Origin of the sequence: Streptomyces sp. NPDC032161 (assembly GCF_040636995.1) — a bacterium.
GTDB lineage: Bacteria > Actinomycetota > Actinomycetes > Streptomycetales > Streptomycetaceae > Streptomyces.
Genome location: NZ_JBEZVN010000007.1, coordinates 115344 through 173014 on the forward strand (window position 1 = coordinate 115344; position 57671 = coordinate 173014).

General features: G+C 70.4%; 40 protein-coding genes, 1 tRNA gene and 5 pseudogenes (2 of these 46 cut by a window edge). 14 read left to right on the plus strand and 32 right to left on the minus strand.

The window, feature by feature from the left end; all coding sequences use genetic code 11:
- The 14 genes and pseudogenes from AB0E67_RS17770 to AB0E67_RS17835 all read right to left on the minus strand — a co-directional run.
- Positions 1 to 85 carry the start of a MarR family winged helix-turn-helix transcriptional regulator gene (locus AB0E67_RS17770; RefSeq protein ID WP_362027328.1) on the minus strand. Its footprint begins 401 nt before the window's first position, so the window shows 85 of its 486 coding nt (coding positions 1-85); its start codon is at positions 83 to 85; its stop codon lies off the left edge, out of view.
- Between the two features lie 179 nt (positions 86 to 264).
- Positions 265 to 709, minus strand: a pseudogene (locus AB0E67_RS17775) (NUDIX domain-containing protein); the annotation flags it as partial.
- Positions 698 to 919 (minus strand): annotated as a pseudogene (locus AB0E67_RS17780) (transcriptional regulator); the annotation flags it as partial. The pseudogenes AB0E67_RS17780 and AB0E67_RS17775, both read right to left, overlap by 12 nt.
- Positions 920 to 997: 78 nt before the next feature.
- Positions 998 to 1071: transfer RNA gene (locus tag AB0E67_RS17785), tRNA-Thr, on the minus strand.
- A gap of 145 nt (positions 1072 to 1216) precedes the next feature.
- Positions 1217 to 2746: an alpha/beta hydrolase gene (locus AB0E67_RS17790; protein ID WP_362027331.1), complete on the minus strand. Its 1530-nt coding sequence runs from the start codon at positions 2744 to 2746 to the stop codon at positions 1217 to 1219.
- Positions 2747 to 2990: 244 nt separating this feature from the next.
- Positions 2991 to 4196 carry a DNA polymerase III subunit delta' gene (locus tag AB0E67_RS17795; RefSeq protein ID WP_362027334.1) on the minus strand — a complete coding sequence of 402 codons (1206 nt, stop codon included), beginning with the start codon at positions 4194 to 4196 and terminating at the stop codon, positions 2991 to 2993.
- A 461-nt stretch (positions 4197 to 4657) separates the two neighbouring features.
- Positions 4658 to 7807 (minus strand): dTMP kinase, encoded by a 3150-nt coding sequence (tmk, locus tag AB0E67_RS17800; RefSeq protein WP_362027337.1) that lies wholly within the window; start codon positions 7805 to 7807, stop codon positions 4658 to 4660.
- Between the two features lie 407 nt (positions 7808 to 8214).
- Positions 8215 to 11103 (minus strand): type I DNA topoisomerase, encoded by a 2889-nt coding sequence (topA, locus tag AB0E67_RS17805; protein ID WP_362027340.1) that lies wholly within the window; start codon positions 11101 to 11103, stop codon positions 8215 to 8217.
- Positions 11104 to 11516: 413 nt separating this feature from the next.
- On the minus strand, positions 11517 to 11714 hold the full coding sequence (locus tag AB0E67_RS17810; protein ID WP_362027343.1) for a hypothetical protein: 198 nt from the start codon (positions 11712 to 11714) through the stop codon (positions 11517 to 11519).
- A 616-nt stretch (positions 11715 to 12330) separates the two neighbouring features.
- Positions 12331 to 13845: a class I SAM-dependent methyltransferase gene (locus AB0E67_RS17815; protein WP_362027346.1), complete on the minus strand. Its 1515-nt coding sequence runs from the start codon at positions 13843 to 13845 to the stop codon at positions 12331 to 12333.
- Positions 13846 to 13976: 131 nt separating this feature from the next.
- A complete protein-coding gene (locus AB0E67_RS17820; protein ID WP_362027349.1) occupies positions 13977 to 14603 on the minus strand; it encodes a small secreted protein in 627 nt (208 codons plus the stop codon).
- A gap of 447 nt (positions 14604 to 15050) precedes the next feature.
- Positions 15051 to 17498 (minus strand): sodium-translocating pyrophosphatase, encoded by a 2448-nt coding sequence (locus AB0E67_RS17825; protein WP_362027352.1) that lies wholly within the window; start codon positions 17496 to 17498, stop codon positions 15051 to 15053.
- Between the two features lie 313 nt (positions 17499 to 17811).
- Positions 17812 to 18285, minus strand: a complete 474-nt coding sequence (locus AB0E67_RS17830; protein WP_362027355.1) for an ATP-binding protein — start codon at positions 18283 to 18285, stop codon at positions 17812 to 17814.
- Positions 18286 to 19177: 892 nt separating this feature from the next.
- Positions 19178 to 19531, minus strand: coding sequence for an STAS domain-containing protein (locus AB0E67_RS17835; protein WP_003967428.1), 354 nt, complete (start codon positions 19529 to 19531; stop codon positions 19178 to 19180).
- A 78-nt stretch (positions 19532 to 19609) separates the two neighbouring features.
- On the opposite strand from AB0E67_RS17835, the gene AB0E67_RS17840 reads away from it, so the two are divergent.
- The gene (locus AB0E67_RS17840) at positions 19610 to 22264 is read left to right on the plus strand and encodes a DEAD/DEAH box helicase (RefSeq protein WP_362027358.1); all 2655 of its coding nucleotides are present in this window, start codon (positions 19610 to 19612) and stop codon (positions 22262 to 22264) included.
- Here the strand turns inward: AB0E67_RS17840 and AB0E67_RS17845 are convergent.
- The 7 genes and pseudogenes from AB0E67_RS17845 to ssd form a co-directional block, all read right to left on the minus strand.
- Positions 22242 to 22547: pseudogene (locus AB0E67_RS17845) on the minus strand (Rv3654c family TadE-like protein); the annotation flags it as partial. The gene AB0E67_RS17840 and the pseudogene AB0E67_RS17845 sit on opposite strands and share 23 nt — an antisense overlap.
- Positions 22548 to 22828: 281 nt before the next feature.
- Entirely contained in the window at positions 22829 to 23257 is a 429-nt protein-coding gene (locus AB0E67_RS17850) for a TadE family type IV pilus minor pilin (RefSeq protein WP_362027361.1), read from the minus strand.
- On the minus strand, positions 23244 to 23444 hold the full coding sequence (locus AB0E67_RS17855; RefSeq protein ID WP_199883307.1) for a DUF4244 domain-containing protein: 201 nt from the start codon (positions 23442 to 23444) through the stop codon (positions 23244 to 23246). Before AB0E67_RS17855 ends, AB0E67_RS17850 begins: the two co-directional genes overlap by 14 nt.
- A 110-nt stretch (positions 23445 to 23554) precedes the next feature.
- Complete coding sequence (locus tag AB0E67_RS17860) at positions 23555 to 24349, minus strand: type II secretion system F family protein (protein WP_362027364.1); 795 nt, start codon at positions 24347 to 24349, stop codon at positions 23555 to 23557.
- Positions 24346 to 25158 (minus strand): type II secretion system F family protein, encoded by an 813-nt coding sequence (locus AB0E67_RS17865; protein ID WP_362027569.1) that lies wholly within the window; start codon positions 25156 to 25158, stop codon positions 24346 to 24348. The genes AB0E67_RS17860 and AB0E67_RS17865 overlap by 4 nt, the downstream gene beginning before the upstream one ends.
- Before the next feature lie 62 nt (positions 25159 to 25220).
- Complete coding sequence (locus tag AB0E67_RS17870) at positions 25221 to 26369, minus strand: TadA family conjugal transfer-associated ATPase (RefSeq protein WP_362027367.1); 1149 nt, start codon at positions 26367 to 26369, stop codon at positions 25221 to 25223.
- Complete coding sequence (gene ssd, locus AB0E67_RS17875) at positions 26366 to 27427, minus strand: septum site-determining protein Ssd (protein WP_362027572.1); 1062 nt, start codon at positions 27425 to 27427, stop codon at positions 26366 to 26368. Before ssd ends, AB0E67_RS17870 begins: the two co-directional genes overlap by 4 nt.
- Positions 27428 to 27994: 567 nt before the next feature.
- On the opposite strand from ssd, the gene AB0E67_RS17880 reads away from it, so the two are divergent.
- Positions 27995 to 28834 carry an HAD-IB family hydrolase gene (locus AB0E67_RS17880; RefSeq protein ID WP_362027370.1) on the plus strand — a complete coding sequence of 280 codons (840 nt, stop codon included), beginning with the start codon at positions 27995 to 27997 and terminating at the stop codon, positions 28832 to 28834.
- Between the two features lie 771 nt (positions 28835 to 29605).
- On the opposite strand, the gene AB0E67_RS17885 is transcribed toward AB0E67_RS17880, so the two are convergent.
- Positions 29606 to 30430, minus strand: a complete 825-nt coding sequence (locus AB0E67_RS17885) for an oxidoreductase (protein ID WP_362027373.1) — start codon at positions 30428 to 30430, stop codon at positions 29606 to 29608.
- Positions 30431 to 30532: 102 nt separating this feature from the next.
- Between AB0E67_RS17885 and AB0E67_RS17890 the strand changes: the two genes are divergently transcribed.
- On the plus strand, positions 30533 to 31528 hold the full coding sequence (locus tag AB0E67_RS17890) for an ATP-binding protein (protein ID WP_362027376.1): 996 nt from the start codon (positions 30533 to 30535) through the stop codon (positions 31526 to 31528).
- A gap of 88 nt (positions 31529 to 31616) precedes the next feature.
- On the opposite strand, the pseudogene AB0E67_RS17895 reads toward AB0E67_RS17890, so the two are convergent.
- Positions 31617 to 32621, minus strand: a pseudogene (locus AB0E67_RS17895) (hypothetical protein); the annotation flags it as partial.
- 546 nt (positions 32622 to 33167) lie between these two features.
- On the opposite strand from AB0E67_RS17895, the pseudogene AB0E67_RS17900 reads away from it, so the two are divergent.
- The 6 genes and pseudogenes from AB0E67_RS17900 to AB0E67_RS17925 all read left to right on the plus strand — a co-directional run bounded on the left by AB0E67_RS17900 (position 33168) and on the right by AB0E67_RS17925 (position 42472).
- A pseudogene (locus AB0E67_RS17900) lies at positions 33168 to 36305 on the plus strand (SulP family inorganic anion transporter).
- Positions 36306 to 36810: 505 nt separating this feature from the next.
- Positions 36811 to 38784 carry an acetate--CoA ligase gene (gene acs / locus AB0E67_RS17905; protein ID WP_362027379.1) on the plus strand — a complete coding sequence of 658 codons (1974 nt, stop codon included), beginning with the start codon at positions 36811 to 36813 and terminating at the stop codon, positions 38782 to 38784.
- A gap of 356 nt (positions 38785 to 39140) precedes the next feature.
- Positions 39141 to 40544, plus strand: coding sequence for a Na+/H+ antiporter NhaA (nhaA, locus tag AB0E67_RS17910; RefSeq protein ID WP_362027382.1), 1404 nt, complete (start codon positions 39141 to 39143; stop codon positions 40542 to 40544).
- Positions 40545 to 40592: 48 nt separating this feature from the next.
- Positions 40593 to 41126, plus strand: coding sequence for a phage holin family protein (locus tag AB0E67_RS17915; RefSeq protein WP_362027385.1), 534 nt, complete (start codon positions 40593 to 40595; stop codon positions 41124 to 41126).
- Positions 41123 to 42163: an alpha/beta hydrolase gene (locus AB0E67_RS17920; RefSeq protein WP_362027388.1), complete on the plus strand. Its 1041-nt coding sequence runs from the start codon at positions 41123 to 41125 to the stop codon at positions 42161 to 42163. The genes AB0E67_RS17915 and AB0E67_RS17920 overlap by 4 nt, the downstream gene beginning before the upstream one ends.
- Positions 42164 to 42268: 105 nt before the next feature.
- A complete protein-coding gene (locus AB0E67_RS17925; protein WP_362027391.1) occupies positions 42269 to 42472 on the plus strand; it encodes a hypothetical protein in 204 nt (67 codons plus the stop codon).
- 353 nt (positions 42473 to 42825) lie between these two features.
- Here the strand turns inward: AB0E67_RS17925 and AB0E67_RS17930 are convergent, their stop codons facing one another.
- The 3 genes from AB0E67_RS17930 to nth all read right to left on the minus strand — a co-directional run bounded on the left by AB0E67_RS17930 (position 42826) and on the right by nth (position 46113).
- Positions 42826 to 44031, minus strand: coding sequence for a MarP family serine protease (locus AB0E67_RS17930; protein WP_362027394.1), 1206 nt, complete (start codon positions 44029 to 44031; stop codon positions 42826 to 42828).
- A gap of 87 nt (positions 44032 to 44118) precedes the next feature.
- The gene (locus AB0E67_RS17935) at positions 44119 to 44775 is read right to left on the minus strand and encodes a CoA pyrophosphatase (RefSeq protein ID WP_362027575.1); all 657 of its coding nucleotides are present in this window, start codon (positions 44773 to 44775) and stop codon (positions 44119 to 44121) included.
- A gap of 339 nt (positions 44776 to 45114) precedes the next feature.
- Positions 45115 to 46113 carry an endonuclease III gene (nth, locus tag AB0E67_RS17940; RefSeq protein ID WP_362027397.1) on the minus strand — a complete coding sequence of 333 codons (999 nt, stop codon included), beginning with the start codon at positions 46111 to 46113 and terminating at the stop codon, positions 45115 to 45117.
- A gap of 253 nt (positions 46114 to 46366) precedes the next feature.
- Here nth and AB0E67_RS17945 point away from each other — a divergent pair, with 253 nt between their 5' ends.
- Positions 46367 to 47041: a Crp/Fnr family transcriptional regulator gene (locus AB0E67_RS17945; protein ID WP_010473292.1), complete on the plus strand. Its 675-nt coding sequence runs from the start codon at positions 46367 to 46369 to the stop codon at positions 47039 to 47041.
- Between the two features lie 232 nt (positions 47042 to 47273).
- Here the strand turns inward: AB0E67_RS17945 and AB0E67_RS17950 are convergent, their stop codons facing one another.
- The 4 genes from AB0E67_RS17950 to AB0E67_RS17965 all read right to left on the minus strand — a co-directional run bounded on the left by AB0E67_RS17950 (position 47274) and on the right by AB0E67_RS17965 (position 50048).
- Positions 47274 to 48104 carry an MBL fold metallo-hydrolase gene (locus AB0E67_RS17950; protein ID WP_362027400.1) on the minus strand — a complete coding sequence of 277 codons (831 nt, stop codon included), beginning with the start codon at positions 48102 to 48104 and terminating at the stop codon, positions 47274 to 47276.
- Positions 48101 to 49099: an NUDIX hydrolase gene (locus AB0E67_RS17955; RefSeq protein WP_362027403.1), complete on the minus strand. Its 999-nt coding sequence runs from the start codon at positions 49097 to 49099 to the stop codon at positions 48101 to 48103. Before AB0E67_RS17955 ends, AB0E67_RS17950 begins: the two co-directional genes overlap by 4 nt.
- A 320-nt stretch (positions 49100 to 49419) precedes the next feature.
- Complete coding sequence (locus tag AB0E67_RS17960; RefSeq protein ID WP_362027406.1) at positions 49420 to 49890, minus strand: RidA family protein; 471 nt, start codon at positions 49888 to 49890, stop codon at positions 49420 to 49422.
- The gene (locus AB0E67_RS17965) at positions 49890 to 50048 is read right to left on the minus strand and encodes a DUF4177 domain-containing protein (RefSeq protein WP_003967454.1); all 159 of its coding nucleotides are present in this window, start codon (positions 50046 to 50048) and stop codon (positions 49890 to 49892) included. Before AB0E67_RS17965 ends, AB0E67_RS17960 begins: the two co-directional genes overlap by 1 nt.
- 82 nt (positions 50049 to 50130) lie before the next feature.
- Here AB0E67_RS17965 and AB0E67_RS17970 point away from each other — a divergent pair, with 82 nt between their 5' ends.
- Both AB0E67_RS17970 and AB0E67_RS17975 read left to right on the plus strand, forming a co-directional pair.
- Positions 50131 to 51183: an ArsA-related P-loop ATPase gene (locus AB0E67_RS17970; protein ID WP_362027409.1), complete on the plus strand. Its 1053-nt coding sequence runs from the start codon at positions 50131 to 50133 to the stop codon at positions 51181 to 51183.
- Positions 51180 to 52859 (plus strand): ArsA-related P-loop ATPase, encoded by a 1680-nt coding sequence (locus tag AB0E67_RS17975; protein WP_362027412.1) that lies wholly within the window; start codon positions 51180 to 51182, stop codon positions 52857 to 52859. Before AB0E67_RS17970 ends, AB0E67_RS17975 begins: the two co-directional genes overlap by 4 nt.
- A 119-nt stretch (positions 52860 to 52978) precedes the next feature.
- Here AB0E67_RS17975 and AB0E67_RS17980 read toward each other — a convergent pair whose 3' ends face one another.
- Entirely contained in the window at positions 52979 to 53332 is a 354-nt protein-coding gene (locus AB0E67_RS17980) for a WhiB family transcriptional regulator (RefSeq protein ID WP_199883305.1), read from the minus strand.
- Between the two features lie 386 nt (positions 53333 to 53718).
- Between AB0E67_RS17980 and AB0E67_RS17985 the strand changes: the two genes are divergently transcribed.
- The gene (locus tag AB0E67_RS17985; RefSeq protein ID WP_362027415.1) at positions 53719 to 55992 is read left to right on the plus strand and encodes a transglycosylase domain-containing protein; all 2274 of its coding nucleotides are present in this window, start codon (positions 53719 to 53721) and stop codon (positions 55990 to 55992) included.
- Positions 55993 to 56290: 298 nt separating this feature from the next.
- On the opposite strand, the gene AB0E67_RS17990 is transcribed toward AB0E67_RS17985, so the two are convergent.
- Positions 56291 to 56755 carry a GatB/YqeY domain-containing protein gene (locus AB0E67_RS17990; protein ID WP_362027418.1) on the minus strand — a complete coding sequence of 155 codons (465 nt, stop codon included), beginning with the start codon at positions 56753 to 56755 and terminating at the stop codon, positions 56291 to 56293.
- Between the two features lie 227 nt (positions 56756 to 56982).
- On the opposite strand from AB0E67_RS17990, the gene AB0E67_RS17995 reads away from it, so the two are divergent.
- Positions 56983 to 57671, plus strand: partial view of a metallophosphoesterase gene (locus AB0E67_RS17995; protein ID WP_362027421.1) — the 5' portion only. The gene runs 250 nt beyond the window's last position; the window shows 689 of its 939 coding nt (coding positions 1-689); the start codon lies at positions 56983 to 56985; its stop codon lies off the right edge, out of view.

A 57671-nucleotide genomic window follows, 5' to 3' on the forward strand; every position in this document is an offset into this window, starting at 1 on the left:
GCAGGCCGAGAGCGAACGGCGAGGGACCCCCGGGGCGGTCGGTCGCACGCGAGGCGGTGGTGTGGCGAGGAGCATCGGCGGCCATGAAACCAGACTACTTCATTCGATACAGTATCGTTTGATACTAAATGGGCTTGCGAGACGCCGCCGATGCCAGCAGGAGAAGAAACGGGATCTTGCGAACCAGACATCCGCCGTCCTGCGTTCCCCGCCGCGCCCCTCCCGGCCTCGCTGCGCCCTCCACGACCTGGGAACGTGCGGCCGCCTCCAGCCGTCCAGCGAAATGTCGGGGGCGCTGGCAAGATACCGGTGGAGTGCGCCGACGGTAGTGTCCACGAACTCTTGCGAGATGGCGTCGGCATCGCCCCAGCAGACCTGAGCGCGCTTGCGCGGTTCACGGTCCTCGGGTTCGCCGGTCCAATCGTGGGCCGCGAAGACGGCGGCGAAGACGGCGGCGAGGAAGCCGTTGGGGCTTCGACACCTCAGGCGCCGTGGATGATGTGGGCGACCTTCAGAGGCTCCGGCTTCACTGTCAGGCCGGTCTCTTCGTACAGCTCTCGCACGGCGGCCTCGGTGACGGGTTCGCCGGGCTCGGTCCTGCCGACGGGGAAGTCCCACATGCCCTGGGCGCACTTCGCGTTCCGACTGCGCCGTGGAGGAGGGCAACCCGGCTGGTGGCCTTGTCGTGGACGATGACAGCCGCTTCCAGGTGGCCGACTTCCCGTTGGCGCTCAGCCAGAGTGGCGCGGTGCCGTACGCGGACGCGGCGACAGACGCCGTGGCGCACCTTGTCCGACTCCTGCATGGCCTCGATAGCGCCGGGAACAGCGTCGAGTTCGTAACGGACCTGGCTGATGTGGCAGTTGAGCGCCGCCGGGTCGTACGAGCCGAACGCCTTGCCGCAGGACTCGGCACGGTCCGTGGCGCCGTGTGACACGCCACGCCCCGAGCAACAGAAAACCCCACATCAGAGAAGATCTGATCTGGGGTTTCTCTGAGCCGCCTTCGGGATTCGAACCCGAGACCTACGCATTACGAGTGCGTTGCTCTGGCCAACTGAGCTAAGGCGGCACGCCCGTCGCACTATGGTGCGATCAGCGGCGTCGCCAAGTCTACACAGTTTCCGGGGGTGCTCCGTACCACCCTGGATCCGAGCCGTCTCCGCAGGTCAGCGACCCAAAGGCGGCGAAGCTGGCGGAATGGAGGGCACAAGTGGTCAGGAGCAGCGCTTGCCGTCGTCCGGCGGGGTGCCGTCCAGGAGGTAGGTGTTGATCGCCGTGTCGATGCAGTCGCTTCCACGGCCGTACGCGGTGTGGCCGTCGCCCCGGTAGGTGAGAAGCGTGCCGGAGGAGAGCTGGTCGGCGAGCGACTCGGCCCACTTGTACGGGGTGGCCGGGTCACGCGTGGTGCCGACCACCACGATCGGGGCCGTTCCCCTGGCCTCGATGCGGTGAGGGGTGCCCGTGGGGCGGACCGGCCAGTGGGCGCAGTTCAGGGCGGCCCACGCGAAGGCCCGGCCGAAGACCGGCGACGCCTTCTCGAAGTCGGGGAGCGCACGGGTGACGGCTCCGGCGTCGGCGAAGGCGGGCGGCTGGTCCAGGCAGTTCACGGCGGCGTTGGCGAACATCAGGTTCGTGTACGTGCCGTTCGGCTCGCGCTCGTAGTAGCTGTCCGACAGGGCGAGCAGACCGGAGCCGTCGCCCTTCGCGGCGCCGGCGAGCGCGTCGCGGAGCCGGGGCCAGGACGATTCGTCGTACATGGCGGCGATCACCCCGGTGGTTGCGAGGGACTCGGTGAGCTCGCGGGTGTCGCCCGTGGGGATCGGCTTGGCGTCGAGGGCGGCGAAGAGCCCCTTCAGGCGGGTGGCCGCGTCGGCGGTGGAGGCCGTGCCGAGCGGGCAGTCCGCCCTCTTCACGCAGTCGGCGGCGAAGGACTGGAACGCGGTCTCGAAGCCCGCCGTCTGGTCACGGTTCACGTCGAGGGCGGAGAGCGAGGGGTCCATCGCGCCGTCCAGGACCATCCGGCCGACCCGGGCCGGGAAGAGTTCGGCGTACGCGGCACCGAGGTAGGTGCCGTACGACGCCCCGACATAGTGCAGCTTCTCGTCGCCCAGCAGCGCCCGCAGCATGTCCATGTCGTGGGCGGTCTCGGTGGTGGAGACATGCGGGAGCACCTGGGCCGAGTGCTGCTCGCAGCCACCCGCGAACCTCTGGTACGCGGCGCTCAGCCGGCCGACCTCGGCCTCGTCGTCGGGCGTCTGGTCGACCTGGGTGTACGAGTCCATCTGCGGGCCGGTGAGGCACTCGACGGGCTCGCTGCCGGCGACCCCGCGCGGGTCGACGGCCACCATGTCGTAGCGGGCCCGGACCGGGGCGGGGTAGCCGAGGGCCGCGAAATTCTGGAGGTAGCCGACGGCCGAGCCTCCCGGGCCGCCAGGATTCACCAGAAGCGAGCCGATCCGCTCCCCGGGGCCGGTGGCCCTGGCGCGGGAGACGGCCAGATCGATGTCGCCGCCGTCCGGCATCGCGTAGTCCAGGGGCGCCTTCATCGTCGCGCACTGGAAGCCCTCGCCCCCGCAGTCCCGCCACGTCAGCTGCTGCTCGTAGTACGGCTGGAGCGCGGCGGGGACGGCGGGTGCGGACGGGGACGGGTTCGCCGAACCGTCGCCGCTGCAACCGGAGACGGCGAGGAGGCCGGCAATGCCGAGCGCGAGGGCGAAGATGCGGAGCGGGCGCCTGGTGTCCATCCCCGGAGCGTAGTCGCCGGACGACACCTCGCCCGCTTTAACGCCCATACGGGTGAAAAAATCAGTAACGAAACGTGACGAACGGTGACGTCGGCGATGGCGCGGTGCGCTACCTGTGGTCACGGCAGGGACGGTACTGGGGCAGTGCACTGCCGATGGCGATGGGGATGCCGGTGGTGATGGGGACGGGTGACGGCGGTGGTGATCCGGGACGGAAGCGGGAACGGCACGGCGGCGCCGTACGTCAGCCCGCGCGCAACGCCATCGTCATCGCCTCCACCGCGAGCAGCGGCGCGACGTTGCGGTCCAGCGCCCGCCGGCACGCGATCACCGCCTCTATCCGGCGCAGGGTTCGCTCGGGGGTGGAGGAGCCGGCGACGCGGTCGAGGGCGTCCTGCGTGTCCGCGTTGGCGATGGCGATCCGCGAGCCCATCTGCAGAGCCAGCACATCGCGGTAGAAGCCCATCAGCTCGCTGAGCGCGAGATCGAGGCTGTCGCGCTGGGTACGGGTCTTGCGGCGCTTCTGCCGGTCCTCCAGTTCCTTCATCACGCCCGCCGTCCCCCGCGGCATCCGGCCTCCGGCAGCGGCGCCGAGGGCGGCCTTCAGTTCTTCCGTCTCCTTGGCGTCGACCTCCTCCGAGACCTGCTTGGCATCCTCCGCAGCAGTGTCGATCAGCTCCTGGGCGGCCTTGAGACAGCCCCCGATCTCCTCGATCCGCAGCGGCATCTTCAGCACGGCGGCACGCCGGGCGCGGGCCCGCTCGTCCGTGGCGAGGCGACGGGCCCGACCGATGTGGCCCTGGGTGGCACGGGCGGCGGACGCGGCCCGCTCCGGATCGATGCCGTCGCGCCTGATCAGCACGTCGGCCACCGCGTCCACGGAGGGCGTGCACAGGGTGAGGTGGCGGCAGCGGGAACGGATGGTGGGAAGCACGTCCTCCAGCGAGGGCGCGCAGAGCAGCCAGACCGTCCGGGGAGCCGGTTCCTCGACGGCCTTCAGCAGGACGTTCCCCGCGCCCTCGGTGAGCCGGTCCGCGTCCTCCAGCACGATGACCTGCCAGCGACCGCCGGCCGGGGACAGCTGGGCGCGTCGGACCAGCTCGCGGGTCTCCTTCACGCCGATGGAGAGCAGATCCGTACGGACCACCTCGACATCGGCGTGCGTACCGATGAGGCTGGTGTGACAGCCGTCGCAGAAGCCGCACCCGGGCGCGCCGCCCAGGGCCCGGTCGGGGCTCACGCACTGGAGGGCGGCGGCAAAGGCCCGGGCCGCGGTGGAACGGCCGGAGCCGGGGGGGCCGGTGAACAGCCAGGCGTGGGTCATCTTCGATCCCGACGGCACCGGCTCCCCCGCGGAGTGGGCGGTGACCAGCGCATCGGCGTCCCGGGCGGCGGCACCGAGCTGCTCCTGCACCCGGTCCTGCCCGACCAGGTCGTCCCATACGGTCATGGGTCACCGCCCTTCCGGTGGTGTGCGACCTCGTGGCCGCACATTCTCGTGCTGTCCGCTGTCATGCGCCGTAGTGACGTGCCGTACGCCGTGCTGTCATGCACCCGCGCACCGTCGTGCCGTGGTCTCGTGCCGTGGTCTCATGCGCCGGGTTGTCGCACGGTACGGCCGCACGACCCGGGCGACGGGATGTCGTTGCGCGTCGGCCCCGTTCGCCCGGACCGACCGCGCCCGAACCCGGCCCTGCTGGTCCCGGCTCATGTCCGGACTCCATTGTGAGGGACGGGTCTGACAATCCCGGCAGGACCGGGCGGGGCCGGTCCGGACCGCACTCCGGCCGGTCCGGCGGGAAGCGGGCCCGCAAACCGGACATCCGCTCCGCAGGCCGGCAGATCGACGGCCCCGCGGCCCGGCCCCTTCGGCCGGCCGCACGGATGTCCCGTCCTTCACCCCGCACCGCCTCAGCGGCGCGGGCGGCGTCCCCGTCCCGAGGAGCCCGGGTCCTCGTCGTCCCCGTGGTCGCCGCCCAGCAGCTCGTCCGCCAGTGTCGGCAGGTCGTCCAACGGGGTCTCCTCGGCCCAGTCGGGGCGCGGGCGCCGGGAGCGGTGCTCCTGGCCGTCCCAGTGGTCCCGCGCCTGCTGCGACCCCGCCCCGCCCGCGTGCCGGTCGTCGATCTGCGGGAGCTCGCGCGTGCGCTCGTTCTCGCTCTCCGCCGCGAAGCCCGCCGACGGGCGCTCGTCACGGAAGATGCCCCGCGGAACCCGGTCCGCCGGATCCGCCGAGCGCGCGTCACGCGCACCCCATGCATCCCTCGACTCCCGCGCACCCCCCGTGTCACGAGGACGCCGCGCGTCCCGTACCGGGGGCTGTCCGTCCCGTACCGGAGGAAGGATCGCCGTCTCGTCGTCGGAGCGCGCGGGACGCGTGGTAGGCGAGGGCACCTGCTGCGTCACGTCGTTCGGGTCGACGATCGGTGTCGGCACCGTGACCTCGTTGTCCGGCACGGACGCCGCCGCGGCCGCCTCGGCCCTGGCCGCCTCCGCCGCCTCGGCCCGGCGCCGGGCCTCCTCGGCGCGCAGCAGGGCCTCCTCGGCGGCCCGCTGCTTCTCCAGACGCTGTTCCTCGGCCTCCTTGCGCTGCCTGGCCTCCTCCGCGGCCCTCTTGCGCAGCCTCTCCTGCTCCGCCTCGCGGGCCGCCTCCTCGGCCTCCCGCTTGCGCCGCTCCTCCTCGGCCTTGCGCCGGGCCTCCTCGGCCCGCTGCCGAGCCTCCTCCGCCTGGCGTTCGGCCTCTCGCCTGCGCGCCTCCTCCAGCTCGCGGCGCTTGCGTTCCTCCTCCTCGGCCCGGAGCTTGGCGAGCTGTTCCTGTCGCTCGCGCTCCAGCCGCTCCTCCTCGGCCTTGCGGGCCGCCTCTTCCTCGGCCTTGCGCCGGGCCTCCTCCTCGGCCTTCCTGCGCGCCTCCTCCTGGGCCTTGATCTCGGCCTCGGAAAGCGGAAGGAGCTGGTCGAGGCGGTGGCGTACGACCGTGCTGATCGTCTCCGGGTCCTGCCCCGCGTCCACCACCAGGTAGCGGGTCGGGTCGGCCGCGGCCAACGTCAGGAAGCCGGCCCGCACCCGGGCGTGGAACTCCGGCGGCTCGGACTCCAGCCGGTCGGGCGCCTCGGTGAACCGTTCCCTCGCGGTCTCCGGATCGACGTCCAGCAGAACGGTCAGGTGCGGTACGAGCCCGCTCGTGGCCCAGCGCGAGATCCGGGCGATCTCGGTCGGGGAGAGGTCACGGCCCGCGCCCTGGTAGGCGACGGACGAGTCGATGTAACGGTCGGAGATGACGATCGCACCGCGCTCCAGCGCCGGGCGGACCAGCGAGTCGACGTGCTCGGCGCGGTCGGCGGCGTACAGCAGCGCCTCGGCCCGGTTGGAGAGCCCGGCCGACGACACGTCGAGCAGGATCGAGCGCAGCCGCTTGCCGACCGGGGTCGCGCCCGGCTCCCGGGTGACGACGACCTCGTGGCCCTTGGCGCGGATCCACTCGGCGAGCGCCTCGACCTGGGTGGACTTTCCGGCGCCGTCGCCGCCCTCCAGGGCCAGGAAGAACCCGGTCTTCGCGGGCGCCACGTCCGGTTCGCCGCCACGCAGCGCCTCGCGCAGGTCACGGCGCAGCGGCACGCCGGAGCGGTCGTCCGTCTTCGCGAGGACGATCACCGCGACGGGCAGCAGCAGCGCGCCGATCAGCATCAGGGCGAAGGCCGCTCCGCCGTGGGCGAAGACGAACGCTCCCGACTCCAGCCGGTGCGCGCCGATCGCGGCGGACAGCAGCGGGCCGACGAGCGCGCCGAGCCCGACGACGACCCGTACGACGGCCTGGAGGTGCTCCGTGATCCTGGCCCGGCGGGACTCCTCGGTCTCCTGGTCGATCAGGACGTGGCCGGTGCGGGCGGCGACCCCCGCCGCGTACCCGGCGAGCACCGTGATCACCACGACGGTCGCCGTGTCCGGCACCAGGCCCATGGCGAGCAGCGCGACGCCCGTGACGGCGACGGCCAGCGCCAGCAGCCGCCGCCGCGACAGCGTGGGCAGCACCTTCCCGGCGGTACGGATGCCGACGCCCGTGGCACCGGTCAGTCCGAGGATCAGCAGGGCGAACGTGACGGGTCCGCCGCCCAGCTCCCCGGCGTGCAGGGCGGCGACGGCAGCGGCGGCGGCGATGGCCCCGGCGATGGCGGCCGACGCTCCGATGATCACCGGTACGGCACCGGTGCGGCCCCGGTCGGGTCCGCCGTCGGCCGACGGCCGACGCAGGCCCTCCAGCGGCGAGCGCGGGCGGAGCGTCTGCGAACCGGGCAGTTCCAGGAAGTACAGGGTGGAGATCGAGGCCGCGAACAGACCGGCCGCGACGTACGAGCCGAGCGCCGCCTGATGGAGCGAGAACCACTCCAGGCCCGAGCCCAGCAGGTTGCCGACCAGGGTGGCGGCCAGCAGACCGGCCCCGGCGACCGGGATGGCGGCGAAGTCGGTACGGAGGGAGAGTCGGCGCAGGGCGTCGAGGTGGTCGGGCAGGGGACGTACCGCCGCGCCCTCGGGGGGCGGCGCGGGCAGCAGCGCGGGCGCGGCGCCGTCCTTGGCGACCGTCCACAGGCGCTCGGCCGCGCCCACGACGAAGACGGTGATGAGGATCATCATGAGCGCCTGAGCCGGCATCCAGTCGATCCACAGCGGTGCGACGACCAGCAGCGCGAGCCGCAGCCCGTCCGTCCCGATCATCAGCCAGCGCCGGTCCAGCGGTCCGCCCGGTGCGGTGAGCGTCGTCAGCGGACCGAGGAGTACGGCCCCGAAGATCAGGGTGGCGAGAATCCGGGCACCGAACACCGCGGCGACGGCGAACGCCGCCCCTCGATATCCGGCTCCGAATGAGCCCTCCTGGACCGCCGCTTGCAGCGACATCAGCACCAGCACGAGAAGGGCGAGGGCATCGCCGATGCTTCCGACGAGCTGGGCGCTCCACAACCGCTTCAGCGGCGGGATACGCAACAGGGCTCGTACGGCGCGCTCGCGTGAGTCTGCGGCAAGTGTGTCGGAGGTGGGGCTCACGACCGTTGGCTGCTCGGCTCGCGTCATCCGCCCAGCCTATCCGGATCGGACGACTCCCCGGAGGCCACGCCCGAACATGTGGACGACGAGGTCACGGTATGTGGGCAGCCCGGGGCATGCGTCAGAAGCACGGACGACGCGCTACGGAGGTGGCCCGGCCGCAGCCGCCCACGCCTCACACCTCACCGGACCGACGGCGTCTCCGTACGAGAAACTCGCGCCGGAAAATCCCCCGTACGAAGACCGGGCCACCTTCCGCACGGGGACGGACCGCCTCCCCCGCGGAACGGCCTCCTGTACGGGACGGGCCGCCCCCGTACAGGACGGGGCGGCCCGCACTGAAGCGGGACGCCCCTCCTATCAGCCCACGGTCCCCTGCCCCGGCCCGGTCCCATGCCCGGCCCCCCGGTCAGCCCACCGGTACCGGGCCCCGGTCAGCTCTCCCCGGCGGCCGACGCCGCCGGGGTCTCCTTCGCGGCGGCCGTCTTCTTCGCCGCCGTCCTCTTCGCGGCCGTGGTCTTCTTCGCCGCGGTCTTCTTGGCGGTCGCCGCCGTCTTCTTGGCGGTCGTGGTCTTCTTGGCCGCCGTCTTCTTCGCGGCCGTCTTCTTGGCCGGGGCCTTCTTCGCCGTCTTCTTCTTCGCGGGCCCCTTGGCACGCTTCTCGGCGAGCAGCTCGTAACCGCGTTCCGGCGTGATCGTCTCGACGCTGTCGGCGGTCCGCAGCGTGGCGTTGGTCTCGCCGTCGGTCACATACGGGCCGAAGCGGCCGTCCTTGACCACGACCGGCGCCCCGCTCACCGGGTCCGTGCCGAGCTCCTTCAGCGGCGGCTTGGCGGCGGCGCGACCGCGCTGCTTGGGCTGCGCGTAGATCGCGAGGGCCTCTTCGAGGGTGATGTCGAAGAGCTGCTCCTCGGAGGCGAGCGAACGCGAGTCCGTGCCCTTCTTCAGGTACGGGCCGTAGCGGCCGTTCTGCGCGGTGATCTCGATGCCGTCGGTGTCCTCGCCGACGACGCGCGGCAGCGACATCAGCCGGAGCGCGTCGGCCAGCGTCACCGTTTCCAGCGACATGGACTTGAAGAGGGAGGCGGTCCGCGGCTTCACCGCGCTCTTGCCGGTCTTCGGGGTGCCCTCGGGCAGCACCTCGGTGACGTACGGGCCGTAGCGACCGGCCTTGGCGACGATCTGGTGCCCGGTGATCGGGTCCGTACCGAGTTCGAAGTCGCCGCTCGGCTTGGCCAGCAGCTCCTCCGCGTACTCCACGGACAGCTCGTCCGGAGCCAGGTCCTCCGGCACGTCCGCGCGCTGGTGGCCCTCGGCGTCCTTCTCGCCGCGCTCGATGTACGGCCCGTAGCGGCCGACCCGCAGCTTGATGCCGTTGCCGACGGGGAACGAGGAGATCTCCCGGGCGTCGATCGCGCCGAGGTCGGTGACGAGCTCCTTCAGGCCGCCGAGGTGGTCGCCGTCGCCGTTGCCCGCGTCGGAGGCCGCGCCGGCGCCCGCCAGGTCGTCGCCGCCCGCGCCGAAGTAGAAACGCTTCAGCCACGGCACGGCCTGGGCCTCGCCCCGCGCGATGCGATCGAGGTCGTCCTCCATCTTCGCGGTGAAGTCGTAGTCGACGAGCCGGCCGAAGTGCTTCTCCAGCAGGTTGACGACGGCGAAGGAGAGGAAGGATGGGACGAGCGCCGTGCCCTTCTTGAAGACGTAGCCGCGGTCCAGAATCGTGCCGATGATCGAGGCGTACGTCGACGGGCGGCCGATCTCGCGCTCTTCGAGCTCCTTGACCAGCGAGGCCTCGGTGTAGCGGGCCGGGGGCTTGGTGGCGTGCCCGTCGGCCGAGATCTCCTCGGCGGACAGCGCGTCGCCCTCGGCGACCTGCGGGAGGCGGCGCTCACGGTCGTCGAGCTCGGCGTTCGGGTCGTCGGCGCCCTCGACGTACGCCTTCATGAACCCGTGGAAGGTGATCGTCTTGCCGGACGCGGAGAACTCGGCGTCACGGCCGTCGCTCGCCCGGCCGCCGATCCTGACGGTGACGGAGTTGCCGACAGCGTCCTTCATCTGGGAGGCGACGGTCCGCTTCCAGATCAGCTCGTAGAGCCGGAACTGGTCACCGGTGAGGCCGGTCTCGGCGGGGGTGCGGAAGCGGTCGCCGGACGGACGGATCGCCTCGTGCGCCTCCTGCGCGTTCTTGACCTTCCCGGCGTACGTGCGCGGCTTGTCCGGCAGGTAGCCGGCCCCGTACAGCTGCGTGACCTGCGCCCGGGCGGCGGCGACCGCCGTGTCCGAGAGGATCGTGGAGTCGGTACGCATGTACGTGATGAAGCCGTTCTCGTACAGCTTCTGCGCGACCTGCATGGTGGCCTTGGCGCCGAAGCCCAGCTTCCGGCTCGCCTCCTGCTGGAGGGTCGTCGTGCGGAAGGGGGCGTACGGGGAACGGCGGTACGGCTTCGACTCGACGGACCGCACGGCGAACGCGCTGTCGGCGAGCGCGGCGGCCAGCGCGCGGGCATTCGCCTCGTCCAGATGCAGCACCTGGCCGGAGCCGGACTTCAGCCGGCCGTCCGGGCCGAAGTCACGGCCCTGGGCGACACGGCGGCCGTCGACCGAGTTGAGGCGGGCGGTGAAGGACGACGGGTCGGAGGCGTCCGTCCCGTTCGCGCCCGTTCCGGTGGAGAACGTTCCGGTCAGGTCCCAGTACTCGGCGGAGCGGAAGGCGATGCGCTCGCGCTCCCGCTCGACGACGAGACGGGTCGCCACGGACTGGACACGCCCGGCCGACAGCCGCGGCATGACCTTCTTCCACAGGACCGGCGAGACCTCGTAGCCGTAGAGCCGGTCGAGGATGCGGCGGGTCTCCTGGGCGTCGACCATGCGCTGGTTGAGCTCGCGCGGGTTGGCGACGGCGGCCCGGATCGCGTCCTTGGTGATCTCGTGGAAGACCATCCGATGGACCGGGACCTTGGGCTTCAGGACTTCCTGCAGGTGCCACGCGATGGCTTCGCCCTCGCGGTCCTCATCGGTGGCGAGGAAGAGTTCGTCGGACTCGGCGAGAAGCTGCTTGAGCTTCCTGACCTGGGCCTTCTTGTCCGCGTTGACGACATAGACGGGCTGGAAGTCGTGCTCGACGTCGACGCCGAGCCGACGCACCTCGCCGGTGTACTCCTCCGGGACCTCTGCGGCACCGTTCGGCAGGTCGCGGATGTGCCCGACACTCGCCTCGACGACGTATCCGGGGCCGAGGTAGCCCTTGATCGTCTTCGCCTTGGCAGGCGACTCGACGATGACGAGTCGGCGGCCGCCCTGTGCGGTCTCGCTGGTCGGGGACAACTTCGCTCTTCTCTCCGGTCGACGCTCGGTGGGCATCCGGGCAGCGGCATGACGCCGCCGACGGTGCCGTCGCTGCGGAGTGTGACGGTACAACCCGCCCCCGTGTCAAACGGCAAAAGCCCGCAACGGCCACTCGAACGGTAACCCGACTCCCGGCATTCCTGCCGCCCGGAGCGCCCGGTCCGTCGGGCGTACGACCGCCGCCTGCCGGTTCCCGACCACCGCGACACCACCACCGGGGGCGTGTGGTGTCCGCCACCGGGCACGGGCCCTCCGGGGTGTTCCTCACCTTCTCCACCCTGCCCCGTATGTCCCCCGCCATGTCCTGCGGGGCGGGGTCGGCGACGCCTCCGGGGGTCCGCCATGCGTGGCGACGGTCCGGCGGAAACCCGTGGGTCCCGGTGGGAAGTGGATCAGATGCGGGTGAAGCACCACACACCGAGAACGAGAAAAAGTACGCCGAACACAGTGGCGAGCGTGGCGGAAGCGAGGGGGCTCACTCCATGCGCCACCGGCGCGCGGTGCATCACGCGCGCCCCTGTCCACAGCAGCAGCGCGGCGCCGAGCAGCGCGAACACTGCTCCGGCGAGAACCGCTGGTCCGCTCTCCATGTCCGTCCGCCTCCCTGTCGCTGTTCGGCCGGGGCCGTGCCGTCCGGTCGGGTGGAGGCTGTCACCCCCGGGCGTCGCGGACGCGAACCCTGGGTGAATGGCCGGATTCACCCGCCACCGGGCCGGGGCGGACTTCACCTCGGGCCCGGACGCCGACTCGAGCCCCGGACGCCGGTTCGGGCACGACCTCGGCGCGAGCGCGGGGCGCCGAGCCGGGCCCGGCCCTGAGACGCGGGACCGGTCCAGTGGCCGATCAGAGGTGACGGCCGGTCCGTAAGCCGCTCAAGAACGCCATGCCGAGCCGAAGCCGGGAGGCGGTCCGGAAGCCGCTCGGGGCACCGGTCCGTTCCCCGGGCCGATCCGGAACCGATCCGGAACCGAACCGGCGGCGGGCGCCGGACACCTCCCCGTCCCGACTTGGGGCCCGGTGTGCAGGTCCCGCCACCGAGCGCAACCGGAACACAAGGCACGACGGCGGACCGCTGGGCGACAAGAACGGCACCGCTGGTGAAGAGGACATTCACCACGCACAGAGGCACGCCCGCCCCGGAATCGCCGCGAACCGGAACGACTCGAACCAGAACAGAACGACCCCTTCCGGATCACGGCGACACCGTCAGTCGGCCGACCCCACCGGCTCCAGGAACCCTTCCTCCACCAACAACCGGATCGCCCGCGGGGTGCGGTCGCGCAGCAGCACCGGGTCCTCGTTCATCAACTGGGCGATCGCGTCCAGGATCCGGCCCGCCGGCAGCGTCCCGTCGCACACGCCCGCGAAGCCCGCGCCGACGGCGTCGACCTTCGTCGCGCGCCGCATACCGCGGTTCTGACGGAGCACCACGTGCTCGGGATCCTCCGCGCCGGGCAGGCCGACCTGCTCCTGCACGACCTCGGCGGCGAGCGCGAACCGCCCGGCCAGCAGCGCGGCGTCGTCCTGCTCGCGGAGGTAGTCCTGGCGGGCGAAGTGGGCCTGCACGGCAGGCCCGAGCGGCTGCTCCACCGCGTGCGGCCATTCCTCGATCACGACGGACGGATTCCCGGCCGCGGCCGCGGCGGACTTCCGCAGAGTGATCCAGCCGAAGCCGACGCTCCTGGTCTTGCGGGCCTCGAACTCGTCCAGCCAGGCGTCGTACCGGGCCGCGTACTCGGCGGGGTCCGTACGGTGGTCGCCGCTGTCGCGCAGCCACAGCTCCGCGTACTGCGTGACGTCCTGGACCTCACGCTGCACGATCCAGGCGTCGCAGCCGTACGGCACCCAGGAACTCAGCCGGTTCTGCCACTCCTCGCCCTCCACGTGCTGCCAGTTGGCCAGGAAGTGGGCGTATCCGCCTTCGTTGAGCCGGTCGCCCGTCTGCTGCACCAGGGTCCGACACAGGTCGTCGCCGCCCATGCCGCCGTCGCGGTAGGTGAGACGGGCGCCGGGCGAGATGACGAACGGCGGGTTGGAGACGATCAGGTCGTACTTCTCCGTGCCGACCGGCTCGTACAGGGAGCCCAGGCGCAGGTCCGCCGCCGGTGCGCCGGACAGGGCCAGCGTCAGCCGGGTGAACTCCAGCGCGCGCGGGTTGAGATCGGTGGCCGTCACCCGACCGGCGTGCTGCGAGGCGTGCAGCGCCTGGATGCCGGAGCCCGTACCGATGTCGAGCGCGGAGGCGACCGGCGTACGGACGGTGATTCCGGCGAGGGTGGTGGACGCCCCGCCGACTCCGAGGACCACGCCCTCCTCGCGCGAACCGATGCCGCCCGCGCCGCCGACCGAGCAGCCCAGGTCGGAGACGATGTACCAGTCCTGCCCCTCGGGCCCGCTGTACGGACGCACGTCGACCGCGGCCCGCACCTCGTCATCGACGCGAACCACCCAGCCGTCCTCCATGCACTCCGCCAGCGGAAGCGCGGCTCGGGCCCGCTCGTGGGGGACGGGGCGCTGGAGCAGGAAGAGCCGCACCAGAGTGTCGAGCGGGGACGCCCCCCGGGTGGCACGCAGCGCCGGAACCGTCTCGCCGCGGGCGAGAGCGGCATAGGCGGGCGCACCGAGCAGGTCGAGGAGCCCGTCGGCGGTGAAGGCGGCGGCGAGCAGGGCTTCGCGGAGCCAGGGCGAACGGTCGGGCACGGGAAGGCGGGTCGTACTCACCCGACCATTGTGTCCGCTCTCACCGACAACGGCAGCGGCCCGGCACCCATAGGACTGTCCGGGCCGCTCAGACCGCCCAGGCCGCTCACGCCGTCCGGCCTGCCGGGCCGAACGGATACCGGGCCGAACGGTCAGGACTCCTTGCTGGGCGAGGTGGACGGCGCCGCCGGGGCGCCCGATCCCGGGGTGGTGTTCTTGGGCGGCACCGAGGCCGTCGGCTTCTGGCAGCCCTTCTGCTTCGCCATCGCGGTGGCGACCTCGCCGGACTGAAGCCTCTTCAGGGCCTGGTCGCCATTGGAGCTGATCTTGTTCAGCTCGTCCGCGATGCCCTTGAGGCCGTCGGCGAACTTCGCCTGGTCCTTCGTATCGAGGGCGTCGACCTTCTTCTGCAGGTCCGCGTACGCCGCGGAGGAGGTGTTGAGCTCCTTCACGGCGTCCTTGTGCGTGGCCTCGCCGTTGTCGACGGGCGGTGGGCCCGCCGACTCGACGGCCTTGCCCAGCGCCTTGTACGCCTGCGAGATCTGCTGGAAGGCGGCCGAGTCGGTCTTCTGGACGTCGGCGGGCTTGCTGTTGTCAGCGGTCTGCTGCTGGATGGCGGCGTTGGCGTTCGCGATCTTCTGCAGCTGGGGCTGGACCTGGTCACAGACCTTCTTGGCCCAGGCGTTCACCTTCTCGCTCTTGTCGTCGCCACCACAGCCCGACAGCGTGAGTACCAGTACCGCACCGCCGGACAGTGCGGCAGCAAGCTTCTTGTTCACCGGATCGGTCCCTTCCAAGACTCTCGGCCCCGGAACTTACACGTCGGGCGCCCTCCATCCGGGTGCCTCCCGTCCGATGGATCACCTTTTGCAGCCATTTGCACCAAGGGAAATGAGGGAGATACAACTCACCCGCACAGCTACCGAAAACGGGAACACCCGAGCGAACGGCACTACGCACACATGTACATACATGCATGTGTACGGATGCGGGGGCCACATGCGGCGAACACCCCACGAACCAGCCGACACCTGGCACCCGCACCGGCACCCTGCTGCACCACCGCACCACTCCGCCCGCTCCCCCGAGCCGCCACACGGCCGACCGGGCCGACCGGGCCGACCGGGCCGACCGACCATGGTTTCCCCGGTGAGCGGCACCGGCCGGGCGGACGAGGCATCAGCCCCCTTCGTACGCCCGGCCGTTGATCCGTCCCTCTCACCGCCTCACGACACAGCCGCCCGGCCGGGACGGGCATGGCTGCCGCCACCCCCGTCCCCGTCACCGGGCTCCTCCGCATCCCCGACGGCGATCCCGCGCCGCTTGGAGACGTAGACCGCGTACACGATGACGACGACGGCGAGCGCCGCCACCACCGCCCGGACCGCGGGGCTGGCGTCCTGCCCGTAGCTGAACTGCACCACCGCCGGGGCGATGAGCAGCGCGACCAGGTTCATCACCTTCAGCAGGGGGTTGATGGCCGGTCCCGCGGTGTCCTTGAACGGATCGCCGACCGTGTCACCGATGATGGTCGCGGCATGGGCCTCGCTGCCCTTGCCGCCGTGCCGGCCGTCCTCGACGAGCTTCTTGGCGTTGTCCCAGGCACCACCGGAGTTGGCGAGGAACACCGCCATCAGCGTCCCCGCGCCGATGGCGCCCGCGAGGTACGAGCCGAGCGCCCCGACGCCGAGGGTGAACCCGACGGCGATCGGCGCCAGCACCGCGAGCAGGCCGGGCGTGGCGAGCTCGCGCAGCGCGTCCTTCGTGCAGATGTCGACGACACGTCCGTACTCCGGCTTCTCGCTGCGGTCCATGATCCCGGGGTGCTCGCGGAACTGCCGCCGCACCTCGTGGACCACGGCCCCGGCGGACCTGGACACCGCGTTGATCGCCAGTCCGGAGAAGAGGAAGACGACCGCGGCGCCCAGCATCAGGCCCACCAGGTTGTTGGGCTGCGAGATGTCCAGGCTGAGGGACATCGCCCCGGCCCCGGCCCCCACGCCTTCGACGGCCCCGGCGATCGCGTCGCGGTACGAGCCGAACAGCGCCGACGCCGCCAGGACCGCGGTGGCGATGGCGATGCCCTTGGTGATGGCCTTCGTGGTGTTGCCGACGGCGTCCAGGTCGGTGAGGACCTGCGCGCCCGCGCCCGTGACGTCGCCGGACATCTCCGCGATGCCCTGCGCGTTGTCGGAGACCGGTCCGAACGTGTCCATGGCCACGATGACCCCGACGGTCGTGAGCAGACCCGTCCCCGCCAGGGCCACCGCGAACAGCGCCAGCATGATCGACATGCCGCCGAGCAGGAACGCCCCGTAGACGCCCAGGCCGATCAGCAACGCCGCGTAGACGGCGGACTCCAGTCCGATGGAGACGCCCGCGAGCACGACGGTGGCCGGGCCGGTCAACGAGGACTTGCCGATGTCCCTGACCGGGCGCCGGCTCGTCTCGGTGAAGTAGCCGGTCAGCTGCTGGATCAGGGCGGCCAGCACGATCCCGATGGCGACGGCGACCAGGGCGAAGATCCGCGGGTCCCCGTCGCGCGAGGTGATGGCGGTGTCGGTGACGCCGTCCAGCTCCGCGTACGAGGACGGCAGGTAGGCGAATACACCTGCGGCCACCAGCGCCAGCGAGATCACGGCGGAGACGAAGAAGCCGCGGTTGATGGCCGTCATTCCGCTGCGGTCCGCGCGCCGCGGGGCGACCGCGAAGATCCCGATCATCGCGGTGACCACGCCGATCGCCGGAACGATCAGCGGGAAGGCCAGCCCGAAGTCCCCGAAGGCGGCTTCCCCGAGGATGAGCGCGGCCACGAGCGTCACGGCGTACGACTCGAAGAGGTCGGCCGCCATGCCCGCGCAGTCGCCGACGTTGTCGCCCACGTTGTCGGCGATCGTGGCGGCGTTGCGCGGGTCGTCCTCCGGGATCCCCTGCTCGACCTTGCCGACGAGGTCGGCACCGACGTCCGCGGCCTTCGTGAAGATGCCGCCACCGACCCTCATGAACATGGCGATGAGCGCGGCACCGAGCCCGAAGCCCTCCAGCACCTTCGGGGCGTCCGCGGCGTAGGCGAGTACGACGCAGGAGGCCCCGAGCAGCCCGAGCCCGACGGTGATCATGCCGACCACACCACCCGTACGAAAAGCGATCTTCATCGCCTTGTGCGAGACGGTGGTGAGGTCCTTTTCCGGTTCGCCTTCTTCCGGAGTCGCCTCACGCGCAGCGGCAGCCACACGGACATTACTGCGCACGGCGAGCCGCATGCCGATGTATCCGGTGGTCGCCGAGAAAAGCGCGCCCACCAGAAAGAAGAGCGAGCGGCCCGCACGCTGCGACCAGTCGTCGGCGGGGAGCAGAAGGAGCAGGAAGAAGACCACGACCGCGAAGACGCCGACGGTACGCAACTGCCGGGCCAGGTACGCATTCGCGCCCTCCTGAATGGCGGCCGCGATCTCCTTCATCCGGTCGGTCCCCTCGCCCGCCGCCAGCACCTGGCGCAGCAGCAACCGGGCGACGACCAGCGCGGCGACGGCCACGACCGCGACGGCGACCACGATGACGCGATTGTCCTCGGTGAGCACCGCGGCCGCGAGGGAAGACGGCCGGTCCGAACGTGCGGAAAGTGCGGAATCTTGCGCCAGTCCTGCCAGTGGGGTGTTGAAGATCTCCGCCATACGTCCTCCTTGACGCTCAGCGCTCAAGACGTGAACGAATTGTAAGGAGACCGGACCGGGCAAAACAGTGCACTGCAAATGTAATTGACGTTCACGACCTGATCGATAAATGATCGGGCCGCAGATCACTCCGAATGCAGTAATGCGGCAGAACCATTTTCCGCGAACCATCGATCACGCAGAAATGAAAAAGACCCCGCTCAGCAGTGCTCAGCGGGGCCATGAGACGGATCGATCAAGGAATCGGCAGGACCGGGACTCGGGGTCCGTCACGGGCGGCGGGCCGCCGCCCCTGACGGCTGCGGCGCTCGTCTCAGGGAGGCACCGGCGCGGGCGTCCTGGGCCAGGTCATACGGATCACTCCGCCGTTGATCCCGGATCTGACCTCCATGTCGTCGACGAGGCCGCTGATGACCGCGAGCCCCATCTCGTCCTCGCCGTCGGCTTCGGGGCCGGGCTCCGGCTCGTCGAGGCCCGCGCGGGGTGCCGCACCGCGGGCCCCGGGGCCTGCGCCGGGAGCGGGCTCGGCACCCGGTCCGGGCACCTCGTCCCCGACCTCGATGGAGAAGGACTTCTCCTCCTCGGTCAGGGCGACGGAGACGGGAGCGGTGATGCCATGACTGCGATGCAGCCCCACGGCGCGGCTGCAGGCTTCACCGACGGCGAGTCGGACCTCGTCGAGCACGGCTTCATCGACACCTGCGCGGCGCGCCACGGCGGCGGCCACGAGGCGCGCCGTCCTGACGTGTTCGGGCTGGGCGCTGAAGCGGAGTTCAACAGTGGCCATGCGATCCCCCTCAGACGTACGGGCGTGCATCCCGGGAGCCCGGGCACGCTGCCCGCCGCTCCGGCTCTTCTTCCGGTATTCCTCTGGTCTTCATCTCGGTCATCGCCGGTCGGCCTCCAGCCTGCCAGGCGCCGGTCCCGCGTCGGCCCGTTTCCGTGCTCATTTCCACGTCCGGTTCCTTCGTCCGGCTCCTTGCCCGCGGCTTCGTACGGAACCGGCCCCGGACCGTCGCCGATCCCGCCCCGAACCGCCCTGCGGACGGGCCCATCGGCCGAAGGGCCCGTCGTCGGCCACCGGCCGTCCGCCGCGGCCGACGTGCAACCACCGACCACACGGGAGACCCGGCCCGCGGCACCGATCGACGGGCGATCAGCCTGTCAGCCGGCCGACGAACGGTCCGAGGCACACACTCCACGCAGACCACGCGGAACGGTCGACCAGCGACCTCCGATCAGTCGGATGGCCGAGCGGAGCGATGCCATCCGGGCCCTCACCGGTCAACCGCCCCACCGAATGCCCGGCACCCGACCGGCCGACCGGCGGATGTCCGCCGTCCGGTCGGCAGGCTTCCGGCCATTCGTGACACCCGGTCGCTCAGGACCGGACGCGACACTCCAGCCGACGTGCCCGATGCTCGACATGCCCGAGCAGGCGGCCGGGCACATGTCGGCCCAGGCCGACAGACGACCGTCTGACGCACTCGCTCCGTACAGCCGCTCGTCGGCCGGCCGATACGCGAACCAGCGGCCAACGGATACTCCTGCCGCCTACCGGACCGGCTGTTGTCGGCCGATCCGGTCACTGGAGCGCATGCAGAACTCGACGGACCGCCGCCGCCCCGACACATCGGGGCGGACCGGATCACCAGTCCGTATCCGGGCGGACCGGACCGTCAGTCGGTGGCCGCGACCGCCTCGTCGACCGTGGTGTGAATCGGGAACACCTTGGTCAGACCGGTGATCCGGAAGATCTTGAGAATGCGCTCCTGGTTGCACACCAGGCGCAGCGAGCCCTCATGGGCCCGGACACGCTTCAGGCCGCCCACGAGCACGCCGAGGCCGGTGGAGTCGAGGAAGTCCACGCCTTCCATGTCGACAACCAGGTGGTAGCTGCCGTCATTCACCAACTCGACCAACTGCTCGCGCAGCTTGGGCGCGGTATACACATCAATCTCGCCACCGACCTCGACGACCGTACGGTCGCCACCAGGGCCGGACACATTGCGAGTCGACAAGGACAGGTCCACGGATCCTCCAGCACCTTGCTATCGAGCGGTCGCCCCTCGGTCTCCCCGGCGGAGCCAGGGGACGGATCGCCAGCCGCGATGGCATTCAATCACTTACCAGCAGCCATGCACGACGCCTTGGGACCATTGTCCGTCACGCCAGTGACACACTCGGTGCCGATGGCCAAGAATCACCGCCCCAGTCGACCGCCCGGGAACACGGACTCCGGCCCCTCTCCCGCCATGGTCCTCGACCGGCTCGCCGCAGCGGCGGGCCGGTCCGCGCGCATCACTCATACGGAGCACTTGCCCCCGCGTACGGGAACCCATGCCATCTGGCCCGATCGCATCCGTCCAGAAGTGATCGCCGCGATCCAGCGGGCCGGAATCGACCACCCCTGGGTGCATCAGGCGGTGGCCGCCGAGCACGCTCTGGACGGCGATTCCGTGATCATCGCCACGGGGACGGCGTCCGGGAAGTCGCTGGCCTACCTAGCCCCGGTGCTCACCGCCCTGCTCGACGGCTCCGAGGCCCCGAACGGCCGAGGCGCGACCGCCCTGTACCTCGCCCCCACCAAGGCCCTGGCCGCCGATCAGCGGCGCGCCGTGAAGGAACTCGCGGCGCCCCTCGGCAACGCCATCAGGCCCGCGGTGTACGACGGCGACACTCCGGTCGAAGAACGCGAATGGGTGCGCCAGTACGCCAATCACGTCCTGACCAATCCCGACATGCTGCACCGCGGGATACTCCCCTCCCACCCTCGTTGGTCCTCCTTCCTGCGCGCTCTGCGCTACGTCGTCATCGACGAGTGCCACACGTACCGGGGCGTCTTCGGCTCCCACGTCGCCCAGGTCGTACGGCGGCTGCGCCGCCTGTGCGCCCGCTACGGGGCGGATCCGGTCTTCCTCCTCGCCTCGGCCACCGCCGCCGAACCGGCCGTCGCAGCGGGCCGCCTCACCGGGCTCCCCGTCAAGGAGGTCTCCGACGACTCCTCGCCCCGCGGGGAGCTGGTCTTCGCCCTGTGGGAGCCACCCCTGACCGAACTGCACGGCGAGAAGGGGGCGCCGGTGCGCCGTACCGCCACCGCCGAGGCCGCCGACCTCCTCACCGACCTCACCGTCCAGGGTGTCCGCTCGGTCGCCTTCGTACGCTCCCGCCGCGGCGCCGAGCTGATCTCCGTCATCGCCAAGGAACGCCTCGCCGAGGTGGACCGCTCCCTGCCGGCCCGGGTCGCCGCCTACCGGGGCGGGTACCTCCCCGAGGAGCGCCGCGCACTGGAACGTGCCCTGCACTCCGGCCGCCTCCTCGGTCTGGCCGCCACCACCGCCTTGGAGCTCGGCGTCGACGTCTCCGGCCTGGACGTCGTCGTCATCGCCGGCTACCCCGGCACCAGGGCGTCGCTGTGGCAGCAGGCCGGCCGCGCCGGACGCTCCGGCCGAGGTGCCCTGGCCGTGCTGGTGGCCCGCGACGACCCGCTGGACACCTTCCTCGTCCACCACCCCGAGGCGCTGTTCCGGCAGCCCGTGGAATCGACCGTCCTGGACCCGGACAATCCGTACGTCCTCGCCCCGCACCTCTGCGCCGCCGCCGCGGAGCTCCCGCTGACCGAACCGGATCTCGAACTCTTCGGTCCGGCCGCCGCCGGTCTGCTGCCGCAACTGGAGGCCGCGAAGCTCCTGCGCCGACGGGCATCGGGCTGGCACTGGACCCGTCGTGAACGCGCCGCCGATCTCACCGACATCCGGGGCGAGGGCGGCCGTCCCGTCCAGATCGTCGAGGAGGGCACCGGCCGGCTGCTGGGCACGGTCGACGAGGCCGCCGCGCACACCGCCGTCCACGAAGGTGCCGTCCATCTCCACCAGGGCCGCACCTATCTCGTCCGGAAGCTGGATCTGGAGGACTCGGTGGCCCTGGTCGAGGAGGCGGCACCGCCGTACTCGACGACCGCCCGCGACACCACCTCCATCGCCGTCCTGGAGACCGACACCGAGATCCCATGGGGCGACGGGCGGCTCTGCTACGGATCCGTGGAAGTCACCAACCAGGTCGTCTCCTTCCTGCGCCGCAAACTGATCACCGGCGAGGTGCTCGGTGAGACCAAACTGGACCTGCCGCCCCGCACCCTGCGCACCCGCGCCGTGTGGTGGACGGTCACCGAGGACCAGCTCGATGCCGCCCGCATCAATCCGGAGGTCCTCGGCGGCGCCCTGCACGCCGCCGAGCACGCCTCCATCGGGATGCTGCCGCTCTTCGCCACCTGCGACCGGTGGGACATCGGCGGTGTCTCCGTGCCCTTGCACCCGGACACCCTGCTGCCCACGGTCTTCGTGTACGACGGCCACCCGGGCGGCGCCGGGTTCGCGGAACGGGCCTTCCACACCGCCCGTGCCTGGCTGGCCGCGACCCGCGAGGCCATCGCGTCCTGCGAATGCGAGGCGGGCTGCCCTTCCTGCATCCAGTCCCCCAAGTGCGGCAACGGCAACGATCCGCTGCACAAGCGCGGTGCCGTGCGCCTCCTCAGCGAACTTCTCCGGTCCGCTCCACCGGAACCCGAGGAATCGGGTCCCCTGGCACCCCCGAATCCCCCAGCACCACCGGCGGCCGCAGACTCGGAGACGGCAGATCCGGGGGCGATGGACCCGGAGGTGGCGGAGCCGGAGTCGGCAGAACCGCTGAGCCGGGAGGAACCGTCGGAAGCGACGCCGATGCCGGAGGCCCGGGAGGATCCGTCGGAGGGCCGGCCCGAGACCTGACCTCCCGTTCGTACGGCCCGAAACCCGCCCGGGCCGTGACATCGGCGATCTCCCCGCGCACCGTGCACCGCACCACTGTCGCCCCCTGTGCAGCGGCCACCCTCTCGGCCGCCCCGCACGCCTGCTCGGCCCCTCGCAGGGCCCGGTCGGCGGCTGCCAGGGCCGCGAGGTCCGCCGCTCCCCCGGCCCGGTGCCTGACGACGACCACCTGTCCGAGCGCCAGCACGACGGCGAACACCGCGCACAGGGTCGCGGCCGTCATCGCCACCCACACCGTCGCCACACCGTCGTCCGGGCCCGCCCGTCTCCGGGCCCGCCCCCGGTCCGGAGCTCCGATCCGAGCCGGAACGGATTCGCGGTCCCGGACCGTTTCACGCCCCCGGACCGATCCACAGCCCCGGGCCCGTGCACCGTCCGGGCCCGGATCGCAGGCGGGGTCGTACCGAGGCCCGAGCCCGGCCTCAGCCCCAGGCCCGAGCCCGGGACCCTCAGTCCCATGAGGGCTCGGCCCGCCGACAACGGCCTTCCGCTCTCTCCCTTCCCCGATCACGACGCCTCCGCCGGTCATGACTCCACCCCCACCGTGTCCTCGGCCAGCGCCGCCGCCTCCGCGTGAAGCGTCAGGGCCAGCGGGCCGAGGCCGGGCGTCGGCGCCGCCACCCGTACCCGCCACAACTCGCCGGTCCGTTCCATCGAGACCTCGGCTCCACCGGGTGCCGCCGCGCGTGCGGCCTCCAGCGCCTGGGCCTCCGGTTCCGAGCGGGCCGCCGCCCGTGCCCCGGCCCTGGCCGCATCCACGCACCGGATCTGGGCCGCGGCGGCCATCAACGCCCAGATCAGCGACAGGACGAACACCACCAGCACCGGAATCGCCATGGCCGCCTCCGCCGTCACCGCACCCCGGTCCTCGTTCCTTCCCTCGCCCCCGCACCCACCGACGGTTCTGGGACGGCCCTTGTCCCCCGCGCCGCGGCCATCCCTAGAACTTCGCATCGAGCGCGTCCTTCAACAGTGACTGCAGCGCGGACATGACCGGTTGGCTGGTGACCACCTTGTAGAGCACCGCCGCGAACGCACAGGCGGCGATCGTCCCCACCGCGTACTCGGATGTCGTCATTCCGTCGTCCGACCGGATCCGGCGCATCAGACCCCGCACCCAGCCACTGATTCGCTGTGCCATTCCAACCCCCACAACATGCCTGTTTCACGTGGATACTCATTGATTCGAGTTGATTCACGCCGGTTTCGCGCTGATTCACACAGAATCGGAAGGTCACGGACCGATCTATGTCAGTCGGTGTGCAGCAGGCCGGTCGCCAGGCCGATCACCACCGGTGCCACCCCGACGGACAGGAAGGCGGGAAGGAAGCAGAGCCCCACCGGCGCGGTGATCAGCACACCCGCCCGTTGCGCACGCGCCACCGCCGTGCTCGCCCGCTCCGCCCGCATCGCCTCGGCCAGCCGCGCCACCGGTTCCGCTGCCGGCGCCCCGGTCGAACCCGCCCGGTCCAGGCATCGGGACAGGGCGCGTGCATCGGGTATCTCGCCGAACCTCCCCCAGGCCGTCGTGGGGTCACCGCCCAGCCGGATCTCCGCGGCGGTCCGCGCCAATCGCACGCCCACCGGACCGCCCAGCGACTCCCCCACGGCCTCCGCCGCCTCCCTCGGCCCAGCACCAGCGGAGATGCAGGCGGCCAAGAGATCTGCCGCGAGCGGAAGTTGACGCACCACCTCCGCCGCCTCCGCAGCGTCCGGTTCCGCTTTCCGACAGCGCTGCTTCCGTTGCCACCGCCATGCGCCGTACGCCGCCACCAGGCCGGCCACGCACCCTGACAGGCCACCCACCAGAACCACGCCCGCCACAGCAACCCCCACCGGCGCCATCCACTCCTTCACCCGGACACCGGGCACCATCCGCCCGCTTCCGCGCGTTTCCGGGCCGGTCCCGAACAGCAGCGCACCTCGACGGCGTCCCTCACGCCTCCGTCGCCGGCCCACCAGGGCCAGTGCCAGACACACGGCCGTGCCCACACCAGCCGACACGACCGCCACGCCGTAGCCGACTCCCCCGATCACCACGCTCATGCCGTCTCCCCCGCCCGTACGATCCGAGCGGCCCAGCAGAGCCCGGCCGCCTCCAGCGACGCACCCGTCACCAGGCAGGCCAACCCGGCCGGGGTGTGGAGCAGCACCCGCAACGGTTCGGCCCCCAGTACAGCCCCCAGCCCCAGTCCCAGCACCGGCAAGAGCGCCAGTACTGCCACCGTCGACCATGCTCCGGCCAATTGGGCCCGCAACTCCTCCCGTCTACGCCGCTCCGCACGCAAAGCGCCCTCCAGCCGGTCCAGACCCGCCGCGAGACCCGCACCTCCGTCCACCGCCACGCGCCAGCAGGCCGCTACCCCGGCAAGCCCGTCCAGCCCCGGCACCCGGGCCGCCTGACCGAGTGCCGTCGGCACGTCCCCGCCGAATCGCGCGGCAGCGGACACACCGGCCTCCGCCGGCCCCAGCACCCCGGCCCCTCGCACCGCGACGAGCAACGCCCTCCCCGGCTCATGCCCGGCCCGCAACTCGCCCGCGACAACACCGCACAACGCGACCACCCCGTCGGCCCCACGTTCCCGCTCACGCCGCAGAGCCCGTCGTCGCAGCCACCGCCGCACCAACGGAACCGCGGCCACTCCGGCCAGCACCGGAAGCACGGACTGCCCCAGCACGGCGACGATCAGCGCCACCAGGAGGCATAACCACTCCTGCCGCTCCCGCGTCCGCTTCCGGAGCCGGGCCCAGGTCCGCTCCCCCCAATGGCGCAGCGGCGACTCCACCGCGTCGGTGAACAGCACCCGGGCTCTGCGCCGCCCCCGGCTCCGCACCACCAATGACCGGACCACCATGGCGAGGCACAGCACCGCCGCGCAGTTCGCGCCGGGTGACAGCCCCGCCATCACACCCCCGCTCACAGCGCACCTCCGATCAGCGACCGAAGCCGCCCCCAGCCCCGCTCCCGGGCGAAACCGTCGGTGTCCCAGCGCAGCGCCGGCTCGGTCACAACCAGCCCGGACGTGTTCCTGTCCAGGACGTGCACTTCCGCGATCCGCCGCTGCCCGGTCCGGTCCCGCACGAGATGGACGACCACCGACAGTGCCGCTGCCAACTGGCTGTGCAGAGCGGTCCGGTCCAGCCCCGCCGCCGTTCCCAGCGCTTCGAGCCGGGCCGGGACATGCTCGGCGGCATTCGCGTGAACCGTCCCGCAACCGCCTTCGTGCCCGGTGTTCAGTGCCGCCAGCAATTCCGAGACCTCGGCGCCCCTCACCTCTCCGACCACCAGCCGGTCGGGCCGCATGCGCAGCGCCTGCCGTACCAGGTCGCGGAGGGTCACGCGCCCCGCTCCCTCCTGGTTGGCGGGGCGGGACTCCAGGCGCACCACGTGCGGATGGTCCGGCCGCAACTCCGCCGAGTCCTCGGCGAGCACGATCCGTTCCCGTTCCCCGACCGCCCCCAGCAGGCTCGACAGGAGCGTCGTCTTCCCGGCGCCGGTCCCACCGCTGATCAGATACGAGACCCGCGCCTCGACCAGTGCCCTCAACACCCGATCACCGCCCGGCGGCACGGTCCCGGCCCCGACCAGTTCCGTCAGTGAGAACGCCCTGGGCCTCACCACACGCAGCGACAGACACGTCGAGCCGACGGACACAGGTGGCAGAACGGCGTGCATGCGGGTGCCGTCCGGCAGTCTGGCATCCACCCAGGGCCGGGCGTCGTCCAGTCGTCTCCCCGCCACGGCGGCCAAGCGCTGCGCCAGCCTGCGCACCGCGGCGGCATCCCGGAACGTCACCCCGGTGAGTTCGAGACCACTGCCCCGGTCCACCCACACCCGGTCCGGTGCGGAGACTAGTACGTCCGTCACCGCCGCGTCGGCAAGAAGCGGCTCCAGCACCCCGGTCCCGACCAGTTCGCCCCGCAACTCGTCGGCCGCGCAGAGGACTTCGGTATCCCCGAGCAACCGCCCCTGGGCCCGCAACGCGGCCGCCACGCCCGCAGGCGTCGGCGCCGCGCCGCTCTGCGCCAGCCGTTGCCGTACGGCGTCGAGCAGCGTCTCGGTCATGACGCGCCTCCCGCACCGAGCCCCGCCACGCCGTCCGGAACCGAAGCCCGCTCCCAGAACGCCGCACAGAACCTGGCCAGCAGATCGCGCGGACTGCCACCAGGAGGTGCGCCGCTCTCCTGCGCCGCCGACAGTCCCGCGTCGAGCGGGAGTTCACCGGCGAGCGGCAGCCCCAGCGCCTGCGCCACCCACCGCTCGTCGAGCCCCGCCGCGTACGGGCCGCGGGCCACCACCCGCAGGTCGTCCAGGATCATCCCGACCGTCGATGCCACCCGCTTGGCCGCCGCGACCGCGCGAAGCTCTCCGGGCACCACCAGCAGCCCGAGATCCAGCTGGCCGAGTGCCTCGGCCACCGACTCGTCGACCCGGCGCGGCAGATCCACGACCACCACACCGCCAAGCCTGCGCGCCGCCGCCAGGACCGCCCGCATGGCCGGCGGCGGAATGAACACACAGTCGTCGCGGCCCCAGCTGAGCACCCGCAACCCATGCAGTGCCGGCAGCGACTCCTCCAGCGCACCGGCGCCGACCCGCCCCTTGGAATGGGCGAAATCCGGCCATCGCATGCCCTCGACTCGCTCGCCGCCGAGCAGCACATCGATGCCTCCGCCGAGCGGGTCGCCGTCGATCAGCATGGATCGCCGCCCCGCCCTGGCCGCGGTCACCGCGAGGGCACAGGCCAGCGTGGAGGCCCCGGAACCTCCCCGCCCGCCGATCACCCCGACGGTGAGCGCGGAGCGGCCGACACCTTCCGCCGCATTGGCGATCTGATCGACGAGCCACCCTTCCGATTCGGGCAGCCTCAGCACGTATTCGGCACCGATCTCCACGGCACTGCGCCAGACGTCCGGCGCGTCCTCGTCCCTCCCGACGAGCATCACCCCGCGCCGGCGCCCGGCCCCGCGGCACCTTCGCGCGGCGTCGTCCCCCACGAGAACCATCGGAGCCTGTTCCCAGCTCCCCCTGCGCTCGGGCAACGAGTGATGAACTTCAGGTTCCGCTCCGGCAGCGGCGCACAGCCGCAGCAGATCATCGAGGAGTTCCACGTCCTCGGTCACGATCAACGGTCCGCCCCGCCGTGCTCCGGCGGCCGGCAGACGGTCCCGAGCGATGGATTCAGCCACGATCTCCGCCCCCTTCTCACTGCACGTTCATCGCGGGTTCGCAACGATCTCGGGAGGTTTCCGAGATCAGCGATTCCGCAACCCGCGGACTTCGCGGCTGGAATCACCGTGCAACGCTTCCGGAAATCTTGTGGATCTTGCTCAAAAACTGTGGACAACTCCGCCCCTGTGAATAACTCCATCACCCATACCGATGACTTCCGGAGCGCAGCCCTTCCGTCACCGACCGTGACGGATCAAGATGAAGGAGACGGAGCCGGAAGCGAACCGGCGCGCCTGAAATGGAGGCAGAATGCTTGATTCCGTGCGACAGAAACGTGCCCGGACATGCGACGACCCCCGCCGGGGGGGAGAGCGGGGGTCGTCCCCACGGCCGACTCGGGGGGGGAGGAGCCGGACCGGGTTAGCACGGTCGCGAACGATCCGTGACTTCCATGGTGTACCCGAGAGCCTTCTCAGGCAAACCCACACGCCGGATTTTACGCCGAATGGTGGGCCCCTATGCTCTGCGTTGTGGAAAACCGCTTCTTGCCGCGCACAGCAGCCTTCTTCGACCTGGACAAGACGGTCATTGCGAAGTCTTCGACGCTGACCTTCAGCAAGTCCTTCTACCATGGCGGACTGATCAACCGCCGCGCCGTACTGCGCACCGCGTACGCACAGTTCGTGTTCCTTGCCGGAGGTGCAGATCACGACCAGATGGAACGGATGCGGGAATATCTCTCCGCGCTATGCAAGGGCTGGAACGTCCAGCAAGTGAAGGAAATCGTCGCCGAGACCCTGCACGACCTGATCGACCCGATCATCTACGACGAGGCGGCGACGCTCATCGAGGAGCACCACACCGCCGGACGCGATGTGGTGATCGTCTCCACCTCGGGCGCGGAGGTCGTCGAACCGATCGGTGAGCTGCTCGGTGCCGACCGGGTCGTCGCCACTCGGATGGTCGTCGGCGACGACGGCTGCTTCACCGGAGAAGTCGAGTACTACGCCTACGGACCGACGAAGGCCGAGGCGATCAAGGCGCTCGCGGTGTCGGAGGGGTACGACCTCTCGCGCTGCTACGCCTACAGCGACTCCGCGACGGACGTACCGATGCTGGAGTCCGTCGGGCACCCCCACGCGGTGAATCCGGACCGCGCCCTCCGCCGCGAAGCGACCCTTCGCGAGTGGCCGATTCTCGTCTTCGACCGCCCGGTCCGCCTCAAGCAACGGCTGCCCACCATCGCCATGCCGCCGCGTCCGGCGCTGGTCGCGGCTGCGGCAGTGGGCGCCGCCGCCGTCACAGCGGGACTGGTCTGGTACACCTCCCGTCGCCGAAGCACCACGACCTCCCTCTGACAGCGGGCACGAGGGCCTGACAGTCGGCACGACGTCCAGCACGAACCACCGCCAACAGAACCGAACGCCTCGGGACCGGACACCACGGGCCGGGCGGCGCCGCCTCACCAACCCCGCTCAGGCGGCCGCCCGGCCCTCCCGTTCCTCGCAGCCCGCGAGCGGCCGAACCATCGGTCGTCTGCACGCTCCGATTCATGCACCGAGTCAGGCCCGATCCACCAGCCCGACCGGTATGCGCAACTCGCCCGTAATTGAACCCAAAAGTAAAGAACTGCGGCCGCCACTACCGCTCACCTCAGCTCTGGAGTACAAAGGACTCAACGGCCCGCGAGACCAAGGACATCCGAAAGGATTACCTGTAACGCACAGAAGGCCCCACGGACCGAGCATGAAAACCGAGTACCCACGCGACGTCGACCCGTCGATTACGGGCCAGCCGCACCAGGAATCGGGCAAGGACCCCGACCTGATGGGCATATATCGAGGACGCTTGGTAACTGGGTAGACATGCCAGCGGCGGTACCGAGGACGGTACCGCCGCAACCCTTTTGTGGCGGGCGCGCTCCTCGCCCGACGAGCCGTCCCCCACCCACGGACGAACGGAGCGCCCCGCCAGGGGGGCGCCTCCCGATACCACCGCTCTGAAGTCACGCACGGGTGCAGGCCCCCGGCCCGGGGGGGACGATGCTCCACCCCTACCCGTACCAACGCGTTCGTTCGCCGGTCCGGCTCCTCGGAACCGTCACCGTGCCGCGCGGATCCGCCGTCGGGTCACGCGGCCCCGCGCTGCAGCGCCTCGCAGACCGCCGTCGTTTCTCTGACACCCAGTTCCACAGCTTTTCCGCAGTGCGCGATCCAGGTCGCCATTCCGGCCGGCGTACCCGACAGGTACCCCTCGAACGCCGCCGCGTACGCCGCTCGTCCCTGCTCGGCGTGCCCAACCTCGGCGGGGCAGATCGACTTGGGGTCGAGCCCGCTCCCGATCAGGACGATCCGCTCGGCGGTCCTGGCGACGAGACCGTTGTACGAGCAGAAAGGACGCAGGGCCAGAAGTTCACCGTGCACGACCGCCGCCGTCACCAGCGCGGGCGCGGCAGTCCCCGAAAGGATCAATGCGGAAAGCCCGTCCAGTCGCCCGGCCACCTCGTCGGCATCGGGCAGCGGCGCTTCGATCAGCGGTTCGTCGACGCGTTCGCCCGCGAGCCGCGGTCGGCCGACGGCGTCCTCGGGCTCCGCGCGTCCGGCCGCGACCAGATGCAACCGCGCCAGCACCCGCAACGGCGACTGCCGCCAGATGGAAAGCAGTTGGCCCGCTTCGGCAGTGAGCCGAAGGGCCGCTCCGACAACCCGCGCCTCGTCGTCACCGCTGAAGTCGCTGCGTCGGCGCACCTCCTCCAGATTCCAGTCGGCACCGGACAGCACGGCCGAGCCGCGGGCGCCACGCAGCGCCGCTTCGGCGGTGACCTCGTTGCTGCGGCGCCTCATGATGCGGTGGCCGTAGACCCGGTCCACGGACTTGCGTACGGAGTCCACCGCCTCGGCGACTCCCGGCAGGGCACTCAGAGCGGCGAGCGGATCGGGGGCAGTCGTACTCATAAGTAACGAGGCTACGCGCATACCACACCGATAACACCCAGGAGTGGCCTTCTTCACGAGGAGCAACAGCGGACCGTTGTCATGGCACTACCCTAGGTGAACATGAAGATCGCTTTCGTAGGCAAGGGCGGCAGCGGCAAGACCACGCTGTCCTCGCTCTTCATTCGCCACCTCGCAGCCAATGAAGCCCATGTCGTCGCGGTGGACGCCGACATCAACCAACACCTCGGAGCCGCTCTCGGGCTCGATGACCGGGAGGCCGCGGCACTTCCGGCCATGGGAGCCCATCTGCCCCTGATCAAGGAGTACTTGCGCGGCAGCAATCCGCGTATCGCCTCCGCCGAGACGATGATCAAGACGACCCCACCGGGCGAGGGTTCACAATTGCTGCGGGTCCGCGAGAACAACCCGATCTACGAGGCATGCGCACGCACGGTCAGGCTCGACGACGGGGAGATCCGACTGATGGCCACCGGACCATTCACCGAGTCGGATCTGGGCGTGGCCTGCTACCACTCGAAGGTCGGCGCGGTGGAACTCTGCCTCAACCATCTCGTCGACGGCCCCGACGACTACGTCGTCGTCGACATGACGGCGGGATCCGACTCGTTCGCCTCCGGGATGTTCACTCGCTTCGACATGACGTTCCTGGTCGCCGAACCAACCCGGAAGGGTGTCTCGGTCTACCGCCAGTACAAGGAGTACGCACGGGACTTCGGGGTCGCGCTGAGGGTCGTCGGCAACAAGGTTCAGAGCAAGGACGATCTGGAGTACCTCCGCTCCGAGGTCGGCGACGACCTGCTGATCACCGTCGGGCACTCCGACTGGGTCCGGGCGATGGAGAAGGGTCGGCCGGACCGTTTCGAGCAGTTGGAGGCGGAAAACCGGATGGCTCTGCAGGCTCTGCAGAACGCCGCCGACGACTCGTACGGGCAACGCGACTGGGAGCGCTACACCCGCCAGATGGTGCACTTCCATTTGAAGAACGCCGAGAGCTGGGGCAACGAGAAGACAGGCGCCGACCTGGCCGCCCAGGTCGACCCCTCTTTCGTGCTCGACGAGCGGTTCGCGCGGGAGGATGCCGCACAGCCCGTCTGATCGGGTCCCGTCCGGCTGCGGACAGGACCGTGAAAATGTGCTCGAGGGGGACGACTCGCCATCCTCGGGACGCCACTCGTGACGTCTCTCAGGCAGATTGCGCCAGGTCGGCATGGCGAGGGGTTCTCGGACATCGGCCGCGGGCTCGGGTGCGCGGCCGATGCTCGTACGCAGCCACCGCCCCGCGCATCCGCCTCGTCACCATCAACGCTCGACGGGCCCGTGTCCGCTTCCATGCACGCCGTCCTCGCCGCCCCGTTCGTCGCCCATCCGGCGCCCTACCAGCGTGCGCATTCGCTCCTGCCTCCAGCCTCGATCGCCCGGTGCCTCCGAGGAATTCCAGCCAGCCCTCGGCCGGGGCCCGGCCCACATCGAGCGTGGCGAGTTTCGCCAGCACCGCCGGATCCTGCGCGTCCAGCCAGTCGGCCAGTTGCCGGAAGGAGACGCACCGGACACCTTTCCTCGTGCAGACTCTCGCGATGGTCTGCACGACGGCTCGCATGTACGTACCGCCGTTCCATCCTTCCAGACACGGCGTACGGCCACCGACGAGTTCCTTGTCGTAGTCGAGGAGAAGCGGCTTCTCGTCCTTCAGGACGGGGACGTTGGCCTTCCAGTTCTTCACGAAGGACTTGGCCTGCCCGATCTCGCTCTTCCACTGCTTCACGGTCCAGGTGCCGATGCCGCCTTCCGGACCGCAGAAGTGCCCGTTGAAGTGAGTGCCGATCTCGTTGCCCTCCTCCCAGACACCTCGTAGCTGAGCGAGGGTGTTCCGGATGCCGTCGGTGTCGTCGAAGCCGATGTCCGAGCTGCCGATGTCGTGCTTCGGCGGGTCGTATAGCTCCCGCTTCCCTTCCGGCAACATGTGCACGCCGCTCAGGAATCAGGTCATGCTGGCGCGGTACTTCCTGCCCACATCGCGGAAGCGCGAGAACAGCTTCTGACCGTCCTCCCCCGCACCGTCCTGGGAGAACACCACGAACTGCGGAGGCTTCTGACCGGAGGCCAGGCGCTGCGCCACCGGTTGGTTCGGCTGACTGCCGGTGAAGACGGTGGAACCGTCGCCGATGAGCCGCAGCACTCTCTTGGGCGAGTACCCCGGAGCCTTCTTCGCCACCGTCTTCTTCGCCTGTGCTTCCGGCTTCACGGCGCCGGGCCCGGCGGCCCCGGCCGCGCGCGGGGGTTGGACGAGCAGCCGGTCACCCCCGCCAGCGTGACAACCGCGGCACGCAGACCACCCCATCCGGCGGTCCGTCCCGTCGTGGCTCCCCTCTGCGTGGCACCACCCTTCTCGACGCCGTTCTTCTCGGCACCACTCCTTTTGGCACCGCACGCGCGCCTCACGGCAGCCGGCATCCGCCGGCCCCTCCCTCGCGGTTAATTTGCGCTGAATGTAACCATATAGAGCGATCCGGCCCGTATGCACTAGCAGCAACAGCCGGGCGCTGGGCCATATAAAAATGCCTATTCACCGGAATGGATGAATGAATAGGTCATTTGACCCCAAGCATGGACTCAAGTCTTTACTCTCTATTACGATCTATTTACCAAGAGTTGGGAAATGTCGCTGCCAAGTGCCCTGCTTCGCGGCCGCTTTCCCCCATGTTTCGCGCCCACGCTGTCCGGAGGAGACGGAAACATGTCCGCTTGCGTACCCACACGTCATGACCGCGCGTCCCGCAGTTCGCGTCCACCCCGCTCATCGGGGGTCAAGCGACCCCACAGCCCGCCGTCGTCGCCACCGGGCGGTCCACGACTCCGTATCTCGGGCGCCGATCTTTCCGCGTCCATCACGGTCTTTCTTCTGGCAGTCCCCATGTCGCTCGGGCTGGCCGTCGCCATGGACGCCCCACTGACGGCCGGACTGATCTCCGCCGCGATCGGCGGCATCGTCGCCGGGCTGCTCGGCGGCACCCCTCTTCAGGTCAGCGGCCCATCCGCCGGACTGACCGTGGTCACAGCCGAGTTGATCCAGATCTACGGCTGGCGCACCACCTGTGCGATCACCATCGGTGCCGGACTGCTCCAGATCGTGCTGGGATCGCTGCGGGCGGCGCGCAGCGCCCTCGCGGTCAGCCCCGCCATCGTCCACGGCACGCTCGCCGGCATCGGCGTGGCCATCGCGCTCGCTCAGCTGCACATCGTGCTCGGCGGCTCGCCTCAGAGTTCCGCGGTATCCAACATCCTTGCCCTGCCCGAACAGTTGGGGCGGGTGAGCCCGTCGGCGCCGCTCATCGGACTGCTGACCATCACCGTCCTGGTCCTGTGGCCGCGGACTCCGGGCCGACTCGGCCGGACGGTACGACGGGTGCCGACGGCCCTCGCCGCGGTGGCGACCGCGACGGTGGTGGCCGGGTTTGCGACGCCCGGAATCACCCGCGTCGATCTGCCGTCCTGGCGCTCCCACGCCCTACCGGAACTGCCGCACGGTCCGGTGCTCGCTCTCGCCACCGCAGTGTTCACCGTGATGCTGGTGGCCAGCCTGGAATCGCTGCTCGCGGCAGTCGCCGTGGACAAGCTGACAGCCGACCGCTTCGGCGGGCGAGCCGCCAATCGGAACAGGGACACACCTTCGTCACCGCCCGTGTCGGCTACGTCAACGGCTCCCAACCTGCCTGTCTCGCCCGACGATCCAGCCGCGGCAGCCGTCTGCACCCCTCCTGCCGTCCCCTCCGAGCCCGCCTCGTCGGACTCGCCCGGCCCGCCGGCCGGGCGCTCCGACCTCGACCGCGAACTGCGTGCGCAAGGCATCGCCAACACCCTGTCCGGGCTGGTGGGCGGACTTGCGGTGTCCGGGGGCGCGGTACGCAGTTCGGCGAACGTACGGGCCGGGGCCACCAGCCGCGCCTCCACCGTGCTGCATGGCATCTGGGTGGTCCTTGCCACCGGGCTCCTGGTCGCCGTCCTGGAACTGATCCCGTTGGCCGCGCTCGCTGCGCTGGTCATGATGGTCGGCATCCAGATGGTGAGTTTCGCCCACATCCGCAATGTCCATAAGCACCGGGAATTCCTGGTGTACGGCGCGACGATCACCGGTGTGATCCTGTTCGGCGTCCTCAAGGGTGTGGCGATCGGCATCGCGGTGGCAGTGGTCGTCGCCCTCCACCGGCTGGCCCGCACCAGAATCACCGTCACCGATCAGGACGGTAGGCATCTGGTCGTCGTACGGGGCCAGTTGACGTTCCTCGCGGTCCCCAGGCTCAGCCGGACGTTCGGTCGGCTGCCGCAGGACGGAGATGTGGTCGTCGAACTGGACGGTTTCTTCATGGACCATGCGGCATACGAGACGATCCAGGACTGGAGCATCGCACAGAGGGCCCACGGCGGCCGGGTCGTCTTCACCGGCAGGTCCGGGAGCCGGATCGCGGAGCCCGCCTCGGCCGCGCATTCTTGTTGCAGTCCCTGGACACCGTGGCGCAACCATCACTGTCACGATCGGTCCGAGCAGACGCACGGTCTTCCCGAGGGCGGTGGCACGCCGTCCTGCGACGCCCCCGAGCCGCACGTTGCCACTGCCCCGGAGTCCAGCGCGAAGCGCGCCTTCCACACGTGCGGCGCCACCGCGCGGGTCCCCGGATCCGATACCTTCACCTCTCCCCATCGGGGCACCGCCGACGGCGCCCCTCCCGGCTCTGACATCGCCCCCGGCGCCCCTCCCAGCTCTGACGCCACACCCGATGACCTTCCCGGCATCGGCCGCGGCCACAGATCCGGCATCGCTGCGGGCGTCATCCGCGATCGCGGCCCAGGCCTCGGCCTCGATCAGGGGCCTGGCCAAGGTGCCGACCACAGCCGGGGCTCCGATCCGACCGGTGCTTGCCCCCTTGCCACCGCCCCTGGCCCTGCTCCCGCCGACCCTGCCGCCGCTCGCCCCGTTGCCGGAGGCGACAGCGCCCCGGCCCCAATGGGCGCATCGACCGTCGGCCGGCGTCAGACAGGCGGAAACCGCCTGGTGAGCGGCCTGAACACGTTCCAGCGCCACACCGCCCCGTTGGTGCGCGAGGAACTGGCCCGGTTGGCCCGGGAGGGACAGCGTCCCTCCCAGCTCTTCATCACCTGTGCCGATTCCCGTCTCGTCACCAGCATGATCACGGCAAGCAGGCCGGGCGATCTTTTCACCGTCCGGAACATCGGCAATCTGGTGCCGCCGCCGAACACCGAGTCCGGGGACGATTCGGTGGGCGCCGCCATCGAGTACGCGGTGGACGTGCTGGGGGTGGATTCCATCACCATTTGTGGGCACTCCGGGTGCGGTGCGATGCAGGCACTGCTCGACGGCAAACGGACCCCGGACACTCCGCAGACGTCCCTGTGGCGCTGGCTGAGACACGGACTGCCGAGCCTGAAGCGGATGGCGTCACGGCATCATCCCTGGGCGCGGATCTCCGGCCGCCTGCCCACGGACGCGGTGGAACAGCTCTGCCTCACCAATGTGGTGCAGCAGTTGGAACATCTGCGGGCCCATGAATCGGTGGCACGACGACTGTCCGAAGGCACCCTTCAGCTGCACGGGATGTACTTCCACGTGGGCGAGGCCCAGGCGTATCTGCTGACCGGGCCCGCGAGCGTCGGCATCGCACTCGACGAGGTCTTCGACCGAGTGGGCCCCGGCGACGTCTGCGCCGCCCCCGGGATCTCGCCGGGGGGACCGGGAGCCGCAAGAACCCAGGACTCGTCCGGAACACCGGGTACCACCGGAACACTGTCGAGACCGGGTGCACCGGGGAGACCGGGCGCCCCTTCCGACCCGGACGGTCTGGAACGCACCGGCGTCTGACTCGGGCCGCTCGTCCCGGGAACCCGAGCCTGCAGAACACCACGGACGCGGGGGACACAGGGTCCGCCCGGTGCCCTCGGATGCTCAGCGACCTCCGACGACCTCCGACGCCGAGTGTGCCTCGATGCCCGATGTGCTCCGACGCCCGGTTCTCTCGGGTGCCGGGCCCCTCCGACGCCAGGTGCCCTCTGACGGCAGCCCTTCGGTCGCCCGAGGGCACCGGCTCCGGGGCGAAAACGGACGAATGCTGAACCGGATACCCCCCAGGTCCGTAGGAAAGTCCGTGAGACCTCATGCCCCCGCTTTCCCGCTGCCACCTGGAGCGCATCACGTCGCACCGCGTCGTGTCACTGCGCACCGCGTCGCGCGGTGCCGCGCAGCATGGAAATGCGGGGGCCATGGCCCATACACCGAAACACAGGTCTAAACCAATTCTCGGCAGACCCTTGTCACCCGGCCCTCCGGCCTGATGAGCTATGCACGGGACACAACGGACACCCTGGGAATGGGAGATGTCGTGAGCAATGACAGCCTGGCCAATCTGCTTCGTGAGGAGCGCCGATTCGCGCCGCCTGCCGATCTGGCCGCGAACGCCAACGTCACAGCGGAAGCTTACGAGCAGGCCGAGGCTGACCGGCTGGGCTTCTGGGCCGAGCAGGCCCGCCGTCTGACCTGGGCCACGGAGCCGACCGAGACACTCGACTGGAGCAACCCGCCCTTCGCCAAGTGGTTCGCGGACGGCAAGCTCAACGTCGCGTACAACTGCGTGGACCGCCACGTCGAGGCCGGTCACGGCGACCGGGTCGCCATCCACTTCGAGGGCGAGCCCGGCGACAGCCGCGCCATCACGTACGCCGACCTGAAGGACGAGGTCTCCCGCGCCGCGAACGCCCTCACCGAGCTCGGTGTCGGCAGGGGCGACCGGGTTGCCGTCTACCTCCCGATGATCCCCGAGGCCGCCATCGCGATGCTGGCCTGTGCCCGCATCGGCGCCGCGCACTCGGTGGTGTTCGGCGGCTTCTCGGCCGACGCCATCGCCGCCCGTATCCAGGACGCGGACGCCAAGGTCGTCATCACCGCCGACGGCGGCTACCGCCGGGGCAAGCCGTCCGCGCTCAAGCCGGCCGTGGACGAGGCCGTCTCCCGCATCGACGGCGTCGAGCACGTCCTCGTGGTTCGGCGCACCGGCCAGGACACCGCGTGGACCGAGGGCCGTGACGTCTGGTGGCACGAGATCACCGGCCGGCAGTCCGCCGAGCACACCCCCGAGGCGTTCGAGGCGGAGCAGCCGCTCTTCATCCTGTACACCTCCGGCACGACGGGTAAGCCGAAGGGCATCCTGCACACCTCCGGCGGCTACCTCACGCAGGCCGCGTACACGCACCACGCGGTCTTCGACCTCAAGCCGGAGACCGACGTCTTCTGGTGCACCGCCGACATCGGCTGGGTGACCGGACACTCGTACATCGTCTACGGCCCGCTGGCCAACGGCGCGACGCAGGTCATGTACGAGGGCACGCCCGACAGCCCGCACCAGGGCCGCTTCTGGGAGATCGTGCAGAAGTACGGCGTCACGATCCTCTACACCGCGCCGACCGCGATCCGCACGTTCATGAAGTGGGGGGACGACATCCCCGCCAAGTTCGACCTGAGCAGCCTTCGGGTCCTGGGGTCGGTCGGTGAGCCGATCAACCCCGAGGCGTGGATGTGGTACCGCAAGCACATCGGCGCCGACCAGTGCCCGATCGTGGACACCTGGTGGCAGACCGAGACGGGCGCGATGATGATCGCGCCGCTGCCGGGCGTCACGGAGACCAAGCCGGGAAGCGCCCAGCGCGCCCTGCCCGGCATCAGCGCCACGGTGGTCGACGACGAGGCCAACGAGGTGCCGAACGGCGGGGGCGGCTATCTCGTCCTCACGGAGCCGTGGCCGTCGATGCTCCGCACCATCTGGGGCGACGACCAGCGCTTCATCGACACCTACTGGTCGCGGTTCGAGGGCAAGTACTTCGCCGGTGACGGCGCCAAGAAGGACGAGGACGGCGACATCTGGCTGCTCGGCCGGGTCGACGACGTGATGCTCGTGTCCGGTCACAACATCTCGACCACCGAGGTCGAGTCGGCGCTCGTGTCGCACCCCTCGGTCGCGGAGGCCGCCGTGGTCGGCGCCGCCGACGAGACGACCGGCCAGGCCATCGTCGCGTTCGTGATACTGCGCGGTTCGGCCACCGCGTCCGACGAGCTGGTCGCGGAGCTGCGCAACCACGTCGGCGCCACGCTGGGCCCGATCGCCAAGCCCAAGCGGATCCTGCCGGTCGCCGAGCTGCCCAAGACCCGCTCCGGCAAGATCATGAGGCGGCTGCTGCGGGATGTCGCGGAGAACCGCGAGCTGGGCGATGTCACGACGCTCACCGACTCCTCGGTCATGGATCTCATCCAGAACCAGCTGCCGTCGTCCTCCGGCTCGTCCGAGGACTGACACACCCCGTAACCGAGCGAGGCACCGGTGCCCGGGCCTCAGAACCCCGGGCACCAGAGTCCGGGCAGCGGGTCCCTGGCGACAGATCTGAGCCGCGGTCCCTCGGACAGGGAGCAACGAGTGCCTGGGCTTCAAGGCCCGAGCACGCCCGAGGGGCATCCGGCAACGCGCCGGATGCCCCTCGGTCATTTTTGGGGCGGAGATCACCGGATACAACCCGGCGCATCCCGGGTACAGTGGCAAAGCGCGTCAGCAGCTCAACAAAAAAGCTTCACTGGGTGTGCCGGGAAGTCTGGTCGGCAAGTGCATCAGCCATGCCATCGCCGCCGTACCGACCGACCCGGAGGTCCCCTCTCGTGGCCGCGCCCACCCCCACACCCTCGTCCCGCCGTACCTTCCTGGGGCGGTTGTCCCTTCCCGAGCGGAACTACCTCGCGGACGCCCTGCGCACCGAAACCGTCGGCGGGGTCATCCTGCTGGTCGCGGCAGTGGCGGCCCTGATATGGGCGAACGCCTTCGGATCCAGTTACGCGGCCGTCAGCGAATTCCACTTCGGCCCCGCCTCGCTGGGCCTCGACCTCTCCGTCGCGCACTGGGCGGCGGACGGGCTGCTGGCGATCTTCTTCTTCGTGGCAGGCGTCGAACTCAAACGGGAACTGGTCGCAGGCGAACTGCGCGACCCCAAGGCAGCCGCGCTGCCGGTCATCGCCGCGATCTGCGGCATGGCCGTCCCGGCCGTCGTCTACACGACCGAGGTCCTGATCGGCGGGGGTTCCACCGACGGCTGGGCCGTCCCCACCGCCACCGACATCGCCTTCGCGCTCGCCGTCCTCGCGGTCATCGGCACCTCGCTGCCGAACGCGCTGCGTGCCTTCCTGCTGACGCTCGCCGTCGTCGACGACCTCTTCGCGATCCTGATCATCGCCGTCTTCTTCACCGAGAAGATCAACTTCATGGCGTTGATCGGCGCTTTCGTCGGCCTTGTCGTGTTCTACCTGCTGCTGCGCGCCAAGGTACGCGGCTGGTACGTCTACGTACCGCTCGCCGTGGTGATCTGGGGCCTGATGTACAACAGCGGCATCCACGCCACCATCGCCGGGGTCGCCATGGGCCTCATGCTGCGCTGCACCCGGCAGGACGGCGAGACGCACTCCCCCGGTGAGCGCGTCGAACACCTGGTACGCCCCCTCTCGGCCGGTGTCGCCGTACCGCTGTTCGCCCTCTTCTCCGCCGGGGTGTCCCTCTCCGGCGGAGCGCTGGCGAACGTCTTCACCCGGCCCGAGACGCTCGGGGTCGTCCTGGGACTGGTCGTCGGCAAGACGATCGGCATCTTCGGGGGCACCTGGCTGGCCACCCGCTTCACCAAGGCGGAACTGAACAAGGACCTGGCCTGGGCGGACGTCTTCGCGGTCGCGTCGCTGGCGGGCATCGGCTTCACCGTCTCGCTCCTCATCGGCGAGCTTGCCTTCGTCGGCGACGCGGACACGATCAACGAGATCAAGGCCGCCGTGCTGATCGGTTCCCTCACGGCCGCGCTGTTCTCCGGGACGCTGCTCAAACTCCGCGTACGCAAATATCGGATGCTGCACGAGGCCGAGGAGCTCGACGAGGACCAGGACGGCGTGCCCGACATCTATGAGCAGGGTGATCCGGAGTACCACCTGCGGATGGCCGCGATCCACGAGAAGAAGGCGGCCGAACACCGACGCCTTGCCCGACTGGCGGGGGCAGCGAGCAGCAAGCCGGACAGTCCGGCATGATCTGACACCAGATGTGTTGAGCAGGAGAGCAGAAGTAGGGAGTCAGGGATGAGCGACCCCGGCAACATGGCGGGCAACACCGACCGCAGTCTCGGACAGTTGGTCGCCGCGGCGACGGCCGAGATGTCCGCACTGGTGCACGACGAGATCGCCCTGGCCAAGGCGGAGGTACGCCAGGACGTCAAGCGTGGAGTCACCGGCAGTGTGGTGATCATCATCGCGGGCGTGCTGCTTCTGTTCGCGATCCCCGTACTGAGCTTCGCGGCGGCGTACGGAATCCACAACCTGGGACTCGGGCTGGCCTGGTCGTTCCTGATCGTGGGCGGAGCGTTCATCGTCCTGGGTGCGCTGCTCGCCCTGTTCGCCGTCGCCAAGTTCAAGAAGGTGAAGCCGCCGGAGAGGTCCATCGCCTCGGCGAAGCAGACGGCGGCGGTCCTCCAGGGCGTCAAGCCCCATCCGCGCGCCACCACCGCGGCGGGGACGGGCCGTCCGGCCGTCACCGGCAGCACTCGGGCGGACAAGGCTCTGGAAGCGGCTCCGGCACAGGACGAGGCGCCGACTGTGGCACGCTCGACCACATGATGGTCCACGATTCCAGTGCGTCCGACCCGGTAGGTCCGAAAGGCCGCTCAGGAGATCCGAAGGGCCGGTCGGGCCGGGACGGCACGCCCTCCGGCGCCGACAGGCCCGGACCGGCCGGCGCCGGAGGGCCGGTCCGGCTCGACGGACCGTGGACCCACCGCGACGTGGCGGCGAACGGCGCCCGCTTCCACATCGCCGAGCTCGGTGAGGGACCGCTCGTCCTGCTGCTGCACGGTTTCCCGCAGTTCTGGTGGACCTGGCGGCACCAGCTCACCGCCCTGGCCGACGCCGGATACCGCGCCGTGGCGATGGATCTGCGGGGCGTGGGCGGCAGCGACCGTACGCCCCGGGGGTACGACCCCGCCAATCTGGCGCTCGACGTCACCGGCGTGATCCGCTCGCTCGGCGAACCGGACGCGGCACTCGTCGGTCATGACCTGGGCGGCTACCTCGCATGGACGGCCGCCGTGATGCGGCCGAAGCTGGTGCGCCGTCTCGTGGTCTCCTCGATGCCGCACCCGCGCCGTTGGCGCTCCTCGATGCTCTCCGACTTCGCGCAGTCCCGCGCGGGGTCGTACGTGTGGGGCTTCCAGCGCCCCTGGGTACCGGAGCGTCAGCTCGTCGCGGACGACGCGGCGTTGGTGGGGCGGCTGATCCATGACTGGGCGGGCCCCCGGACCCCTGAGTTCCCCGACGACGCGACGCTCGACGTCTACCGGCGCGCGATGTGCATCCCGTCGACCGCGCACTGCTCGGTCGAGCCGTACCGGTGGATGGTGCGCTCCCTGGCCCGTCCGGACGGAATCCAGTTCAACCGGCGGATGAAGCTGCCGGTGCGCGTCCCCACGCTGCACCTGCACGGCTCACTCGATCCGGCGGTCCGCACCCGGAGCGCGGCGGGGTCCGGCGAGTACGTCGAGGCGCCGTACCGTTGGCGACTTTTCGACGGTCTGGGGCACTTCCCGCACGAGGAGGATCCGGCCGGATTCTCAGCCGAACTCATCAACTGGCTCAAGGACACCGAGCCCGACCGGTAACCGCGCATACACGGTTGTCCGACGAACGCCAATTGCCCGCCGCATAGGCCAATTGGCTGACGGACGGGCGGTTACCGACCATGAGGCACGGGCAGACGTCGAGGTATGGGCTGGACGCACGACATCGGTGACGCAGCACGCAACCGTCGCTCGACCGCCACGGCGGATCCGGGCAATCACGAGAGGGGCGGCCCCCAGGGCCGGGTGCATGACATGCATGTGATGCACGATCCCCGGCTCGGCATCCCGCGTATCCTGCGCCGCCGGGCCCGCTGGGTCTCGGCACGACTGCGCCACCCGCGTGGATGAGTTTCCGGATGTGAGGCGCTCTTCCGCACGGGTGGCGTACTCCTGTGCGGTGAGGTGCTTTCGTACGGGCTCCGGGCGCCGGACCGGCTCACCGGCCGGCCCCGAGCTCCGGGCTTCTCACCGACCGGAGGCCGACGGACGTGCCGGTCGGGCGTCGCACGGCAGGTAGCAGGTAGCCGGTGGCAGGCCGCAAGCGGCAGATGACAGTGCGCGACATGACGACGGCAGGGCCTGATGCTGTCGCTCCCGGCGCCAGGACCCGTCGTCGAACTGCCGCGTGCCGTGCGACGCCTGGCACGCACGGCCCCGCATCCGGCAGAACAACGGCAGTCTGAAGACAGTCCCTGGAGTCCCTAGAGAGCGCACCCCTGGCTGTCGACCTGTTGGTTGGCGGAGCGGCCGTGCGCGATGTCCTGGCGGATCTCGTCGGCCGTCAACGCGTAACCGGTGTCCGGGTCGTCGAGCGACTTCGCGAACACGACTCCGTACACCTTGCCGTCGGGCGTCAGCAGCGGCCCGCCCGAGTTGCCCTGACGGACGGTCGCGAAGAGCGAGTACACATCGCGGCGGACGGTGCCCCGGCGGTAGATGTCCGGTCCATTGGCGTCGATACGGCCCCGCACCCGCGCGGACCGTACGTCGTACGAGCCGTTCTCCGGGAACCCGGCGACGATGGCGCCGTCCCCGGTCCGGGCGTCCTGGTCGGCGTCGGTGAACCGCAGCGGCTTCGCGTCGAGGTCCGGTACGTCGAGTACGGCGATGTCGCGCTGCCAGTCGTAGAGCACGACCTTCGCGTCGTACAGCCGGCCCTGGCCGCCGATCTGCACGGTCGGCTCCTCGACACCGCCGACGACGTGGGCGTTGGTCATCACGCGACGGTCGGCGAACACGAATCCGGTGCCTTCGAGGACCTTGCCGCAGCTCGGCGCGGTGCCGACGACCTTGACGATGGACTGCTGGGCGCGGACCGCGACGGGGCTGGTGCTCAACGCCGGGTCCGGTGCCTGGACCTCGGTGATCGGCTCGTTGGCGAAGGGGCTGAAGACCTGCGGGAAGCCGTTCTGGGCGAGCACCGACGAGAAGTCCGTGAACCAGGTCGAGGCCTGTACGGGCATCACCCGCGAGATGCCGAGCAGGACCGACGAGCTGCGGACCTCCTTGCCCACTGTCGGCAGGGTGGTGCCGGCCAGGGCCGAACCGATCAGCCAGGCGACCAGCAGCATCGCGACCACGTTGACCAGGGCGCCTCCGGTGGCGTCGAGGGCGCGCGCGGGCGACCACGTGATGTACCGGCGGAGCTTGTTCCCGAGGTGCGTGGTGAACGCCTGCCCGACCGAGGCGCACACGATCACGATGACGACCGCGACCACCGCCGCCGTCGACGAGACCTCCGAGCCGTTCGTCAACTGGTCCCACAGGATCGGCAGCAGATAGACGGCGACGAGACCGCCGCCGAGGAACCCGATCACCGACAGGATGCCGACGACGAACCCCTGTCGATATCCGATGACAGCGAACCACACGGCGCCGGCCAGCAGCAGGATGTCCAGCACGTTCACCGTCTATAGCCTCACAGATTCGTCACCGGGCCCGTTCGATCGGCTGGTTCCGGCCGGGGCCGGACAGCGCAGCACGGAGCCAGCCTGTCATGCGTGCCAGTCGAGCGGCACCTGCTTGCCGGTGTCCCACGGGCGCTCCCAGCCCGCGAAGTGCAGGATCCGGTCGATCACGCCTGCGGTGAAACCCCAGACAAGAGCGGATTCGACCAGGAATGCCGGGCCCCGATGACCCCTGGGATGTACCGCGGTCGCCCGATTGGCCGGATCAGTGAGATCCGCCACGGGAACGGTGAAGACTCGGGCGGTCTCACCCGGATCGACGACTCCGACCGGGCTCGGCGACCGCCACCAGCCGAGGACCGGCGTCACGACGAAGCCGCTCACGGGGATGTAGAGCCGGGGCAGCACACCGAACAGCTGCACCCCGCGCGGGTCGAGACCGGTCTCCTCCTGCGCCTCCCTCAGCGCGGCCCGCAGCGGCCCCGTCGTTCCCTGGTCTCCGTCCTCCGGGTCCAGGGCCCCACCGGGGAAGGAGGGCTGCCCGGCATGGGAGCGCAGGCTTCCGGCTCTCTCCATGAGGAGCAGTTCGGGACCGCGCTCGCCCTCGCCGAACAGGACGAGGACGGCGGACTGCCGTCCGGCACCGTTCTCGGGCGGCAGGAAGCGGCTGAGCTGACCCGGCTCGACGGTCCGCACGGCCGCGGCCACCGGGACGAGCCACTCGGGCAGGCCCTCCGTCGTCACGGTGAGGCCGGAGTCCTGTCCCGTGCCCGCCGTGGCCCCGTCCGCTCCCGGCTTTGTCCCGCCCGCTCCCGCCGTGGCGACGGCGGGAGCGGGCGCTGAGGCCACCGCCGCGCGGTTCACCGCGCCGTCCCGGCCGTCCTTGCTCCGCCCGTCCGCACTCGGCCGACCCGCACCCTGTCGGTCACTGCTCTGCCGGTGGTCGACACTCTGCCGTTGACCAGTGCTCTGTCGGCGATCAGCGTTCTGCCGGCCCGTGCTCTGTTCTCGCGTCTCCATGGGCACCCCTCGTCTCACAACGCCTGGCGTCATGCATTTCGTTCCGGGGCGGACGCCGGTATGTCAGCTGCCCCCGGGCCCGGGCGCGGGCTTCCCCGGGTAGTCCGCCGGCGGGTACAGCCGCTGACCGGGCTGACCGCCCATCTCGTACTTCAGCAGCTTCCTGGCCTTCTCCGGGTCCGTCTCGCCCTCCCCGTACGCGGGACAGAGCGGCGCGATCGGACAGGCGCCGCAGGCGGGCTTGCGGGCGTGGCAGATGCGCCGGCCGTGGAAGATGACGCGGTGCGAGAGCATGGTCCACTCGCGCTTCGGGAAGATCGCACCGATCTCGGCCTCCACCTTCTCCGGGTCCTCCTGCTCCGTCCACTTCCAGCGACGGACGAGGCGGCCGAAGTGCGTGTCGACGGTGATGCCCGGTACGCCGAAGGCATTACCGAGGACGACATTGGCGGTCTTGCGGCCGACCCCCGGCAGCGTGACCAGGTCGGACAGGCGGCCCGGCACCTCGCCGCCGAAGTTGTCCCTGATCGCCGCGGAAAGCCCTATGAGCGACTTGGCCTTGGCCCGGAAGAAGCCGGTCGGCCGGACGATCTCCTCCAGCTCCTCCGGAACGGCCGCGGCCATGTCCTCGGGCGTGGGGTAGGCGGCGAAGACCGCGGGGGTGGTCTGGTTGACCCTCAGGTCGGTGGTCTGTGCGGAGAGGACCGTGGCGACGAGAAGCTCGAACGGGTTCCTGAAGTCCAGCTCGGGGTGGGCGTACGGGTAGAGCTCGGCGAGTTCGCGGTTGATCCTTCGGGCACGACGGACCATCGCCAGATGTGATTCCGGCTTCACGGCCCTCGCCACTCTGTTCGCCTTGGCCCCGCTGGTCCCCTTGGGCGCCTCTGCTCCTTTGGGCACCTCTGCCGCCCTGGTCGCCTTGCCAGCCCTCTTGGCCTGCACGGTCTTCGCGGCTTTCGCAGCCTTCCCGGCCTTCCCTGCCTTCGTTCCAGCGCTTCCGGACTGTGCGACCACAGGGCGATTTGTCGCCTTTTTCGGACGACTCGCAGCCTGTTCGCCCATAGCGGAATCACGGCCCTCCGACACCCCACCAGCTCCCTTGGCCTGCGCTCTCACCGGCGATTTGGACACCCGGCCAGCCTAGAGCCACACGTCGCCATCCGCCCCGGTCACCGCGTACACACCCTCGATCGGCCCCCTGACGCACGGTTCGGCACGTCCGTGCGTCAAACTGGTTTGTGATTGATCGCACTGTTTTACCGTCCGGCATGATGGGGACCACGGTTTCCTGAACAGGCCGACAAGGAGAGATCTCGTGGACGACGTTCTGCGGCGCGCCCCGCTTTTCGCGGCGCTCGATGACGAGCAGGCCGCGGAGCTCCGCGCCTCGATGAGTGAGGTGACCCTCGCACGCGGCGACGCTCTTTTCCACGAGGGCGACCCGGGCGACCGCCTCTACGTGGTGACCGAGGGCAAGGTGAAGCTCCACCGCACCTCCCCCGACGGCCGCGAGAACATGCTGGCCGTCCTCGGTCCCGGAGAGCTCATCGGCGAGCTCTCGCTCTTCGACCCGGGCCCGCGCACCGCAACCGCGACCGCGCTGACCGAGGTCAAGCTCCTCGGCCTCGGACACGGCGACCTCCAGCCCTGGCTGAACGCCCGCCCCGAGGTGGCCTCGGCCCTGCTGCGCGCCGTCGCGCGCCGTCTCCGCAAGACCAACGACCAGATGTCCGACCTGGTCTTCTCGGACGTGCCCGGCCGGGTCGCCCGCGCCCTCCTGGACCTCTCGCGGCGCTTCGGCGTCCAGTCCGAGGAAGGCATCCACGTGGTCCACGACCTGACGCAGGAAGAGCTGGCCCAGCTGGTCGGCGCCTCCCGCGAGACGGTCAACAAGGCGCTCGCGGACTTCGCGGGACGTGGCTGGCTGCGCCTGGAGGCGCGCGCCGTGATCCTGCTCGACGTGGAACGTCTGGCGAAGCGCTCCCGCTAGCCGAAGCGCTCCCGCCGACCGCACGGGGAGGCCGAGCCCTCGCGCCGCTATCCGGTGCGACCGGGTTCGCCCCGGCGCGACCGGTCCCGATCCAGTGCGGCTGGTTCCGATCCGCTCCGACCAGGGCCGACCCGATCCGGTGCGCTCCTGATCGGGCTGATTCGGTCGGATTCGAGGCCCGGTCCGGTCAGGGCCCGGCCCCGGACCGGAGCACCGCACCAGGCCGTGCCCGCTACACCAGCCCGTGCTCGTTCAGGTATTCCAGCTGCGCCCGTACGGAGAGCTCCGCCGCGGGCCACAGCGACCGGTCCACGTCCGCGTACACGTGGGCCACCAACTCGGCCGGCGTCCGGTGCCCGGCCTCGATCGCCGTCTCCACCTGGGCCAGCCGGTGCGCACGGTGCGCGAGGTAGAAGTCGACCGCGCCCTGCGCGTCCTCCAGCACCGGGCCGTGCCCCGGCAGCACGGTGTGCACGCCGTCGTCGACGGTCAGCGAGCGCAGTCTGCGCAGTGAGTCGAGGTAGTCGCCCAGCCTTCCGTCCGGGTGCGCGACGACCGTGGTGCCACGCCCGAGGACCGTGTCCCCGGTCAGCACCGCCTGGTCGGCGGGCAGGTGGAAGGAGAGCGAGTCCGCCGTGTGGCCGGGGGTCGGCACGACGCGCAGTTCCAGTCCCCCGGTGGTGATCACGTCTCCGGCGGTCAGCCCCTCGTCGCCGAGGCGGAGCGCCGGATCCAGGGCCCGCACCTTGGTACGGGTCAGCTCGGCGAAGCGCGCCGCGCCCTCCGCGTGATCGGGGTGCCCGTGGGTGAGCAACGTGAGCGCGATGCGACGGCCGGCCCGTTCGGCGGTGTCGACGACCGCCCGCAGGTGCGCGTCGTCCTGCGGCCCCGGGTCGATGACGACCGCGATATCGGAGTCGGGCTCCGCGACGATCCAGGTGTTGGTGCCGTCCAGCGTCATGGGCGAGGCGTTGGGGGCGAGGACGTTGACGGTGCGGGGGGTCGCGGGCCCGGAGACGACTCCGCCGCGTGGCTGTCCGGGCAGCGCTGCCGCGGCGCTCATACCGGCTCACCTCCCGTGCCACCCTCTTTTCCACCCTGCGCACCGCTCGCCGCGCCACCCTGCGGACCGCTCACCACGCCGCCTTCGCCCCGCGTGCCGCCTTCCGTGCCGTGCGCGGCGGCCGTCGCGTTCGGGATGTGCTTCGTGAACTCGTCGTGCCCCGGCCAGCTCAGCACCAGCTCGTCGCCCTCCAGCCTCGCCCGCGCGAGGACGGGCGCGAGGTTCTGGGAATCCGCGGCCTTCAGCGCCTCGGCCGCCGTGCCGTACGGCCTGAGCGCCCGCAGCGTGGACACGGTCGGGGGCATCATCAGCAGTTCCCCCTTGTCGTACCCGTCGGCCGCCTCGCCGGGGCGGATCCACACCGCGCGGTCGGCCTCCGTGGAGACGTTGCGGGTGCGCTGCCCCTCGGGGAGCGCGGCGACGAAGAACCAGGTGTCGTAACGGCGCGGCTCGAACTCGGGTGTGATCCAGCGCGCCCAGGCACCCAGCAGATCGGAGCGCAGCACCAGTCCGCGCCGGTCCAGGAACTCCGCGAAGGACAGTTCGCGGGCGACCAGCGCCGCGCGGTCGGCCTCCCAGTCGACGCCGGTGGTGTCACTGACGACGCTGTCGGCGGTCGGGCCGGCGAGAAGGACGCCCGCCTCCTCGTACGTCTCACGGACCGCCGCGCACACGACGGCCTGGGCCTCGACCGGGGTCCCGACGCCGAGCCGCCCGGCCCAGCTCTCCAGCGGCGGCCCTGCCCAGCCCACGAGCCGGTCGTCGTCGCGCGGGTCGACGCCGCCGCCCGGGTAGGCGTACGCACCGCCGGCGAAGGCCATGGAGGCCCGGCGGCGCAGCATGTGGACGGCGATCCCGTCCCGGGTGCCGACGGCGGGGTCCCGGAGCAGCATCACGGTGGCGGCTCGCCGCGGCGTCGCGGGCGTCAGCTCACCTGCGGCGAGTGCCCGGATCCGGTCGGGCCATTCCGGTGGGTACCACTGACCATTCGACATGGCCGGAGGCTATCCGGAACCGCGCCGATGTTCGAGAGGTGAGCTGATCCGTACATGCCCCCGTACATACACGCCTGCATACCTGCGTGCACGCCCGCATCCCTGCCGCCGTTCACGCGCCCGTGCATGCCGGCACGCGCTCGCTGCACATGCCACCGCGCGCGTGCCGCACCAACCACGCACGTGCGCACGTACGCCCCTCTGCACACGATCCCGCCCGGTCGTGCCGACCGGGCGGGATCAGGGGTTCCGGCGGTGTGGAAAGGGCGGGAACGGCGGCGACGGGACTTCCGTACACCGCACGCTCACGGGCCCGCGCCTCAGTCCTCGGCCAGCTCGACCTGGACCTCGACCTCCACAGGAGCGTCCAGCGGCAGCACCGCGACGCCCACCGCGCTGCGCGCGTGCACGCCCTTGTCGCCGAGGACCGCGCCCAGCAGTTCGCTGGCCCCGTTGATCACGGCGGGCTGCCCGGTGAAGTCGGACGCCGAGGCGACGAAGCCCACGACCTTCACGACCCGGACGATCCGGTCCAGATCACCGGCGACGGACTTCACGGCGGCCAGTGCGTTGAGCGCGCAGGTCTTCGCCAGCTCCTTGGCCTCGTCGGGCGTGACCTCGGCACCGACCTTGCCGGTGACCGCGAGCTTGCCGTCCACCATCGGCAGCTGGCCGGACGTGTACACGTACACCCCCGACCGCACGGCCGGCTGGTACGAGGCCAGCGGCGGCACGACGTCCGGGAGGGTCAGCCCGAGCTCGGCGAGCTTCGACTCGACGACGCCCGCCACTATGCCTTCTCCCGCTTCAGGTAGGCCACGAGCTGCTCGGGGTTGTTCGGGCCGGGAACGACCTGGACCAGCTCCCAGCCGTCCTCGCCCCAGGTGTCCAGAATCTGCTTGGTCGCGTGCACGAGCAGAGGCACGGTCGCGTATTCCCACTTGGTCATGGCCCGACTGTAATGCCTGTGTAATCCCGGGCACGCGCAGCCTCGTGCGTAGCCTGCGGCCCGACTGGTTAGGCTCGAATACGTGAGCAGGTTCCAGGTCGTCAGCGGCAAGGGTGGTACCGGTAAGACCACGGTCGCCGCCGCCCTCGCGCTCGCCCTCGCGACCGAGGGAAGGCGCACCCTCCTCGTGGAGGTCGAGGGCAGGCAGGGCATCGCCCAGCTCTTCGAGACGGAGTCGCTTCCGTACGAGGAGCGCAAGATCGCCGTCGCCCCGGGCGGCGGCGAGGTCCATGCGCTGGCGATCGACGCGGAGCGCGCCCTGCTCGACTACCTCCAGATGTTCTACAAGCTCGGCAGCGCCGGCCGCGCGCTCAAGAAGCTCGGCGCGATCGACTTCGCCACCACGATCGCGCCGGGCGTGCGCGACGTGCTGCTGACCGGCAAGGCGTGCGAGGCCGTGCGCCGCAAGGACAAGCAGAACCGGTACGTCTACGACTACGTGATCATGGACGCCCCGCCCACGGGGCGCGTCACCCGCTTCCTCAACGTGAACGACGAGGTGGCCGGGCTTGCCCGGATCGGCCCGATACACAACCAGGCACAGGCCGTCATGCGGGTGCTGAAGTCCCCCGAGACCGCGGTCCATCTGGTGACGCTGCTGGAGGAGATGCCGGTCCAGGAGACCGCGGACGGCATCGCCGAGCTCCGGGCCGCCGAGCTTCCGGTCGGCCGGGTCATCGTGAACATGGTGCGACCGCATCTGCTGGACGAGGACGCGTTGCGCACGGCCGCGGGCGGGCGCCGCAAGGAGATCGCCAAGGCGCTGACCCGCGCGGGCGTCACGGGTTCCGCCGCGCTCGTACGCCCCCTGGTCGAGCAGGCCGCCGAGCACGCCCAGCGGGTCGAGCTGGAACGCGAACAGCGTGCGGTGCTCGCGGGGCTCGGGCTCCCGGGTTACGAACTCCCACTGCTCGGCGAGGGAATGGACCCGGCGGGGCTCTACGACCTGGCGACCGAGCTGCGCAAGCAGGGCGTGGGGGACGAGGCGGCCGAAGGACCGGGGGGCGACGCACCTGGCGCCGAAGGGCTGGGACGCGGAACCGGACGCAGGGCCGGGCAAGGGGCGGGCGCATGAGACAGGGCACGGGCGCGGGTGCGGACACGGCCCCCGCGCTGGACACCGACGCGCTGCTCGACGACCCCGGCATCCGGATCATCGTGTGCTGCGGTTCGGGCGGGGTCGGCAAGACGACCACCGCCGCCGCCCTGGGCGTACGCGCGGCCGAACACGGCCGCAAGGTCGTCGTCCTCACCATCGATCCGGCTCGCAGGCTCGCCCAGTCCATGGGCATCGACTCGCTGGACAACGTCCCGCGCCGGGTCCCCGGCATCGACGGCGAGGGCGCCGGCGAACTGCACGCCATGATGCTCGACATGAAGCGGACCTTCGACGAGATCGTGGAAGCCCACGCCGACGCCGAACGGGCCCGCGCGATTCTGGAGAACCCCTTCTACCAGTCCCTGTCGGCCGGATTCGCGGGCACGCAGGAGTACATGGCCATGGAGAAGCTCGGCCAGCTGCGCGCACGCGACGAGTGGGACCTGATCATCGTCGACACCCCGCCGTCCCGTTCCGCGCTGGACTTCCTGGACGCGCCGAAGCGGCTCGGCTCGTTCCTGGACGGAAAGTTCATCAAGCTGCTGATGGCCCCGGCGAAGGTGGGCGGCCGGGCGGGAATGAAGTTCCTCAACGTCGGCATGTCGATGATGACCGGCACTCTCGGCAAACTGCTCGGCGGCCAGTTCCTGCGCGACGTACAGACCTTCGTCGCGGCGATGGACACCATGTTCGGCGGCTTCCGTACCCGGGCCGACGCCACGTACAAGCTGCTGCAGGCACCCGGTACGGCGTTTCTCGTCGTCGCGACGCCGGAGCGGGACGCGCTGCGCGAGGCGGCGTACTTCGTGGAACGGCTCGCCTCGGAGGACATGCCGCTGGCCGGTCTGGTGCTCAATCGCGTCCACGGCAGCGATGCCGCACGGCTTTCCGCCGAACACGCCCTGGCGGCCGCGGAAAACCTCGACGCGATCGGCATTGTGGATCAGGAGGAAGGGAAGGCTGCACTCTGTGACCCGGCCGACCGGCCGGTCGCCTCTCCCGATAACGCCCCCACGGCCGCCCCCGTCGAGCACGGGGAACACCAGGACCATCAGGAACGCCGGAAAGACCGGAAGCACGCGGAACACGAAGAGCACGGGGAGCACGAGGAAACAGAAGACCAGGATTCACAGCCATCACAGGGCTCACGGAACCCCCGGGACTCACGAGACCCCCAGAATTCGGACGAGGCCCGCGGACCGGAAACGTCCCCGAAAACCCTGATTTCGCCGAAAACCCCGGCCCTATCGACCGCAGATCCGGATGGCGCGGGTCCGGATGCCACGGATGCGGCTGACTTGGATCCGGATGGCACGAATCCGGAAGCTGCGGATGCGGACGGCTCGGATCCGGCACCGGATCCCGAACCCACGAACTCATCGGTCTCCGCAGCGCCGGGCATGCTCACGAACCAGAAGACGTACGCCTCCGCCTCCGTCGAGCAGTTGACGGCGGCCCTCCTGCGCCTGCACGCGGAGCGCATGCAGGTGGTCGCGCGCGAGCAGCGCACACGCGAAAGCTTCACCGCACTGCACCCCGAGGTGGCCGTGACCGAAGTGGCCGCACTGCCCGGTGACGTGCACGACCTCGCGGGCCTCAGGTCCATCGGCGACCGGCTCGCGGCCGGATCGATCGACGGCCGGGCCACGTGACCGTCCGGGCCCGACAGCGGGGCCGCATGACCGGCCCGGCACAGCCCGCTTGGTCAATCAGGGCGGGGCACGGCGGACATCAGCCCGAGGGCGCATCCGCGTAACCGCCCGCGCCCGCCTCATCCCACAGCGGCGTACCTCTCGTGCAGTTCGTCGTCGTCCAGTCCGATCGCCACGGGCAGGATGCCTCCCGTGGACTGCTCGTACTCACTGCGAGCGGTCTCCAGCAGCCGGCGCCAGGACGTGACGGTGGGCCGCCTGCGCAGCAACGCGCGGCGCTCCCGTTCCGTCATTCCGCCCCACACGCCGAATTCGACGCGGTTGTCCAGAGCGTCGGCCAGGCACTCGGTCCGCACCGGGCATCCGGTGCACACCGCCTTGGCCCTGTTCTGCGCTGCTCCCTGTACGAACAGTTCATCCGGATCGGTAGTGCGGCAGGCTGCCTGCGCACTCCAGTCGGTTACCCAGCCCATCACGGCGCCGTCCTCTCCCGAATCGAGGCTCCCCCACGGCGGTAGCGGCATATTCACCGCTGCCAGTTGAGGACGTTACGGAAGGTGGCGACAGCACAACACCCCCTTCGGGCCCAATCTTGAATGGCCCGAACGGACTATGCGTATGCGGCAGATCACCCAGGGGAGTGAGGTGAGGACATACGCCAATATCCCCTAAGAATCAGGACAGTTCCCCCAGATCGCAACGGACTTTCAATGACACACGCGGCGAATTCGGAAGCACCCTGACTCCTGGCCGGATCTCACACGGGGGTTGGTGTGGAACCGGACTGCTGTGACAGTTGAGTGCAGCTTAGGCCAAGGCATATACGTGTGTCCGGCGAATGAGAACGTAGGCTGCCCCCATGCCAAAGAAGCGCTCGGGCGGGGGTCTCTCGACGACCCAGCAGGCCGCCAAGTTCCTCGGTGTCGCCGCGCTCTCCGGAGTCGTGCTCGCGGGCATCGCGCTGCCGGCCGCCGGAGCCCTGGGGCTCGCCACCAAGGGAACGGTCGAGGGATTCGACGAGATCCCGGCCAACCTCCAGACCCCGCCGCTGAGTCAGCGCACCACGATCCTCGACAGCAAGGGCGGACTCATCGCCTCCGTGTATTCGCGTGACCGCACGGTGGTGAAACTGAAGGACATCTCGCCGTACATGCAGCAGGCGATCGTGGCGATCGAGGACGCCCGTTTCTACGAGCACGGTGCGATCGACCTCAAGGGCATCCTGCGCGCGCTGAACCGCAACGTGCAGGCCGGCGGAACCGCGCAGGGCGCCTCAACGCTCACCCAGCAGTACGTGAAGAACGTGTTCGTCGAGGAGGCCGGTGACGACCCGGACAAGGTCGCGCAGGCCACGCAGCAGACCATGGGCCGCAAGATCCAGGAGCTGAAGTACGCGATCCAGGTCGAGGAGAAGCTCGGCAAGAAGCGGATCCTGGCGAACTATCTCAACATCACCTTCTTCGGTCAGCAGGCGTACGGCGTCGAGGCCGCCTCCCAGCGTTACTTCTCCAAGTCGGCGAAGGACCTGACGCTGGAGGAGTCCGCGCTGCTGGCCGGGGTCGTGCAGTCGCCGAGCCGCTTCGACCCGGTCAACGACCCGAAGGAGGCGACCAAGCGCCGCAACATCGTGCTCCAGCGGATGGCCGACGTCGGCTCCATCACACAGGCCGAGGCCGACAAGGCGAAGGCGAACCCGATCAAGCTGAAGGTCAAGAAGCCGAAGAACGGCTGCATCACGGCCGTCAGCGGCGCCGGGTTCTTCTGCGACTACGTACGCAACGTCTTCCTCACCGACCCCGCCTTCGGCAAGACCAAGGAGGACCGGGCCAAGATCTGGAACCAGGGCGGCCTGACGATCCGCACGACGCTCGACCCGCAGTCCCAGCAGTCGACGCAGAACTCGATCAAGAGCCACGTCTACAAGACGGACAAGGTCGCGACGGCCGTGACGCTGGTCCAGCCCGGCACGGGCAAGATCATGGCGATGGGCCAGTCCAGGCCGTACGGCTTCGGGCCCAACGAGACCCAGTACAACTACTCGGTCGACAAGGACATGGGCGGCTCGAACTTCGGCTTCCCGACCGGTTCGACGTTCAAGCCGTTCCTCGCCGCGGCGGCCCTGGAGGGCGGCAAGCCGGCGACCCAGGTCTACTCGTCCCCGTACGAGATGGACTACCCGGACACGGTACGGACCTGTGGGAAGCCGTGGGTCAACGACCGCGTGCCGAAGTATCACCTGGAGAACGAGAACGAGTCCGAGCGGGGCCCGTACGCGCTGAAGGAGGCGATGGAGAAGTCCGTCAACACCTACTTCGTGCAGATGCTCGAGGACATCGGCATGTGCCCGGTCTCCCAGATGACCGACAAGCTGGGTGTGGTGCAGGGCGACGGCAGCAAGCTGCCGCAGAACCCGTCCACGCTGACCCTCGGCTCCGACGGCCTGTCCCCGCTGACGATGGCCAGCGCGTACGCCGCCTTCGCCAACCACGGCACGTACTGCACGCCGATCGCCATCGAGTCGGCCAGGACGGCGGACGGACGTTCACTCCCCGTGCCGAAGAGCAAGTGCTCGACGGCCATGTCCCAGACGACGGCCGACACCGTCAACTCCCTGCTGCGCGGAGTGGTCGACTCCGGTACGGGTCAACAGGCGGGGCTCGGCAGCCGCGACAACGCGGGCAAGACCGGTACGACCGACGCCCGGAAGAACGCCTGGTTCGTCGGTTACACGCCGAACATGTCCGGCGCTGTATGGGTCGGCAGCCCGTCCCAGGACGTCGAGATGGTGAACATCAACATCGGCGGCGTGTACCAGGCCAAGGTGTACGGCGGGCAGGTTCCCGGACCGATCTGGCGTGACGCGATGACGGGCGCCCTCAACGGACTGCCCGCCCCCTCCTTCAACACCATCAACATCCCGGACCCGGCGAGGAGCCAGGAGCCTGACCCCGGCACGGGCCGGCCCGGCGACAAAGACGACCGGCCGGGTCGCCCCGACCGCCCCGGTCAGGGGCCGGGCGGGCGGCCCGGAGGCGGGAACCCGTTCCCCGGCATCACCGTCTCGCCGGACCTGATCGGCGGGAACAACGGGAACCCCCGCGGCCAGGACAACGGCGGAACGCAGGGGCCCTGACCCGTATCCGTACAGGGCATACGACGAAGGTGGGGCTCCCGGACCGCGACCGGTCCGGGAGCCCCACCTTCGTCGTATGTGCCGCGCGGAGGGCGTACGTGCTGCGCGCCGGTCGTACGTGCTGCGCGTTCGTCTCACGTACCGAATGTTCATCGCCTCGTACCGGTCGTTCGTCGCGCCGTACCTGCCGCTCGCATCCGCCGTGCCGCGCGCATCCGCGTCCATCCGGACGCCCCGCGCATCCGCACCCACCCCGCATGCGCTCGGCATGCCATGTGCGCTCCGCGCGGCGGCGGTCTCAGCCCGCCAGGAGCTTCTTCACGGCGGCCGCCACACGGCCGCCGTCCGCCCGCCCCGCGACCTTGGGAGTCACGATCTTCATGACGGCACCCATGGCCCGCGGCCCCTCGGCCCCGGCGGCCTTCGCCTCCGCGACGCCGGATGCCACGATCGCGGCCAGCTCGTCGTCGCTCAGCTGCTTCGGCAGGTAGGCGTCGAGGATCTCGCCCTCCGCCTTCTCCCGCTCGGCCTGCTCGGTCCGGCCGCCCTGGGCGAACGCCTCGGCCGCCTCACGGCGCTTCTTCGCCTCCTTGGCGATCACCTTCTGCACCTCGTCGTCGGAGAGCTCGCGCGCCGACGTGCCGCTGACCTCCTCCTTCGCGATGGCGGTGAGGGTCAGCCGGAGCGTGGACGAGGTCAACTCGTCACGCGCCTTGATGGCCGTGGTGAGGTCTTCCTGCAGCTTGGACTTGAGCGTGGTCATGTGCTGATTGTGGCAGGTACACGGCCTCCACCGCCCGCAGGTTTCTCCCGGGTCCCCGCGGCTTCCCCCGGGCCGCCGCACTCCCGTTGCGCTCCGACCGCTCTCATCTCCCGGTCCCGCCGCTCTCATGCTCCGGTCCCTCCGCTCTCGTGCTCCGGTCCCGCCGCTCTCATGCTCCGGTCCCGCCGCCTTTTCGGGCACGGCACCTCGTCTGCGACGATGGACACATGCGCGCACGCTACGGACTCCCCCTGAAAATCACGGCAGTCGGCGCGGCGATCGGGGCGGCCGGCCTCGCCTACGCCGCCGGATTCGAGGCCCGCTCGTTCCGCCTCCGGCGGGTGGCCGTCCCCGTCCTTCCGCAGGGGGCGCGCCCGTTGCGCGTACTGCAGATCTCCGACATCCACATGGTGAGCGGCCAGCACAAGAAGCGCGCCTGGCTGCAGTCGCTGGCCGGTCTGCGCCCCGACTTCGTCGTGAACACCGGCGACAACCTCTCCGACCCCGAAGCCGTGCCCGAGCTGCTCGACGCGCTCGGCCCGCTGATGGGGTTCCCGGGCGTGTACGTCTTCGGCTCCAACGACTACTACGGCCCCAAGCTCCGCAATCCCGCCCGTTACCTCGTCGAGAAGATCCAGGGCAGGCACGGCCTCAACGGGAACGCCCCCGTGGTCGGCGCCGTCCACAACCCGTGGGAGCCCATGCGCGACGCCTTCGACGAGGCGGGGTGGCTCGGCCTGTCCAACACTCGCGGTCACCTCAAGGTCGACGGCCTGGACATCGCCTTCACCGGCCTCGACGACCCGCACATCAAGCGCGACCGCTACGCCGAGGTGTCGGGCGGCCCCGAAACGGGCGCCGACCTCTCCATCGGCGTCGTCCACGCCCCATATCTGCGCTCCCTGGACGCCTTCAC

What these genes read in the sequence shown, in the direction of transcription:
- AB0E67_RS17790 (WP_362027331.1), bottom strand. Translation starts at nt 2,746, where the DNA reads ATGGACACCAGGCGCCCGCTCCGCATCTTCGCCCTCGCGCTCGGCATT.
- AB0E67_RS17795 (WP_362027334.1), bottom strand. Translation starts at nt 4,196, where the DNA reads ATGACCGTATGGGACGACCTGGTCGGGCAGGACCGGGTGCAGGAGCAG.
- tmk (WP_362027337.1), bottom strand. Translation starts at nt 7,807, where the DNA reads ATGACGCGAGCCGAGCAGCCAACGGTCGTGAGCCCCACCTCCGACACA.
- AB0E67_RS17810 (WP_362027343.1), bottom strand. Translation starts at nt 11,714, where the DNA reads ATGGAGAGCGGACCAGCGGTTCTCGCCGGAGCAGTGTTCGCGCTGCTC.
- AB0E67_RS17825 (WP_362027352.1), bottom strand. Translation starts at nt 17,498, where the DNA reads ATGGCGGAGATCTTCAACACCCCACTGGCAGGACTGGCGCAAGATTCC.
- AB0E67_RS17830 (WP_362027355.1), bottom strand. Translation starts at nt 18,285, where the DNA reads ATGGCCACTGTTGAACTCCGCTTCAGCGCCCAGCCCGAACACGTCAGG.
- AB0E67_RS17840 (WP_362027358.1), top strand. Translation starts at nt 19,610, where the DNA reads ATGGCATTCAATCACTTACCAGCAGCCATGCACGACGCCTTGGGACCA.
- AB0E67_RS17850 (WP_362027361.1), bottom strand. Translation starts at nt 23,257, where the DNA reads ATGCGAAGTTCTAGGGATGGCCGCGGCGCGGGGGACAAGGGCCGTCCC.
- AB0E67_RS17855 (WP_199883307.1), bottom strand. Translation starts at nt 23,444, where the DNA reads ATGGCACAGCGAATCAGTGGCTGGGTGCGGGGTCTGATGCGCCGGATC.
- AB0E67_RS17860 (WP_362027364.1), bottom strand. Translation starts at nt 24,349, where the DNA reads ATGAGCGTGGTGATCGGGGGAGTCGGCTACGGCGTGGCGGTCGTGTCG.
- AB0E67_RS17865 (WP_362027569.1), bottom strand. Translation starts at nt 25,158, where the DNA reads ATGGTGGTCCGGTCATTGGTGGTGCGGAGCCGGGGGCGGCGCAGAGCC.
- AB0E67_RS17870 (WP_362027367.1), bottom strand. Translation starts at nt 26,369, where the DNA reads ATGACCGAGACGCTGCTCGACGCCGTACGGCAACGGCTGGCGCAGAGC.
- AB0E67_RS17880 (WP_362027370.1), top strand. Translation starts at nt 27,995, where the DNA reads ATGCTCTGCGTTGTGGAAAACCGCTTCTTGCCGCGCACAGCAGCCTTC.
- AB0E67_RS17885 (WP_362027373.1), bottom strand. Translation starts at nt 30,430, where the DNA reads ATGAGTACGACTGCCCCCGATCCGCTCGCCGCTCTGAGTGCCCTGCCG.
- AB0E67_RS17890 (WP_362027376.1), top strand. Translation starts at nt 30,533, where the DNA reads ATGAAGATCGCTTTCGTAGGCAAGGGCGGCAGCGGCAAGACCACGCTG.
- acs (WP_362027379.1), top strand. Translation starts at nt 36,811, where the DNA reads ATGGGAGATGTCGTGAGCAATGACAGCCTGGCCAATCTGCTTCGTGAG.
- AB0E67_RS17915 (WP_362027385.1), top strand. Translation starts at nt 40,593, where the DNA reads ATGAGCGACCCCGGCAACATGGCGGGCAACACCGACCGCAGTCTCGGA.
- AB0E67_RS17920 (WP_362027388.1), top strand. Translation starts at nt 41,123, where the DNA reads ATGATGGTCCACGATTCCAGTGCGTCCGACCCGGTAGGTCCGAAAGGC.
- AB0E67_RS17925 (WP_362027391.1), top strand. Translation starts at nt 42,269, where the DNA reads ATGGGCTGGACGCACGACATCGGTGACGCAGCACGCAACCGTCGCTCG.
- nth (WP_362027397.1), bottom strand. Translation starts at nt 46,113, where the DNA reads ATGGGCGAACAGGCTGCGAGTCGTCCGAAAAAGGCGACAAATCGCCCT.
- AB0E67_RS17950 (WP_362027400.1), bottom strand. Translation starts at nt 48,104, where the DNA reads ATGAGCGCCGCGGCAGCGCTGCCCGGACAGCCACGCGGCGGAGTCGTC.
- AB0E67_RS17955 (WP_362027403.1), bottom strand. Translation starts at nt 49,099, where the DNA reads ATGTCGAATGGTCAGTGGTACCCACCGGAATGGCCCGACCGGATCCGG.
- AB0E67_RS17965 (WP_003967454.1), bottom strand. Translation starts at nt 50,048, where the DNA reads ATGACCAAGTGGGAATACGCGACCGTGCCTCTGCTCGTGCACGCGACC.
- AB0E67_RS17975 (WP_362027412.1), top strand. Translation starts at nt 51,180, where the DNA reads ATGAGACAGGGCACGGGCGCGGGTGCGGACACGGCCCCCGCGCTGGAC.
- AB0E67_RS17980 (WP_199883305.1), bottom strand. Translation starts at nt 53,332, where the DNA reads ATGGGCTGGGTAACCGACTGGAGTGCGCAGGCAGCCTGCCGCACTACC.
- AB0E67_RS17985 (WP_362027415.1), top strand. Translation starts at nt 53,719, where the DNA reads ATGCCAAAGAAGCGCTCGGGCGGGGGTCTCTCGACGACCCAGCAGGCC.
- AB0E67_RS17990 (WP_362027418.1), bottom strand. Translation starts at nt 56,755, where the DNA reads ATGACCACGCTCAAGTCCAAGCTGCAGGAAGACCTCACCACGGCCATC.